51 protein-coding genes, 2 tRNA genes and 3 pseudogenes (1 of these 56 running past the window's edge) are annotated in these 57671 nt (G+C 38.5%); 29 read left to right on the top strand and 27 right to left on the bottom strand.

Going from position 1 to position 57671, the window contains the following annotated elements:
* From FJR09_RS23030 to FJR09_RS23010, 5 genes are all read right to left on the bottom strand, one after another.
* A protein-coding gene (locus FJR09_RS23030) for an Mrp/NBP35 family ATP-binding protein (protein WP_015081182.1) crosses the window boundary here: on the bottom strand, positions 1-932 show its 5' portion. The gene continues 139 nt to the left of window position 1, outside the view; only the first 932 of its 1071 coding nucleotides appear in the window; it begins with the start codon at positions 930-932; its stop codon lies off the left edge, out of view.
* Positions 933-1575: 643 nt separating this feature from the next.
* Complete coding sequence (locus FJR09_RS23025; RefSeq protein ID WP_015081183.1) at positions 1576-2157, bottom strand: CPBP family intramembrane glutamic endopeptidase; 582 nt, start codon at positions 2155-2157, stop codon at positions 1576-1578.
* Positions 2158-2206: 49 nt separating this feature from the next.
* A complete protein-coding gene (locus FJR09_RS23020) occupies positions 2207-3247 on the bottom strand; it encodes a DUF3326 domain-containing protein (protein WP_168652527.1) in 1041 nt (346 codons plus the stop codon).
* A 61-nt stretch (positions 3248-3308) separates the two neighbouring features.
* Positions 3309-3479 (bottom strand): hypothetical protein, encoded by a 171-nt coding sequence (locus FJR09_RS23015; protein WP_168652525.1) that lies wholly within the window; start codon positions 3477-3479, stop codon positions 3309-3311.
* Positions 3480-3546: 67 nt separating this feature from the next.
* Positions 3547-3864 (bottom strand): 2Fe-2S iron-sulfur cluster-binding protein, encoded by a 318-nt coding sequence (locus FJR09_RS23010; RefSeq protein WP_041458113.1) that lies wholly within the window; start codon positions 3862-3864, stop codon positions 3547-3549.
* 100 nt (positions 3865-3964) lie between these two features.
* On the opposite strand from FJR09_RS23010, the pseudogene FJR09_RS26305 reads away from it, so the two are divergent.
* A pseudogene (locus FJR09_RS26305) lies at positions 3965-4150 on the top strand (hypothetical protein); the annotation flags it as partial.
* A 220-nt stretch (positions 4151-4370) separates the two neighbouring features.
* Here the strand turns inward: FJR09_RS26305 and FJR09_RS23005 are convergent.
* Entirely contained in the window at positions 4371-5105 is a 735-nt protein-coding gene (locus tag FJR09_RS23005; RefSeq protein ID WP_168652524.1) for a GDYXXLXY domain-containing protein, read from the bottom strand.
* A gap of 868 nt (positions 5106-5973) precedes the next feature.
* Positions 5974-7425, bottom strand: a pseudogene (locus FJR09_RS23000) (DUF2157 domain-containing protein); the annotation flags it as partial.
* A 232-nt stretch (positions 7426-7657) separates the two neighbouring features.
* On the opposite strand from FJR09_RS23000, the gene FJR09_RS22995 reads away from it, so the two are divergent.
* From FJR09_RS22995 to FJR09_RS22985, 3 genes are all read left to right on the top strand, one after another.
* Positions 7658-8611, top strand: coding sequence for an RsmB/NOP family class I SAM-dependent RNA methyltransferase (locus FJR09_RS22995; protein WP_168652523.1), 954 nt, complete (start codon positions 7658-7660; stop codon positions 8609-8611).
* Between the two features lie 417 nt (positions 8612-9028).
* A complete protein-coding gene (locus tag FJR09_RS22990; protein ID WP_168654197.1) occupies positions 9029-11293 on the top strand; it encodes a pre-peptidase C-terminal domain-containing protein in 2265 nt (754 codons plus the stop codon).
* 86 nt (positions 11294-11379) lie between these two features.
* Positions 11380-11877, top strand: coding sequence for a hypothetical protein (locus FJR09_RS22985; RefSeq protein ID WP_168652521.1), 498 nt, complete (start codon positions 11380-11382; stop codon positions 11875-11877).
* A 207-nt stretch (positions 11878-12084) separates the two neighbouring features.
* On the opposite strand, the gene FJR09_RS22980 is transcribed toward FJR09_RS22985, so the two are convergent.
* From FJR09_RS22980 to FJR09_RS22970, 3 genes are all read right to left on the bottom strand, one after another.
* Positions 12085-12285, bottom strand: coding sequence for a hypothetical protein (locus FJR09_RS22980; protein ID WP_371260356.1), 201 nt, complete (start codon positions 12283-12285; stop codon positions 12085-12087).
* Between the two features lie 81 nt (positions 12286-12366).
* On the bottom strand, positions 12367-12624 hold the full coding sequence (locus tag FJR09_RS24855; RefSeq protein ID WP_015081193.1) for a hypothetical protein: 258 nt from the start codon (positions 12622-12624) through the stop codon (positions 12367-12369).
* Between the two features lie 126 nt (positions 12625-12750).
* Entirely contained in the window at positions 12751-15381 is a 2631-nt protein-coding gene (locus FJR09_RS22970; RefSeq protein ID WP_168652520.1) for an EAL domain-containing protein, read from the bottom strand.
* Between the two features lie 142 nt (positions 15382-15523).
* Here FJR09_RS22970 and FJR09_RS22965 point away from each other — a divergent pair, with 142 nt between their 5' ends.
* The 6 genes from FJR09_RS22965 (at position 15524) to purU (ending at position 21543) form a co-directional block, all read left to right on the top strand.
* The gene (locus tag FJR09_RS22965) at positions 15524-16519 is read left to right on the top strand and encodes an ABC transporter ATP-binding protein (protein ID WP_015081195.1); all 996 of its coding nucleotides are present in this window, start codon (positions 15524-15526) and stop codon (positions 16517-16519) included.
* Positions 16520-17332, top strand: coding sequence for an ABC transporter permease (locus tag FJR09_RS22960; protein WP_015081196.1), 813 nt, complete (start codon positions 16520-16522; stop codon positions 17330-17332).
* Between the two features lie 169 nt (positions 17333-17501).
* A complete protein-coding gene (locus FJR09_RS22950) occupies positions 17502-19196 on the top strand; it encodes a Gldg family protein (protein ID WP_168654199.1) in 1695 nt (564 codons plus the stop codon).
* The gene (locus FJR09_RS22945) at positions 19193-19864 is read left to right on the top strand and encodes an aminotransferase class IV (protein ID WP_168652845.1); all 672 of its coding nucleotides are present in this window, start codon (positions 19193-19195) and stop codon (positions 19862-19864) included. Before FJR09_RS22950 ends, FJR09_RS22945 begins: the two co-directional genes overlap by 4 nt.
* A 28-nt stretch (positions 19865-19892) precedes the next feature.
* Positions 19893-20501 carry a DUF4340 domain-containing protein gene (locus tag FJR09_RS22940; protein WP_168652844.1) on the top strand — a complete coding sequence of 203 codons (609 nt, stop codon included), beginning with the start codon at positions 19893-19895 and terminating at the stop codon, positions 20499-20501.
* A 187-nt stretch (positions 20502-20688) separates the two neighbouring features.
* Positions 20689-21543, top strand: a complete 855-nt coding sequence (purU, locus tag FJR09_RS22935; protein WP_015081200.1) for a formyltetrahydrofolate deformylase — start codon at positions 20689-20691, stop codon at positions 21541-21543.
* Between the two features lie 6 nt (positions 21544-21549).
* Here the strand turns inward: purU and FJR09_RS26300 are convergent, their stop codons facing one another.
* The 3 genes from FJR09_RS26300 to moaC form a co-directional block, all read right to left on the bottom strand.
* Positions 21550-22083 carry a GNAT family N-acetyltransferase gene (locus tag FJR09_RS26300; RefSeq protein WP_168651694.1) on the bottom strand — a complete coding sequence of 178 codons (534 nt, stop codon included), beginning with the start codon at positions 22081-22083 and terminating at the stop codon, positions 21550-21552.
* Complete coding sequence (locus tag FJR09_RS22925) at positions 22067-22396, bottom strand: DUF1778 domain-containing protein (protein WP_015081202.1); 330 nt, start codon at positions 22394-22396, stop codon at positions 22067-22069. The genes FJR09_RS26300 and FJR09_RS22925 overlap by 17 nt, the downstream gene beginning before the upstream one ends.
* Before the next feature lie 94 nt (positions 22397-22490).
* Positions 22491-22985 (bottom strand): cyclic pyranopterin monophosphate synthase MoaC, encoded by a 495-nt coding sequence (gene moaC, locus FJR09_RS22920; protein WP_015081203.1) that lies wholly within the window; start codon positions 22983-22985, stop codon positions 22491-22493.
* Between the two features lie 37 nt (positions 22986-23022).
* Between moaC and FJR09_RS22915 the strand changes: the two genes are divergently transcribed.
* Positions 23023-23096 (top strand) — tRNA-Arg (locus FJR09_RS22915).
* Between the two features lie 246 nt (positions 23097-23342).
* Here the strand turns inward: FJR09_RS22915 and FJR09_RS22910 are convergent.
* From FJR09_RS22910 to FJR09_RS22900, 3 genes are read right to left on the bottom strand one after another with little or no spacing between them, the layout of a single operon-like run.
* On the bottom strand, positions 23343-24566 hold the full coding sequence (locus FJR09_RS22910; RefSeq protein WP_015081204.1) for an MFS transporter: 1224 nt from the start codon (positions 24564-24566) through the stop codon (positions 23343-23345).
* 44 nt (positions 24567-24610) lie between these two features.
* Positions 24611-25585 (bottom strand): glycosyltransferase family 2 protein, encoded by a 975-nt coding sequence (locus FJR09_RS22905; RefSeq protein WP_015081205.1) that lies wholly within the window; start codon positions 25583-25585, stop codon positions 24611-24613.
* A gap of 41 nt (positions 25586-25626) precedes the next feature.
* Positions 25627-26313 carry a C40 family peptidase gene (locus FJR09_RS22900; RefSeq protein ID WP_015081206.1) on the bottom strand — a complete coding sequence of 229 codons (687 nt, stop codon included), beginning with the start codon at positions 26311-26313 and terminating at the stop codon, positions 25627-25629.
* A 236-nt stretch (positions 26314-26549) separates the two neighbouring features.
* On the opposite strand from FJR09_RS22900, the gene FJR09_RS22895 reads away from it, so the two are divergent.
* Entirely contained in the window at positions 26550-27488 is a 939-nt protein-coding gene (locus tag FJR09_RS22895) for a serine hydrolase (protein ID WP_015081207.1), read from the top strand.
* A 470-nt stretch (positions 27489-27958) separates the two neighbouring features.
* Complete coding sequence (locus tag FJR09_RS22890; RefSeq protein ID WP_015081208.1) at positions 27959-29305, top strand: N-acetylmuramoyl-L-alanine amidase; 1347 nt, start codon at positions 27959-27961, stop codon at positions 29303-29305.
* Between the two features lie 150 nt (positions 29306-29455).
* On the opposite strand, the gene FJR09_RS22885 is transcribed toward FJR09_RS22890, so the two are convergent.
* A complete protein-coding gene (locus FJR09_RS22885; protein ID WP_158310548.1) occupies positions 29456-29608 on the bottom strand; it encodes a hypothetical protein in 153 nt (50 codons plus the stop codon).
* Positions 29609-29613: 5 nt separating this feature from the next.
* Between FJR09_RS22885 and FJR09_RS22880 the strand changes: the two genes are divergently transcribed.
* A complete protein-coding gene (locus FJR09_RS22880) occupies positions 29614-30273 on the top strand; it encodes a rhomboid family intramembrane serine protease (RefSeq protein ID WP_168651780.1) in 660 nt (219 codons plus the stop codon).
* A 181-nt stretch (positions 30274-30454) separates the two neighbouring features.
* On the opposite strand, the gene FJR09_RS22875 is transcribed toward FJR09_RS22880, so the two are convergent.
* The 3 genes from FJR09_RS22875 to FJR09_RS22865 all read right to left on the bottom strand — a co-directional run bounded on the left by FJR09_RS22875 (position 30455) and on the right by FJR09_RS22865 (position 33953).
* Entirely contained in the window at positions 30455-30931 is a 477-nt protein-coding gene (locus FJR09_RS22875; RefSeq protein ID WP_015081210.1) for a DUF1499 domain-containing protein, read from the bottom strand.
* 1330 nt (positions 30932-32261) lie between these two features.
* Positions 32262-33527, bottom strand: a complete 1266-nt coding sequence (locus FJR09_RS22870) for a glycosyltransferase family 4 protein (protein ID WP_168653420.1) — start codon at positions 33525-33527, stop codon at positions 32262-32264.
* A 126-nt stretch (positions 33528-33653) separates the two neighbouring features.
* Positions 33654-33953 (bottom strand): hypothetical protein, encoded by a 300-nt coding sequence (locus FJR09_RS22865; protein ID WP_168653421.1) that lies wholly within the window; start codon positions 33951-33953, stop codon positions 33654-33656.
* A gap of 176 nt (positions 33954-34129) precedes the next feature.
* On the opposite strand from FJR09_RS22865, the gene FJR09_RS22860 reads away from it, so the two are divergent.
* On the top strand, positions 34130-34384 hold the full coding sequence (locus FJR09_RS22860) for a type II toxin-antitoxin system Phd/YefM family antitoxin (RefSeq protein WP_015081214.1): 255 nt from the start codon (positions 34130-34132) through the stop codon (positions 34382-34384).
* Positions 34377-34637 (top strand): Txe/YoeB family addiction module toxin, encoded by a 261-nt coding sequence (locus FJR09_RS22855; RefSeq protein WP_027401524.1) that lies wholly within the window; start codon positions 34377-34379, stop codon positions 34635-34637. Before FJR09_RS22860 ends, FJR09_RS22855 begins: the two co-directional genes overlap by 8 nt.
* 526 nt (positions 34638-35163) lie before the next feature.
* Here FJR09_RS22855 and FJR09_RS22850 read toward each other — a convergent pair.
* Complete coding sequence (locus FJR09_RS22850) at positions 35164-36783, bottom strand: calcium-binding protein (RefSeq protein WP_015081216.1); 1620 nt, start codon at positions 36781-36783, stop codon at positions 35164-35166.
* Positions 36784-37104: 321 nt separating this feature from the next.
* Between FJR09_RS22850 and FJR09_RS22845 the strand changes: the two genes are divergently transcribed.
* Both FJR09_RS22845 and FJR09_RS22840 read left to right on the top strand, forming a co-directional pair.
* Positions 37105-37413 carry a helix-turn-helix transcriptional regulator gene (locus FJR09_RS22845; protein WP_148279069.1) on the top strand — a complete coding sequence of 103 codons (309 nt, stop codon included), beginning with the start codon at positions 37105-37107 and terminating at the stop codon, positions 37411-37413.
* Complete coding sequence (locus FJR09_RS22840) at positions 37358-38059, top strand: NB-ARC domain-containing protein (protein ID WP_083881481.1); 702 nt, start codon at positions 37358-37360, stop codon at positions 38057-38059. The genes FJR09_RS22845 and FJR09_RS22840 overlap by 56 nt, the downstream gene beginning before the upstream one ends.
* Positions 38060-38315: 256 nt before the next feature.
* On the opposite strand, the gene FJR09_RS22835 is transcribed toward FJR09_RS22840, so the two are convergent.
* The 3 genes from FJR09_RS22835 to FJR09_RS22825 all read right to left on the bottom strand — a co-directional run bounded on the left by FJR09_RS22835 (position 38316) and on the right by FJR09_RS22825 (position 42451).
* Positions 38316-40130 (bottom strand): serine/threonine-protein kinase, encoded by a 1815-nt coding sequence (locus FJR09_RS22835; protein WP_174783380.1) that lies wholly within the window; start codon positions 40128-40130, stop codon positions 38316-38318.
* A gap of 193 nt (positions 40131-40323) precedes the next feature.
* Entirely contained in the window at positions 40324-42231 is a 1908-nt protein-coding gene (gene dxs / locus FJR09_RS22830) for a 1-deoxy-D-xylulose-5-phosphate synthase (RefSeq protein WP_015081218.1), read from the bottom strand.
* 146 nt (positions 42232-42377) lie between these two features.
* Positions 42378-42451 (bottom strand) — tRNA-Arg (locus FJR09_RS22825).
* A 254-nt stretch (positions 42452-42705) separates the two neighbouring features.
* On the opposite strand from FJR09_RS22825, the gene FJR09_RS22820 reads away from it, so the two are divergent.
* From FJR09_RS22820 to FJR09_RS22800, 5 genes and pseudogenes are all read left to right on the top strand, one after another.
* Positions 42706-42885, top strand: a complete 180-nt coding sequence (locus FJR09_RS22820) for a hypothetical protein (RefSeq protein ID WP_148279071.1) — start codon at positions 42706-42708, stop codon at positions 42883-42885.
* A 112-nt stretch (positions 42886-42997) separates the two neighbouring features.
* Positions 42998-43866: pseudogene (locus FJR09_RS22815) on the top strand (hypothetical protein).
* Between the two features lie 18 nt (positions 43867-43884).
* Positions 43885-44913: a transposase gene (locus FJR09_RS22810; RefSeq protein ID WP_041458114.1), complete on the top strand. Its 1029-nt coding sequence runs from the start codon at positions 43885-43887 to the stop codon at positions 44911-44913.
* Positions 44914-45111: 198 nt separating this feature from the next.
* Entirely contained in the window at positions 45112-47025 is a 1914-nt protein-coding gene (gene sir, locus FJR09_RS22805; protein WP_015081220.1) for a sulfite reductase, ferredoxin dependent, read from the top strand.
* Between the two features lie 407 nt (positions 47026-47432).
* Positions 47433-48308, top strand: a complete 876-nt coding sequence (locus FJR09_RS22800; protein WP_168651143.1) for an NAD(P)-dependent oxidoreductase — start codon at positions 47433-47435, stop codon at positions 48306-48308.
* Between the two features lie 104 nt (positions 48309-48412).
* Here the strand turns inward: FJR09_RS22800 and miaB are convergent, their stop codons facing one another.
* The gene (gene miaB / locus FJR09_RS22795) at positions 48413-49774 is read right to left on the bottom strand and encodes a tRNA (N6-isopentenyl adenosine(37)-C2)-methylthiotransferase MiaB (RefSeq protein ID WP_168651142.1); all 1362 of its coding nucleotides are present in this window, start codon (positions 49772-49774) and stop codon (positions 48413-48415) included.
* A 945-nt stretch (positions 49775-50719) separates the two neighbouring features.
* On the opposite strand from miaB, the gene nifB reads away from it, so the two are divergent.
* The 6 genes from nifB (at position 50720) to FJR09_RS22765 (ending at position 55846) form a co-directional block, all read left to right on the top strand.
* Positions 50720-52159 (top strand): nitrogenase cofactor biosynthesis protein NifB, encoded by a 1440-nt coding sequence (gene nifB, locus FJR09_RS22790; protein ID WP_015081223.1) that lies wholly within the window; start codon positions 50720-50722, stop codon positions 52157-52159.
* Positions 52160-52267: 108 nt separating this feature from the next.
* Positions 52268-52612: a DUF362 domain-containing protein gene (locus FJR09_RS22785; protein ID WP_015081224.1), complete on the top strand. Its 345-nt coding sequence runs from the start codon at positions 52268-52270 to the stop codon at positions 52610-52612.
* Positions 52613-52897: 285 nt separating this feature from the next.
* Entirely contained in the window at positions 52898-54163 is a 1266-nt protein-coding gene (gene nifS, locus FJR09_RS22780; RefSeq protein WP_168651148.1) for a cysteine desulfurase NifS, read from the top strand.
* A gap of 94 nt (positions 54164-54257) precedes the next feature.
* On the top strand, positions 54258-55157 hold the full coding sequence (gene nifU / locus FJR09_RS22775) for a Fe-S cluster assembly protein NifU (protein ID WP_168653570.1): 900 nt from the start codon (positions 54258-54260) through the stop codon (positions 55155-55157).
* Between the two features lie 211 nt (positions 55158-55368).
* Positions 55369-55551 carry an AAA family ATPase gene (locus FJR09_RS22770; RefSeq protein ID WP_041458116.1) on the top strand — a complete coding sequence of 61 codons (183 nt, stop codon included), beginning with the start codon at positions 55369-55371 and terminating at the stop codon, positions 55549-55551.
* A 70-nt stretch (positions 55552-55621) separates the two neighbouring features.
* The gene (locus FJR09_RS22765; RefSeq protein WP_053540238.1) at positions 55622-55846 is read left to right on the top strand and encodes a hypothetical protein; all 225 of its coding nucleotides are present in this window, start codon (positions 55622-55624) and stop codon (positions 55844-55846) included.
* A 95-nt stretch (positions 55847-55941) separates the two neighbouring features.
* Here FJR09_RS22765 and FJR09_RS22760 read toward each other — a convergent pair whose 3' ends face one another.
* Complete coding sequence (locus FJR09_RS22760) at positions 55942-56442, bottom strand: DUF5131 family protein (RefSeq protein ID WP_254433198.1); 501 nt, start codon at positions 56440-56442, stop codon at positions 55942-55944.
* Complete coding sequence (locus FJR09_RS22755; RefSeq protein ID WP_168654196.1) at positions 56384-57106, bottom strand: hypothetical protein; 723 nt, start codon at positions 57104-57106, stop codon at positions 56384-56386. The genes FJR09_RS22760 and FJR09_RS22755 overlap by 59 nt, the downstream gene beginning before the upstream one ends.
* Positions 57107-57671: the final 565 nt, after the last annotated feature.

The following is a 57671-nucleotide window of genomic DNA, read 5'->3' as shown; positions in this document are numbered from 1 at the left end:
GGTACACATCCTAACAGAGGAACTCCCAATTCTGCGGCTGTTTTGGAACCACCACCAGAACCAAAAATGTCATATTGCTTATCTGGTTGATCTGGGGGAATAAAATAGCTCATATTTTCCACAATTCCCAAAACTGGGACATTTAACTGCTGGAACATCCGCAACCCCTTTCGGGAGTCCAACAAAGCTACAGTTTGTGGTGTGGTGACAATGACTACTCCTGCCATGGGGACAGCTTGGGTTAAAGTTAATTGAGCATCTCCAGTCCCAGGGGGCATATCCACAATTAAATAGTCCAGTTCTCCCCATTCGACTTGATAGAGGAACTGACGAATCACACCATTCAGCATGGGACCGCGCCAAATTACTGGCTGATCTCGATCAATCAAAAAGCCCATTGAAACCAGCTTGACACCATGATTAAAAGCCGGTTCGAGGATGTCTCCTGCTTCTGTAGAACGGACATTAATTTCGGAATCACTCAAACCCAACATTGTGGGATCATTTGGTCCATAAATATCTGCATCTAATAAACCGACCTTTGCCCCAGTTTGCGCTAAAGCCACGGCAATATTTACAGCCACTGTACTCTTACCAACGCCACCTTTACCGCTAGAAACAGCAATAATATTTTTCACCCCAGGTACGCCATTCCGGTCTGGTAAGCTTTTTTGCTGGGGTGTTTCTGCTGTTACTTCTATAATTACATCTGTGACATCAGGGAGTTTTTTAACAGCTTTTTTACAGTCTTCAACAATAAATTCCCGTAAAGGACAAGCGGGAGTGGTTAACACCAAAGTGAAACTAACCTTGCCACCGTCAATCTTGACGTTGCGAATCATATTCAGTTCTACCAGACTTTTGCGAAGTTCTGGATCTTCTACTGGTCGCAATACTTCCAGGACTGCGTGGGAATCTAGGACATCATACATAATGTGTTTACCGTTGCCGCTTACTATATAGCTTAAAAAATTTTCATTGACAGATACTAGAATCTTAACTTTATTGGGGCAGTTGTTGACACTCTGCGGTCTAAAGACACGCAGATTCTTTAAAACCTGCTTAAAAAGGATAGTCAATTATCCTCCTAGACGCTCAAGGCAACTACCAGTACAACAGGTATTGCAATTGCGCTTACTTTTGATTTTTTTGCTGCTTTTGTGAGTCCATCAGTTTTTAATGTTAAACGCTCCATGATTTACCATTGCTTGTTTACCCAGGCTACGGCTATGCCGAGACGAGATAAATCAGGGGTTTCTCCTTAATAAAACACTTCTTGGCGTTGATGGTTATTCCTACTTGCTAATTAATTCTATCATGTCACGGCGAATAAATAGAGCCTCCGGCACGCTCCGCGAACGCCGTTGGCACTTCCTCCACGCATCTATTGCCAAGTGGCTTCCGTGCCTTTCGTTCTATTTGGTGATTAGTCATTGGTCATTGGTTTCCTAATTTTGCCTATTGCTAAAAGCTCGACAATCCTTAAAAATCAAAGCAGCTATCATGTAGAGATTTTTTATGGGATTGACTCGTTTGACAAAAATCTGGGGAGGAATTGGCTGCTACCAGCCATATCTAAAGTTTTTGGATTTTCCATAAATAGCTAGATAGCCAATTTGTCACAATATGAGCAACTATTGGTAATAACAAGTTGCCACTTAATAAGGCACTATAACTAAGGATTATACCAATAATAGTTGCCCAAATTACATAAGGCCATTGTTGGTGACCGCTAAGGTGCAAAACTCCAAAACAAAGACTTGATACGATCACAGCGGTATGATCTCCACCTAAAGCGGGTAGCATGACACCCCGAAATAATAATTCTTCACTTAAACCGGGAAGTAATCCTAACCAGATTAAATCTGGTAAAGCTAGAGGTTTAAGAACCATTTCTAGATAATAATCGGCGCTTTTGCGATAGGGAGGGGAAAGGCGATAAGCTAAACCACTTAATATGGTAATAATTACACCTAAACTAATTCCTAATAATAAATCTTGTTCGCGCCAGTACCATTTAAAAAGGATGATATCGCCCCAACGTAACCATAATTTAGCAACTATCCAGAGAATAATTGCGGTTACACCCATTGCTACTAAGACTTGGGTGCGTGTTAAGTAGGGGATTTCTGGTTCTTGATTTTTTTGTTCAATCACAGGATTTTAGAAAAATAATTGGTAATTGGTCATTGGTGGTTAGTAATTGTTAATTGTTAATTGTTAATGAGGAAGGATTGATACCTGCTTTATGAGCGACTAATACGCCTACTGCTTCCAAATATGAGTTTACCTGTAAGGTTTGAATTTTTAACATAGAAGCAGGAACTTGGATCAAAGTTTTATTTTCTGCGACTGTAATTATTTGACATTGTTTATGACTTACACTCAATAAAGCACTATTTCCACAAGCGGTGGCGGGAATAATTAAAGCATCAACTTGATTTGCCCAGATATCAGTGGACAAAGAATTGTAATTTTTTGTATTAATGATAAATTGCGGGGCGTTACTCAAACCAACTAAAACACAAGGTAAGAAAGTATAGCCTAGTTCTTCAGCCGCTGCACGAGGGGATAAATTGGGGGACGCAGGGGCGGGAGAAAGGGCGGGAGCATGGGCGCAAGGAATTTTAAAGGTACGAACTAATAAATGACTAATGACGGCTTCTGCACCGGCTAGAGGGTCTACTCCTTGACCTTGACGATAGTTTTGGACTGCGGTTTCGTCTATATCTTCCGGGAACCGGGCAACAACTGCGATCGCTTCGGCTTTTTCTGCTATAATTAATTTCTCGGCAGCCCGTAATAAACTATCAGGATTCCCAATTGTTCCCCAACTTGCACCTGATGAAGAAGTTCGTAATTCTACGTTTAGCGGTGCGTCAGTAATCACATGATTTGTAATATTTAATCCTAAGGTTGCTCTGGCTGCGTCGGCTACCTGCAAGTGTCGCAGCATTAATTCCGGTTCAATACCCTGGTCTAAAAGTAACCCGACTCTGTTACTACGGACAGGACGTAAACCCCATTCTCCAGCCGCAAATTTATCTAAACCATATCCTTCGACATAGAAAGCGTTGGGAATATTCCAGTATAAACTTGCACCGTTCATGACATTGGGGTGAGTAATCAAGCGATCGCAGACCTGTGATATAACTCTAGCTACTGGTAAGCCATCACCAGCATAACCGCCAATCGCTGCCCCAATGCCGGTGGGTATAATTAAAATTACGGTGTATGGTTTTTGAATGGGTATCACAGGTTTTTGTTTCGCGCAAAGACGCTAAGGAGCAAAGACGCAAAGAAGAAATTTAAGCGGTAACTACTGCTTCTACTGTTGCGGTTTGTTGTTCTTCGTCAATAGCAGTAATAGCCCAACGCAGGGGTTCACCTTGTTTTTGTAATTCCGCTGTAATGGCTTTTTCTAATTCTGTGGGGGTTTCTTGCAATTCGATTTCGGCGGTAATAAAGTGAGTTGTCATGATTCTAAATCCTTTGTATTTGTGATTTTGAGAATACAGGAACTGGTTGGTATTTGATAATTATGATCTACCCTTTCCCAAATTGTGCTTGATAAACGATGTCTTCTTTTTCTGTTTCAATTTTTAAATCAGAAAGAGGTTTAGCAACACAAAGTAGTGCATAGCCTTGTTTTTGCAAGTCTGGACTTACACCCATACCATCTGCTTGCTCTACAGTTCCTTCTGTAACCAAAGCCGCACAAGTTGTACAAACACCAGCGCCGCAAGAAGTTGGTAGGTCTAAACCAGTAGCTGAGGCGGCGTTGAGAATAGTTTCATCTTCAGGAACTTGCAGAGTATATGTTGTACCTTGGTGGTTAATTTCTACGGTGTAAGTTTTGGACATATATAGCAGCAATTTTTGACAACAGACAAATATCTTATTCTACTTGATCATATATAGCAATCTTGTCTGATCTGAGAAAGTTTATCTTTTTTAATGACAGATAACTGATAAACGCGAACTTTCAGAACAGGATATTTGTACAAAATATATTTTACCTGCTTTGGTGCGTTCAGGGTGGGATATCACCAAGCAAGTCCGAGAACAGGTATATTTTACTGATGGTTGGATTTATGTTCAAGGGAATCAAACACGCCGGGGAAAGGCGAAAAAAGCCGATTATATTCTTTTGGACTAGATAACGCCAGGATTCTGGTTTAAGTGGCCTCGTTGAACCAGGAATCCCAGTGTCTTTAGACCGGGGAGTGTCAATTCACTCTCTCAATAAAAAGAGTGAAAATGTCAGAATCAGGATTTTTGATTGTTGTTGGGTTGATAAAATTTGGGAATTTTTTCTATCATCCTGTAAATCCTTAAATCTTGTAAATCATGATTTTGACAAATTAATCCTATTGAAAACGATAATTGCGATAGCCACGTTCACCAGAAGCATCTCTTATGGATAAACCCGTAGGAATAGCATTACCTTGAGGATCTACTTTTACCCTCACTAAAATTGGTTGTTGTCTACCATTTCTGTTTTCCTGAACTTGTGAAATATCTTCATTAATCTGTTGTCTTTGTTCTTCAGGAATGAAATAGTTTTCCAACCCATAATTAACTAAACCGTCTTGATAATTACCTTTTAAAGCTACCTGATTATTAGATAAATCAACAGGACGATTACTACTTACTCGGATAGGTTTCCAAGATTGGAGTTCATTCCTATCAAAAGATTGTCGTTCTTGCAAAATTAGATATAAGGTACTTCCTTGGGAAATTTGTCTACCTCTGCGGGAATTTCTTCGCAGCCAATTATTCCAACCTGGTAATCTTCTCAAAGTTTCGGGACGAGAAATATTATAATCCAAGTTCAATGAAGAACCTCGGACAACATCATTAGGATTTATAGCTACAGTTTGCAAAATTACCGTCTTACCAGTCATGTCTGTATACATGGCTTGAGAAGGTACAGCCAAAATTAAACCTACTTGAACCAATAAAGGGGCAATTAATCGCCAAATCGGTAAAGGTTTATTAGCCTTCTGTTCTGTAGCAATAAGATAATCTCGAAAAGTTAACTTTTCAGAAAATTGCGTCTCTGGGGTTGAGGTTTTTTTTGATTCAGGGAAGTCATTTTTCATGGGATTAATTTAGTAATTGGTAATAGATAATCGGAAAAAATACTTTTCCCATTACTGCTAATTTTTAGATAGAAATTTATTCGCAGAGATTTATATAGCAAGAATTCAGGAGTCACCGAGTCAGAAGAAAGAAAGTAAGAGTCAAAATCTAATTTTGTGCGAGTAATGTAGCAATATCCGGCAGAATATCCCCTATTAATTTGTTTTAACTGCTGAATTATTCTTGATGAATATATCTTCATTCTGATTGAAAATTATCCCATTAATCACCCCTGTTATCACGTCTGTTGTCACCTCTATTATCGCTATTGTCTCCTCTACTACTTCTATAATCACTCCAATCACTCCCACTATTGCTTCTTTTGTCACCTCTATTATCGCTATTGTCTCCTCTACTACTTCTATAATCACTCCCACTATTGCTTCTTTTGTCACCTCTATTATCGCTATTGTCTCCTCTACTACTTCTGTAATCACTCCCACTATTGCTTCTTTTGTCACCTCTGTTATCGCTATTGTCTCCACTACTACTTCTGTAATCACTCCCACTATTGCTTCTTTTATCACCTCTGTTATCGCTATTGTCTCCATTACTACTTTTATTCCCGCTATTTCCACTATTTCCGCTACCACCGCTATTCCCGCTACCACCACTATTTCCGCTACCACCGCTATTCCCGCTACCACCACTATTTCCGCTACCACCGCTATTTCCACTATTCCCGCTACCACCACTATTTCCACTATTCCCGCTACCACCACTATTTCCGCTACCACCACTATTTCCACTATTCCCGCTATTTCCGCTATTTCCACTATTTCCGCTATTTCCGCTATTCCCGCTATTCCCACTACCACCGCTATTTCCACTATTACTAGTTTTAGAAGTAGTAAAACGACTTTCAAACCAAAGTCCGGCTGCAATGAGAGAATAACCGCAAATACCAAATACTAAAGCCCGGAAAAGAACCTCAGTATTATATTCTAAAACCCGGCTGATAATTTGCAAGGTAAATAATAATATACCACACCAAAAGGCGGTTCTTTTCCGTAATTTTAACCCTTCTTGAACTAATCCCCAGGCTAATATTGCCAACAAAATGTTGAAGATAAAAATGCCTAGTTCAGTAATTCTGGTGATAGCTTGATGCCAAAACGGAGTAATCAGAATGAAACCCAAAAAAGTAGTAATAATGCCAATTCTGAAAAATACTTCCCGACGAAGTGGACTGTTGCTTTGACGAATTAGAAATAACCATTGCAACACTGCCAAACCGCTGAGAATTCCTAAATCAATAATGGGCAAAGATGGCAATACATTCGATAAATTACTAGTTTGATCGAAGGGATTTAAAAATAATAAACTGCTACTAGAGTCTACAGATTCCCATTGAGAACGAAAAGATAAAAGATAAAAAACCACCCCAAAACAAATCAAGCCTAAATTACGTGCCAGGGGTTGAAACAATCTATAATTAACTGTGGGAAAAAGTAAATCGTCATAACTCCAAAGTAAGGCAGGTGGTAAAGCCAACGCAAAGGAAGCTATCCAAGAAACTAGATCAGAAAATGTTAAGAGTGGTAAAGGTCTGAGGTTATATTGCAAAGATATAATAAATGCCAGAACTCCCATGCCAAAAATCCACCGGGATCTGCAAATATAAGCTAAGGGAACAAACAGTAACCATGATAGTAAGGGCATATGGCGCACAGCTAACCGCGCCCAAGTCAGTTCCCCAGATTCAGATCCTAAATTACCAATTCCTATCCAATAACCGATTTGAATGAGGACAATGGCCATAATTCCCAAGGAATTGAGGGAAAGACTATAAGCCATGACTAACACTCCAAACCCCCAAGCTAAAAATAACTCAGAAGCTGAACCGCTAATATTGAATATTTGCCCCATTAACATGAGGGTTGTCCCTAAAATAAAAGCACTGAGAATTAACAATGCTTCTCCGAGTACCCGTTTACCCTCTTGAGATTTTTTACCCTGATTTGTGGTAAGTGTAGGTTCTCGCCAAGTCAAAAACCCAGTAATGGCTGTGGAGAGAAATAAACTCATTAACAAGATAAACTTAACATCCCGTGACCAACCCTGCCAATTTGCGCCCACAAGGGTCATTAAACCTAAGCCTAATAGTAAACCGCCAATGACAATGGCAATGACACCAAAACTATCACGGGTAGATTCTTCTATCTTATTAAATTGATGCCGCTTGGCTATTTGGTCATACTGGGAAGAATTAATAATTCCTTCGTCTCGCCAACGTTGTGATTCTTGGCGGAGTTTTTGCTGAAAATTGTTAAATATCATGACCTCTCCGGTACATAAGTGGAATACCAAATCTAAGATCTTAATTTGGTATGAGTTTGACAAGCATTAAAACAAGGTTAGCTTCTAGCCAAAAGCCAGAAGCCATACCGGACGAACTTTGCAAACGCCATTTGAATATCGGTCAATGTCTTTTTAGTATGCAGCCAAATATATTGATTGCATTGTTCTCATGTAACAGTTTCTCTTCTGATTTAATTTGGTAGAAATTAATATGCAAAAACCTTCTAATTTATTGCTTAAAGTTACGCGACAGTTATTTGCAAATGTAGATGAACAAACAAAGTTTATTGATGCTTTAGTTCATCCTCAACCTTTTGCACCTTGTATTCTGTGGTGTCAAGATAAACCCGATATTTCGCCTTTTAATGTGCAAACACCAACACATTGGCAACCGCATTTTGTAGACCGGTTATCTTTAGGAGAAAAACCAGGTAAGCATTCTCTTCATGAACAAGGACATTTTTATTGTTTAGATTTTTCTTCGGTATTTTCTGCTTCGGTTTTGTTGGCAATTCCCGAATCAATATCTGTAGTTTTTGATATGTGTGCTGCCCCTGGTGGTAAAAGTGTGTTTGCTTGGAGGGCTTTAAAACCTGATTTATTAATTACTAATGAGGTGATTGGTAAGCGGTTAGGAATGCTAATTTCTAATTTAAAACGTTGTCAAATTAAACCCAGTGGGGTAGTAAATAGGGATTCGAGTATTTTTGCAGAACTGTTGCCAGCTTCGAGTAATTTGGTGATAGTTGATGCCCCTTGTACTGGGCAATCTTTACTAGCTAAAAATGAGAAAGCACCGGGATGTTTTCACGCGACTTCAATTAATAAAAGTGCCAATCGCCAAAAACGCATTATTGCTAATTCTGCCCAAGTTGTCGCCCCTCAAGGTTATTTGGCTTATATGACTTGTACTTATTCTGCTGAAGAAAATGAGCAGGTTTGTGAATGGTTTTTAGAACGCTTTCCGCATTTTCAAGCGGTGGAAGTTGAGCATTTATCTACTTTTCAATCTCGGTTAACTAGTATTCCTTGTTATCGGATGTTTCCTCAATATCGGTTGGGTGCTGGTGCTTTTACGGCGTTGTTTAAAAATACGGCGGCAGGTGATATGAACGGGATTGATTTAGACACTATGTCTGCTATGTGGAGATATCAAAATATGTAATATTCTTGGATGCTATCCGAATAAAGCCCACCTGCGTGTGATTGACATTTTATTTCTCACGCAGAAGCACGAATAAGTATTAAGATTTACAAATTAAAATCAGTCGTCATCAGGTAAATCAAGGCTTTTACGTCATTTTTGCGTAATTATCGCACAATTTAGTATAATTTTTTTAGTAAAATAGTATTTTGTACCGTAGTCAAGTTAACATAAATCATTTTATATTTATGTAATGAAAGTGACAGTTTAGTCAAAATATCCTCCACAAAAGCAGTAGTTTATCCTAGATTCTCAGTGATACTAATATTTCACTCTTTAAGTACATCCAAGATGAGCATTGCTGACCACAAGCTGGATACAGTCTGCATTGCCCACCCTACGTAATCAAGATTTTCATAAATTATTTAGGAGCGCATTATGTTTGATAGTTCTGAAAAGTCTTTTGATTCCTCTTTATCAGGATTGGGCAATTCCTCAACTTACCTGGATAAAGATCCTTTAAGTTCTAGTCTAACAGAGTATAGTTCACAGCAACTTCCATCGTTAAATGCACCTCTTGATTATGCTGGAAATACCCTAGCTGCAGCCCGTAATGTTGGTACATTAACAGGAAGTCAACTTTTTACTGATTGGGTAGGAAGTGCTGATACTAACGATTACTATAAATTCAATGTAGGCACACAAAGTAACTTTAGTCTGAACTTAACAGGCTTGAGTGCCGATGCGGATGTTAAGTTACTCAATAGTTCAGGTGGTGTAATTTCCACTTCTGAGAATGGTGGTACTACTTCTGAATCCATTAACAGTCAGTTGAGTGCAGGTACTTATTATGTACGGGTATACCGATACAGTGGTGACACTAACTACAGTTTGTCGTTAACTGCTACTGCTCTTCCTGTTGATAATGCGGGAAATACCCTAGCTACAGCCCGTGCTGTTGGGACATTAACAGCAACTCAAAGTTTTAGTGACTGGGTAGGAAGTGCTGATACTAACGATTACTATAGTTTCAATGTGGGAACACAAAGTAACTTTAGTCTGAACTTAACAGGCTTGAGTGCCGATGCGGATGTTCAATTACTCAATAGTTCTGGTGGGTATATTTCCAGTTCTGAGAATGGTGGTGCTACTTCTGAATCCATTACTAGTCAGTTGAGTGCAGGTACTTATTATGTGCAGGTATATCAATATAGTGGTGACACTAACTACAGTTTGTCGTTAACTGCTACTGCTCTTCCTGTTGATAATGCGGGAAATACCCTAGCTACAGCCCGTGATGTTGGTGCATTAACAGCAACTCAAAGTTTTAGTGATTGGGTAGGAAGTGTTGATATTGACGATTACTATAGTTTCAATGTCACAACACCCTCTAATGTGAATTTGAATTTAACAGGCTTGAGTGCTGATGTAGATCTTTACTTACTCGATGGTTCTGGTACTGTAATTTCCAGTTCTATATATGGTACTACTTCTGAATCCATTACTAGTCAGTTGAGTGCAGGTACTTATTATGCGCGGGTAAATCGCTATAGTGGTGATACTACTTACAGCTTGTCGTTAAATGCCACTGAGGTTACACCAACTCCAACTCCCACTCCAACTCCCACTCCAACTCCCACTCCAACTCCCACTCCGACAGATTGGTATACTCAAAATCTAGTAGATGCTCAAATTACCACTTTAACCCGTTCCTTAGCTGCTGATGGTAATTTGAGTCGCAATGACATGATTGCTATTTTCCGTGATGCTAAAGATGGTAGTGTAATTGATGCCAGTGAGTTAACTGACTTACGGACTCTTGTTAGTAACTCTACCCTCTTCACTATGGCTGATTCCGTGAAAGTCCTGTCTAATAAGATTGCCAATAGTGATGCAGCTAACACTCGTTCCGGTTTTGGTAACTTGTTTGCCGATAGTAGTGATACCCAAATGGAAAATCTGATTGGTAAGTGGTTCTTAGGTACTGATCGCCCCGATACAGGTTATATCTATAGTTATGCTAGTGGTTCTCTGTTCCAAAATGGTGCTAGTGCTGATGATATTTACCAAGGAGCGGTGGGAGATTGCTATTATGTAGCAACTTTGGCTTCTATTGCCCAGGAAAAACCTGAGTACATTCAGAATATGTTTACGGACAATGGTGATAATACATTCACTGTGCGTTTTTATAACAACGGTGTAGCTGATTATGTCACAGTAGATCGCTACTTACCAACCTATGGAAACTATGCCGCTTATGCTGGTTGGGGTGGAGGCTCTGTTACTTCCACTAGCAATGAACTTTGGGTAGCCTTAGCAGAAAAAGCCTATGCCCAATTAGCTGAATCTGGTTGGAGTCGTACTTACAGTGGTACTCAAAATAACTCCTATGCAGCTATAGAAGGTGGTTGGATGGATACAGTAATTCGCCAGGTAACGGGATTAAGTGCTACTTCCCAATCTGTCGGCAATATGACTCAAACTCAACTGATTAATTTGGTTAATTCTAATCAGGTGTTAACAGCGGGTTTTGTCTATGGCGCTGGTTATGGTGTTGTTGATGGTCATGCTTACACCATTACATCTTATAATGCCACTAATGGAACTTTTTACTTACGGAATCCTTGGGGTTCTACCCATGCTGATGTCACATGGAGTCAATTAGTCTCTTTGAGAGGTATTATTGAGTGGTCTAATACCTAGACATTATTGGCAGCAGTACGAATATTAATTATTTGTACTGCTGTTTATTGATGTAATCATGATTTCAATAATATCAGGTGATAGGGATGAAACCATTATTATTGTTGTTTAGTTTATTAAGTTTTGATAGTATGGTGGATTGTTGTCATTATTTACCTAGAGATTTTCACGGTCAACCATCGTCACACTTACAGTCAAAGGCTGTTAATAAGAAAGTTATGATTAAGGTTTCTTTACTGTCTCAAGAGAATAAATTACCACCTTTAGGTATTCCTCCCCAAAGGAATCGAGATATTGGTTTTGCGACTGTATTTGTCAGTTTAGAAAATCATGATCTGAAAAATAAAACGGTGATCATTAAAAATATTGAAGTTCGTAATATTTCTGATCATAAATTACAATCTTTTAGTTTTCAGCCAAAACAAATTGAATTAAAACCTTTAGAAAATTCGGTAATTGATATTCATCTAACTAATAAAATCGGCTATGCTGGAAAAGATCAAGTAAAGGCAATAATTACCTATCAAATCGGAGAAGAGGTTAATAAAATTGAATCTGAAGCTGTTGATGTAGATAGACATTAGCTACTTAGGGCTTGCTTAATAAAGCTAAAACTTAGATATATCAAGAGTTTCAAGGTGAAAAAGGTGAATCAGGTGCAAGGAATAAGGGTTGAAATTAGCAAAAACCTATCACTTGACCAGATTCAAAACTATTCTTCTCTTCTTCTAATTGTTCCTCCTGACTCCTGACTCCTGACTCCTGACTCCTAGCCGTCACAGATAACTTTTTCAGCAAACCCTACTTAATAAGCTAATTGTAATTATCCCAAAGTCAAAATACCAACTTGAAAATTCACCACCAAAGGCAAAAATTCCAACCACCTTTTTACGAAGAAATTGCCAATATAGTCCTTCTAAATCTTGTTTATTAATTGCTAGAAAACCTGTAAAGCCAGTATCTAACATCGTCCTTTTATTATTAGCGGGCAAGACTTGTACTGAGCTTGTCGATAGCGCAGCGTGGCGTTAGCCATAGTATGCCCGCACTACAAGAAATTTTGGGATATTTTTTTAATTGAAAGTCTTTAAAGAAATTAGGGTTGAATTTGCTGCTGATTCCAACTTAGGTATTTCCTGGGGTATTTCCACCGGGTTGATTGTAGAAATATTGCTGAGGTTATAACCAAAAATCTGATCATAGTTAGAGGCAACAGCTAAAAATGCCCCCCCTAAAATATATATTGGTAATGGGACAGAAAAACCTTGTAACCACTTAAAAAACTCTGCGAATGCAAACAGAACAAAAAAGCATACAAACCAAACTCTCATGATTTCATCTGTTCCTGACTAAGTTATCTTTTCACTTATTTTAGTAGGCACGGGGTAGGCACGGGGGCGCTACCCCTACATTAAATCCAAATCTTTTATATAATTAATTTTGCCTGCCGCCTATAACTATTTATTTTCATTTTTCAAAGCTTCTGTAGCTTGTTCAACTGACAGTGGACGATATAATAGGTATCCTTGGACTTCATCACAGTGAATCGAGCGTAAAAATTCTAATTCTGCGGGATGTTCTACACCTTCAGCGATTAATCTCAATCCTAAAGATTGTCCTAGGGTAACTATCGCTTGGATAATATGAGCAACTTTTGGATCTGTAGTTAGTTCTCTGATAAAAGATTGATCAATTTTTAAGTTATGGAATGGTAAGACTTTTAAGCGATTTAGGGAAGAATAGCCTGTACCAAAGTCATCAATGGCCAAAAGTAACCCCATTTCTGCTAAATTTTGGAGTGCAGTTGTCGTGAAATTGATATCGGCTATCGCTGTAGTTTCCGTAATTTCTAATTCTAAAAATTCTGGTTTTAGTTGAGTTTCTGTTAAAATATCAGTTAATATTTCTACTAACTTAGGTTGGCGAAATTGCCCAGGAGAAAGATTAACGGCAATTGTAATTGGTTGATATCCTGCATCTTGCCAAGCTTTATTTTGTATACAAGCCTGACGTAATGCCCATTCACCAATAGAGATAATTAAACCGCTTTTTTCCGCTAGAGGAATAAAAACAGCGGGAGAAATTACACCCATTTCTGAGTGATTCCAACGCAATAAAGCCTCCATGCCTGTAATTTTACCCGTGGTAATATTAACACGAGGCTGATAGTAAACCATCAATTCTTCGCGTTTTATGGCATGGCGTAAATTTTTTTCTAACTTCAATAATTCGGGATTTTTTTGACTGAGAGATTCTTTATAAAATTGGTAATTATTTCTGCCTTGATTCTTAGCATAATATAACGCCGCGTCTGCGTGTTGAATGAGAGTTTCGGCATCAGGACTATCTTTACCCAATAGGGCTATGCCAATACTAGAACTAATATAAAGTTCATGTCCGTTAATATAAAAAGCATCTTCTAAAGTCTGGAGAATATTTTTAGCTATTTGGATAATGGGTGGAATTTCAGTTACTCGTGGTAAGAAAATAGTGAATTCATCACCACCCCAACGAGCCACAACATCTTCAATTCTAATTGTGTCTCTGATTCTTTGGGCGACAATTTTTAATAAATCATCTCCGACTGTATGCCCCAAAGTATCATTGATAATTTTAAAGCGATCCAGATCCAGGAACATCACGGCAATACTTTCCTCTGGCTGAATTATTTTTTGGATGCCTTGGTTGAGGATATCGTTGAATCGTAACCGATTGGGCAGTCCAGTCAGTAAGTCGTGCATGGCCTGATAGCGGATCTTTTCCTCTACTTGCTGACGTTGACGAGCGCCACTAATACTTGCGGCCATTGTGATCAGACTAGATTCTTCATGTTTTGACCAATAACGCTCTGATTTGCATTCAACTAAACCCAAACAGCCCCAGAACTGTGTTTCTAATCTTAGCGGTACAAATAGAAGGGATTTAATATTATCTCCCATGAGCAGTTTTTGTTCCTCCGAGGAAAATATTTGGGTAAAGTCGCTAATAGTCTCACCTTGAAAAAGTTTGCTATACCACCGTTCTAATCCAGGGGTTTGATAAGACTGATTTTGCCAATGGGAGTGGGGAGTTTCTGCACCAGATTTAATCCATTCACACTGCATACTAATGGACATTTCTCCGCTCACTGGATGGGGATGATTTTGGAATAGATAAACTCGTTCTACATTGGTAGCTTCTCCTAATGCTGCCAGTGCTTTTTCGATAGCTAGATCATAGTTCATTTCTGCTAATAAATAATTTGCCGCTTCCGCTACTGCTTGTAATAGGCGATCGCGTTGTTTTAGTTCTAGTTCAGCTTGTTTTTGCTCAGTAATTTCTCTAATAATAAAAGTTCTAATTAAATTACTTTCAGGTAAGTAATGAACAGATTGTTCAAAAATTTGGTTACCAACTGTTACTTCCCGGACAAAGGAATTTTGCGCTTGATTCTTAACTGCTGTTAATAATTGGGTCAAAATTGGGTGTTCCTGAGCTATCTGCCTCAAGTTCGGAAATTGGGCCACTGCTGCCGGATTTAGATATGTTACTCTTCCTGCTAAATCCATTTCAATAATAGCATTAGGAATAAGTTCAGGAAAAGAAGCTAGGCGGGCTAAAGCTGTCTCACTAGCAGCTTCAAAATTAATATTTTCCATAATAGCTTTACTAACGTGAGAAAGAGAATTTACCTTGCCAGAAAGGAAATTAGACAAGTCACCAGTTCCACAAGACTCAGAAAATATTTGCTTTGAAAGATTAGTAATTACATAGTATTTAGCTTGAGTGTGACTATCAAATGCAATAACATCTCCATTTTGAAGATTATGATGAAGACATTTATGGCCATTTACAGATAAACCGTTAGTGCTTTTTTTCCCTTGGAAGTTACCATCAATAATCCTAAACCCATATTGATCAGTATTGGGGATTGTTACCCTTAATAAAATCGCGTGTTGTCTGGATACAGACGGAGAATAAAGAACAATAGCATTTCTTAAATCCCTTCCTAGAGAGTATGTTGCTTCTAGCAAGGGAAGAGTGCGCTGCCCTTTTGGATCTTGGACAACTAATAAATGGCGAATTTTTTCTGTCTCATTCCCTTCCATACCTTTTCCTTAAAGTCTTATGTATTTGAATAATCTACGTAAAAATTTTTCTATATTCTGAATTATTGCAAAAAAAGGGAACAGGGAACAGGGAGCAGAAGCTAAGATTATGTGGGTATTCTCATGATTGGTGATTGGGCAAATGATTGAAGTTGAGCATCTGAGTAAAATTTACGGTTCGACAACGGCAATTACGGATGTTACCTTTAGCGTAGAACCGGGGGAAATTTTGGGGTTTTTGGGTCCTAATGGGGCTGGTAAAACCACAACTATGCGAATTTTAGCCGGTTATTTACCTGCCACCAGTGGGACAGTGAAGATTGCGGGTTATGATGTCCATGATCATTCTCTGTTGGTGCGGCAGCGAATTGGTTATTTACCGGAAACGCCGCCATTATATCCAGAGATGACGGTGGAAGGGTTTTTACACTTTGTTGCTCGGATTAAGGGAGTTTCTTCAGGCGATCGCCCAACAAAAGTAACAGCAGCCATTAAGCGCTGTAACTTAGAAGACAAGCGCAAAGTCATTATTCGCAAACTCTCTAAAGGCTATCGGCAAAGAGTGGGGATTGCCCAAGCGATCGTTCATGATCCCCCAGCAATTATTCTTGATGAACCTACTGTTGGTCTTGATCCCCGGCAAATTATCGAAGTGCGGAACTTAATTAAAAGTTTAGCAGGAACACACACTATAATTTTGTCTACTCATATTCTCCCAGAAGTGAGTATGACCTGTAACCGAGTTGCCATTATTAATCGGGGGGAAATAGTTGCAACTAATACCCCAGAAAATTTAATGACACAGTTAACAGTTGGGGCAGGATATGAGTTAGAAATCGGTGGAGAAGCAGCTTTAGCTAAACAAATGCTGCAAAATATATCCGGTGTAAGTTTAGTAGAATTAATGCCTAACCATCAGCAATTATCAGAAAATCATACTTGCTTACGGGTCATATTACAGCCAGGAATAGAACCAGGAAAAGAAATTACGGCGGCTTTAATTCGGGCTGGATTTGATTTATATGAAATGCGGCGAATAAATGCCACACTAGAAGATGTTTTCTTAGAATTAACTACAGCAGAAAAGCATTTACCACCAGAGATAACTTCAGAAATTGAAGAAGGAGAAACTGCATAAATGGGTATAGTCATCGCCAATATTATTGCCATTTATCGTCGAGAACTACAGAGTTATTTTGTTTCCCCATTAGCCTATGGAATAGCTAGTGCATTTTGGTTTTTAGCTGGTTTATTTTTCGTGATGATTTTGTTAGGACCAGAAGGAATTTTAGTCACAGTTTCTAGCTATGATTTACAAGGGCAACAAATGGGAGTTCCCGTCCCAACAATAGATGTTCCCTATGAATTTGTGCGGGCATTTTTAGATAGAATGGGATGGTTAATGTTATTTGTATTGCCTATTCTCTCAATGGGACTCTATGCTGAAGAACGCAAACGAGGAACTTTGGAACTATTAGCCACATCACCAATTACCAATTGGGCTGTGGCTGTGGGTAAATTATTAGGGGTATTAACATTTTTCTTGACAATGATTTTACCCTTAATAGGATTGGAAGCGATCGCTTTATCTAGTTCCAATCCACCCATATCACCCATAATTCCCTTACTTGGTCATTTAGGATTACTCTCACTAGCAGCAGCGATTTTGTCTTTAGGAATGTTTATTTCCTCATTAACAGACAGTACAATTTTATCGGCTGTTCTTACCTTTGCCGTCGTGATTTTGCTGTTATTCATTGATTTAATTGCCAAAGCCATTCCTGGACCAATTGGTGAAGCCGTGAGTCATCTATCTCTGCTTAAACATTACAACACTCTGATTCAAGGAATTTTTGATACTAGCGGCTTGATTTTATTTGCCAGTTACATTATTTTAGGTATTTTTCTCACTGCCCAATCAATTGATGCACTTCGTTTTCAACGTCAGTAGTTAGTTGTTAGTTGTTAGTTGTCAGTTGTCATTGGGAAAATTCTTTCTCCCCTCTACTTCCCCTACTCCCCCTACTTCCCCTACTCCCCCTACTTCCCCTACTCCCCCTACTTCCCCTACTCCCCCTACTCCCCCTACTCCCCCTACTCCCCCTATTCCCCGTTCCCTAATGAATAAAAATAAACTTTGGAAACTTGTATTTTGGCTCGGACCATTCTTTTTAGCTGCTGGCTTAACCATTGGTTTAATATCAGAAAAATGGGGAATAATCCCTTTATTATTAACCATACTAGGTCTAGTAATTTGTAGCCTATGGATAATAATACAAAGTCAACAAAGTAAATGGTGGCAAAAACGTTCTACCCAATCTGGTACTAATGCTTTAGTCGCTACTTTATCAGTATTAGTTATCTTGGGATTAATTAACTTTTTAGGTATTCGCTATCATTTGCGGCTAGATTTAACAGATAGTCAATTATTTACTCTATCCCCTCAATCAAGGGAATTAGTGAGTAATTTACCCCAAACAATGAAAGTTTGGTTATTCAGTAAAGAACAAAATCTTCAAGATCGAGAATTATTAGATAACTATCATCGTCAAAGTAATAAATTTAAATTTGAGTATCTTGATCCTCAATTAAAGCCAGGAATAGCAGAAAAATTTGGTGTTAAAGATTATGGTGAAGTTTATCTTGAATTTCAAAACAAACGGCAATTAGTCCAGATAATTAATGAAAATGAACGGTTGTCAGAAATAAAATTAACTACTCGTTTACAACAAATTACCAGTTCTACAACTGCTAAAGTTTACTTTCTTCAAGGTCATGGTGAACATCCACTTACAGCTAGTAAAGGAGCAATTTCCCAAGCAATTCAAGGATTAACCGATAAAAACTTGACAACATCAGCTTTAAATTTAGCAGAACAGCCACAAGTTCCTGATGATGCTACTGTTATAGTTGTCGCTGGACCAAAGAAAGAATTATTGACAGGGGAAGTCATAGCTTTACAAAATTATCTTAATCGTGGTGGTAACTTATTATTGATGATTGATCCTAATACCGATCCGAAAATAGACACTATTTTAAAAGATTGGGGTGTGCGTTTAGATAATCGTTTGGCCATTGACACTTCTGGGGCAAATTTGCAACTAGGACCCGCTGCTATCTTAGTAACAGAATATGGACAACATCCTATTACTAAAGATTTTGGGAAAAATATTTCTGTATATCCCTTAACTCGTCCTTTGGAAATTGATCCTGTTCCTGGTATCGAGTCTATGGCTTTATTGAAAACCAAACCCTACCCTAGCAGTTGGGCAGAAAGTGATCAGAAAAGTGAAAAATTAGAATTTAATGAAGGTCAAGACTTAAAAGGACCTTTAACTTTAGGAGTAGCATTAACTAGAAAGTTATCAAATCCAATTCCCACAACTTTATCAAATCCAATTCCCACAACTTTACCAAATCCAATTCCCACAACTTTATCAAATCCAATTCCCACAAATTCACCAAGTCCAATTCCCACAAATTCACCAAGTCCAATTCCCACAAATTCACCAAGTCCAATTTCCACAAATTCTCAACCTACTGCGAAAGAGTCAAGATTAGTAGTATTTGGAAACTCAAATTTTGCCGCTGATGGTTTATTTGAACAACAATTAAATGGAGATGTATTCTTAAACTCAGTTAGTTGGCTAAGTCAACAAGAACAACAACTTCTTTCAATTCGTCCTAAAGAACCAAAAAATCGCCGGATTGTTATCTCAACTCTTGAGGCTAACTTATTAACAATAGCTGCCGTGTTTGTATTACCTTTAATTGGTTTAGGAACAGGTTTTGTGATTTGGTGGAAACGCCGATGAAAAATCAATTAGTAATTGATGATGGTTTCTCATTAAATCAATCAGATTTTTCACTTTTAGAAACAATATTATGGCAAGCTCATGATGGTTATTTTCTTTTAGATTATCATTTACAACGGTTGGAAAATTCAGCAATTTACTTTGATTTTAGTGTTGATATAAATAGCCTAAAAACTCAACTTAATAAATTAGCAGAATCATTTTTAAATCAAGCTTATAAAGTGCGATTACTGTTAAACTCTGATGGTGAGATTACATATCAAACTATGTCTTTATCTCCTGTAAAAAATAAAGAACTAGTCAAATTAGGTATGTGTTGCACACCTGTTGACTCTACTAATATATTTTTGTATCATAAAACGACTAATCGCCAAGTTTATGAAATAGCAAAAGCAGCTTTTCCTGATTGTGATGATGTTTTATTGTGGAATGAAAGAGGTGAAATTACAGAAACCTCTATTGGTAATATTGTGGTAGAGTTAAATGGAGAATTGCTGACACCCCCGGTAAAATCTGGTTTGTTAGCCGGAACTTTTCGCGCTAATTTACTTGACCAAGGTAAAATTAGAGAAGAAATTATGACAATAGAAATGTTAAAATATAGCAATCGCATCTATATAATTAACTCAGTGAAAAAATGGCGAGAAGCAGTTTTAATTCCTCACTAATTAGGTAATTTATTAATTAATATCCAATATGAAATTGCCAAAAACAACTTTGATTTTAATACTTTTAGCCCTGGGTTTGGGTGGTTTTGTCTACTTTCATGAAATCAAAGGAAAAAATCAGCAAGCAGAAATAAAAATCCAAAACCAGAAAATTTTCGCTTTTACTGCTGATGATGTCCAATCTTTAACAATTAAAATCAAGGAGACAACATTACAACTAGAAAGAAGAAATACATCTGAAAAACCCCAATGGGAAATCAAATCTCCCATATCAGCACTAGCAAATGATGCAATTGTTTCTTACTTAATGGATTTATTAGTTGACGGTAAAAGTGAAAGAACAGTATTAATTTCATCCGCTGAATTATCAGAATTTGGTTTAGATAAACCTGTAGCAACTATTGATATTAAACTAAAAAATCAACAAAGCCATCAATTGATTTTAGGTAAAGGTGATTTTAATAATCAATTTTTATATGCTCAAGCTGATAGTAACAAAAATATGAACTTATTGTTAGTGTCTAAAGATTTTGTAAATGCAGTCAATCGAGACATATCTGAATGGAAACAACCAGCAGAAAAGATTGATATACAACCATTACCTAATCTTCCTTCCCCAACTCCTACAAATAAATAATGTATAATCTCGTTCCCATACTCTGTATAAGGATGGATTCTAGAAGGCTCTGCCTTCATTATAGTCGGGGCAATTCTAGAAGGTTCTGCTCTCAATTATAGTCGAGGCAGAGCCTCTGTGATAGCATTCCCAGTCAGAGACTGGGAACGAGATTTCAAATAGCAAAAATTATTATTTCTTATTTTCAATGACAAAACAAACAGCAACTTTATTAATTTCTTGTCCAGATCAAAAGGGATTGGTAGCGAAATTTGCCAATTTCATCTATGATCATGGTGGCAATATTACTCATGCAGATCAGCATACAGATTTTGAAGCTGGATTATTTTTAACTCGCATAGAATGGCAATTAAAAGGATTTAATTTACCAAAAGATTTAATTGCTCCCGCTTTTAATGCTATTGCTCAATCTTTAAATGCAAAATGGGAATTACACTTTTCTGATACTCTTCCCCGCATTGCTATTTGGGTAAGTCGTCAAGATCATTGTTTATTTGATTTAATTTGGAGATATCACGCTAAAGAATTTCATGCAGAAATTCCGTTAATTATGAGTAATCATCCCCATTTACAACCAGTGGTTGAACAATTTGGTATTGATTACCATTATATACCCATTACTAAAGACAATAAACAAGAACAAGAAGCTAAACAACTAGAATTACTGCATGAATACAAAATTGATTTGGTAGTTTTAGCAAAATATATGCAAATAGTTAGCGCGGATTTTATTGAAAAATTCCCGCAAATTATTAATATTCATCATTCATTTTTACCTGCATTTATTGGGGCTAATCCCTATCATCGCGCCTTTGAAAGAGGAGTAAAAATTATTGGTGCAACAGCCCATTATGCTACCCCTAACTTAGATGCAGGTCCAATTATTGAACAGGATGTAGTGCGGGTAAGTCATCGAGATGAGGTGAATGATTTAATTAGAAAAGGGAAAGATTTAGAAAGAATTGTGTTAGCAAGAGCGGTAAGATTGCATTTACAAAATCGTGTTTTAGTCTATGGAAATAGAACCGTAGTTTTTGAGTAAATTTATTTAATTTGAATTGATCATCTTATCTATCGTTTCCATCATCAAAAAAAGCCGATGAGAATAATCAGCAAAGCGAATGAATTGATAATGCTCATAAAAAGAACGGGCTTGATCATCTTTAGCATCAACAACTACCGCAATTGTCGCAATTTCACTTTGCAAACTACGATCTAGGGCATTCATTAACAACATTTCCCCCAAACCTTTTTGACGATGATTTTGATCAACGGCTAATCTACCTAAAAGGGTAGCAGGAAGTTCAGGATATTTTGGTAGTTTTTTCGTGATTTCTACGGGCAATTCTCCTAGTTTAATACGTGTTGCTGATAATGTATAATAACCTGCGACGAAACCAGAATTTTTTTCTACTAAAACAAATGGGGCTGCTGTCCGTTTACGTAAATCTTGCCCAGCTTGTGCTTTAAAATATTTATCTAGTTCATCAACACCAGAACAAAAAGCCGCCCGGTTATGCTTTTTTCCTAGCGGCTCTATTAAATAATGATTAAAAGCATCAAAATTATCTGTTAACTGCACTTACTACACCCATATTCTTTTTATAGCGTTGAGCCGCAAGCCGTAACTTTTCGCTGGGTTCTGGTGGATTAAGCAGTGCTTCTACAAAAATTTCTTGGTCTTTTCTGCTTAAAACCATGATTTCATTTTCCTGAATAATCTGGTTTGCAACACTGACAAGACTGCTAACCACAAAATTTGATAGTGTTCTTCCCTGAATATCAGCCGCTCGTTGGAACAATTCCTTATTCTGTGCACTGACACGGGCTTCTAATCTTTCTAATTTAGAACACAAGGATTTTTCTTGGCTGGTTTTAGCGACTGTATGAGTCATGATAGCCCCTACACAATAAATGTGATGTATAAATGTAAATGTACGGCAAATGTCCTAACAAATATAGTCTATCCACTAGTACAAAAAATGTCAACTATCCCCAATCTCCAGACTTTCCACCTGTTTTACTAACTAAATGAATCGCTTCAATTTGAATCGTTTTTTCTAACGCTTTAGCCATATCATATAAAGTTAAAGCAGCAATAGACACCGCTGTTAAAGCCTCCATTTCCACACCAGTTTCCGCTTTAGTTTTCACAGTGGCATCAATTTGATAACCGGGTAGTTGGGCATCGGGGATAATCTCCACAGTGATTTTCTGTAAGGGTAAGGGGTGACAAAGGGGAATTAAGTTTGCTGTCTGTTTAGCAGCCATGATTCCCGCTAACCTAGCAGTTGCTAAAACGTCCCCCTTGGGGGTGTTACCGGCTTGAATAGCGGCGAACGTCTCAGGTAACATTCGCACCCTACCAGTGGCTACAGCTTGGCGAATGGTGGCGACTTTGCCGGATACATCAACCATTTGGGCTTCTCCTTGGGCATCCAAATGGGTTAGTGGAAAAGAATTTGAAAAATTAGCTTGCGTCATTGGGAAAGTATGTGCTATTATTAAATTCGTGGGTCAAGGGTGTGTAGCTCAGTGGACTAGAGCACGTGGCTACGAACCACGGTGTCGGGGGTTCGAATCCCTCCTCGCCCATTTTATAATTAAAAATGCACAGGTTCCTTTTTTGGAGTTTGTGCATTTTTAATGGGTTGAATAAACGAACCACAGAGGCACAGAGAACACAGAGAAAGAAGAAATAGAGCAGGTTTTTGCGTCAGTTTTGGGATATTTTTTTATTTGGTAGTTTCTAACAGAGATTTGGTGACAAATATCGTAGAGACGTTCCATGAAACGTCTCTACAAGGGTTGTTGATAATCCATATCTAATTTTTGAAGATATTATTTCACAGCATAGATATCTTCTGTGCGACCAAAGGCAAAACGTAGAGATTGAGGGATATTACGACTAGACTGGGTAAGGAAGATGATCATGGCTATCACAGTTAAACCCGTAGTCAAACCAAACATATTCCGATAACCCAGGGTTTCGGCAAATGTCCCAAAAATTGGACCAGCTATAGCTAAACCGATATCAAATCCCATTAAGGAAGCACCAAATATTCTCCCGCGTTCGTGGGGTAAAGCCCTATCTGTCATTAATACAGAAATCATGGGAATGAGTGTACCAGAAGCAGCACCTTCCATCAATGCTCCTAATAAGAACATGAAAGAGTTATTTGCTTGCCAAACGCAGATGATAGAGAGTGTATAAGCTATTAAACTCATGGTGACAAACAAACCCCGACCATATCTATCAGAAGCTTTACCACTAAATAATCTACAACTAAAACTGGAGACAGCGGCAGCAGAGAAAAAGAAACCTGGATTTAAATCAACGCCGGTTGATTTGATAAATAGGGAGATAAAAGTATGCAAACTACCTAAAGTCAAACCACTCAGCAATAAGACAATGGCCGGAATTCGCACGCGAGGACTAGTTAATATTTGCCAAAAGTTATCATTTTTGCTGTTATGTGGTTTGGTGATAATAGGTGGATTGACAATGGGGATTATACATAATAAACCCATGCCACCTAAAGCCGCAGATGATAAAAATAACGGAGTATAACCAGCACTTGCTTGCAAAAATCCCCCGATAGCGGGGCCAAGTGCTATTCCCAGGGGATTAACTAAACTCATATAACCGACGACTTCACCGCGACGGTGTTCTGGTGCTAAATCGCTCACTAGGGCAATGTAAGCTGTGGCAAAAGCGGCGATACTAATGCCATGAAAGGTACGAATTACCATAAGGGGGATAATTGATTTTACACATAAATATCCCAAAGGAGCGATCGCTGCTACGGACATTCCAATCAATAATACTATCTTACGACCCCGTATATCTGCTAAAGCCCCCATTGACGGGCGACATAGCAACATCCCAATGGCAAAGCTACCCATAACAATGCCAATTTCTTGTTTGCTTGCACCAATATGTTCAATATATAAGGGTAAGGTAGGCAATAACGAGGCCAAACCTGACCAGAAAAACAAACCCGCTGCAAATAACATGAGCAGGTTTTTTCGCAGTTCAGCGTCAAAAGTATCAAAGGCTTTCACGGCAGATGCAATAATGCAAAAAGTATTATTTCTCTATTGTTACGTTACTTAACATTTTTCGCCACAACTTCCCGCACCCGATAGATTGGTCGTCCTTGAGATTCATGATAAGTCCGCATCAGTAATTCTGCCAAAAGGCCGAAGCAAAATAGCTGTACTCCTGTTACTAACAGCAACACTGCCAAAATCAATAAAGGACGGCTACCAATATCTACATGAAAAGCCAATTTGATAACAGTCAAATATATACCTATTCCTCCCCCAGAAACCATAGAAATTAAGCCTAATAGCCCAAAAACGTGCATGGGACGGGTGAGAAACTTCTTCATAAACAGAATAGTTAATAAATCCATTAATACCCGGAACGTCCGCGATATGCCATACTTACTTTGTCCAAACCGCCGCGCATGATGACGGACAGGTACTTCTGTAATTCTCGCCCCTTCAATATATGCCAATGCAGGTAAAAAGCGGTGTAGTTCTCCATAAAGATTCATATCTGCAACCAATTCGGATCGATAAGCTTTCAAAGAACAACCATAATCATGAATATAGACGCTTGTAGCCCGACGAATTAACCAATTGGCGATTTTAGAAGGAAGCAACCGATTTAATGCCCCATCTTGACGATTTTGCCGCCAACCACTAACTAAATCATAACCTTCATCCAGCTTTGCTAATAACATGGGAATATCAGCGGGGTCATTTTGCAAATCAGCGTCTAAAGTCACAATTACTTTAGCTGTAGCATAATTAAAACCCGCAGACATAGCCGCAGTTTGTCCATAGTTACGTCGCAGAATGATCGCTTTTAAATCAGTGCGCGTTTGGGCTTGTTCCTTGAGAAATTCTGCTGTACCATCACTAGAACCATCATCTACACAAATAATTTCATAATTTAATTCACTAGCGGTGAGAGTCGTAGAAATGGCTTCTAGTAATAAGGGTAAACTTTCGACCTCATCTTTAATAGGAACAACTACGGATACATCTAAAATTGGTAATTGGTAATTGGTCATTGCTAATAACTGATTTGAAAGGGAAATAGATCCCCGACTTCTTAAAGAAGTCGGGGATCTGGGGAGTAACTTTTCATAACTCTACCAGCACCGCGTAATTGTTGATAATAAGCCTGACTAACTTTATTCCCTTGTTCTGAAAGTTGGTCAATACCAATACCGTTGCGTCCTTGATCTTTTCCTGAACTGTGAATATAGCAATTATTACCCAAATATAAGCCTACGTGGGTGGCTTTTTGAGGAGTGCCAAAAAAGATTAAATCCCCTGGTTGTAATTCTTTAATATCAATTGTTTGGGTAAAAGCTTCTTGTTGATAAGCGTCTCTTGGTAGCCAAACTCCTACAGATTTAAATGCTGCTTGCATTAAACCAGAACAGTCATAATTAGGTGCAACTGTGCCACCCCAAAGATAATAATTGTCTTGTGCTTTTGCTGCTTGGGTAAAAGCGATAACTGTGGGTATGTGTTGTTGAATTTCTGCGGTTGAGATGAATTGGGGTTGATATACTGTTTCTGCGGGTTGGAGAAACTGCAAATCTTCAAGTGATAACCATCCGGGATAATCATCTTCACATAAACAAACTTCAACTGCTGTATCTTGATGATTTGATGTTATTCGTAAATGTCGTCCTGTTGCGGCTTGGGTGGATAAACTTATACATTCAGGAGAATCATAGAGATTCAAGTTAGTTAAACATTGATATTGTGCTAATTTTAGATTACTCATTTTTTGGGGAAATAATTTAAAAGATGTTTTGAAAGTCTATGCAATGTGTAATTCGTCATTTTGTTGATCAAGAGTTTTATGAGGATTGCAAGTTTGATTAAGTTTTGTTAAATCAAATATCATATTAAATTACCTAAAATGAGTTTAATTAGATTTCATACCTCAGCAATTATACAGGTAATGATAGAATGAAGCTAGAAACTAGACTCTGAATACCATAAGGACATTATTCACAAATGGTTTTTTTTAATCAAGATCAACAACTAGAAAATATCGGTAATCAAATTGTAGAGGCAACTTGGGCAGAGTTTCCCACTTTAGCAGCAAATCAAATTGCTTTGACTTGGGTTGTCTATGATCCTCCCGCACCAGTTAATACAGGTGGTGCGCTGACTCCTAACGCTTTTTGGGAACATCCGGTGCGGGGTTTTAGCTATCGGGGAGGAGAACGGATTTATCCGGCCAGTGTGGTGAAGTTATTTTATCTGGTGGTGGTACAAGAATGGCTAGAAAAAGGTATGAGTCAACCTTCGGGAGAATTAAACCGGGCTTTGACGGATATGATCGTTGATTCTAGTAATGATGCTACCAGTTTAATTGTGGATATCATCAGTGGGACTACTTCTGGTCCGCTGTTAAGTCCTGGTCCTTTTGAAACTTGGAAATATCAACGCAATATTATTAATCGGTATTACCAGTCCTTGGGGTGGGAGGAAATGCAAGCAATTAATGTCTGTCAAAAAACTTGGGGTGATGGTCCCTATGGCCGGGAAAGGGCTTTTTATGGGGAGATGTTTGAAAATCGGAATATGGTGACGACGGATGCCACTGCGAGATTATTACATAGTATCGTGGGTGGGGTGACGGTTTCTAGTGAGCGATCGCAATCTATGATGAATTTAATCAAACGTAATATTAACCCTGATGACTTACCCCAAGATGTGGAAGAAGACCAGGTTACAGGCTTCTTAGGCGGTGGATTACCTCAAAATAGTCAAATCTGGTCAAAAGCAGGTTGGACAAGCACAGTCCGCCATGATGCGGCTTATATTGAATTACCAGATCAACGTCCTTATCTGTTGGTGGTGTTTACGGAAGGGAAAGCGCAAGCTAAGAGTCGGGAAATTTTACCTTTTGTGTCTGGAAGAATTGCAGAAGCGATCGCTAATTTATAAGAGCATCCGGTAAGCGTAAAACGAGCGCGGCTTGGCTCCCTGAGATATAAGCGACACGAGGGATTTTAATCCCTGTGGTATGTTAGAATTAAATTGTGAGTAAGAACAAAAAACATCTATGTGTTGAAGCATCCTAGTACGGAGCAATCCCGGCTCATAAGAAACAACGGTTAGGTTCAAGTCCTAACGGCAGTATGACTTAAAAGAGCGAGTAATGGCAGGGTGTGGAGCTTACCGAGTCTTGGCTTAGTGATGGATTCTGAAAACATTGAAAACAATAAAAGTAAGCGCAATTTCAACACCTTGATTGGCAGTTGTTTTGAGCGTCTAGGCGGCGTTTGGCGGTCGCAGCGAGATGGGATTGGGCTAAACCCTTAATCTAATTCTGTCAGTAGAATCTCAGTGGCTTGGCTCCCTGAGAGTGTCAAAGAATTGCAATTGCTGAGACTTAGCAACGGAAATAGGTAAAAATGGGGCGGATTTTTATTTCTGCGGCACATGGTGGCACAGAAGCGGGTAAAAATGACCCCGGTGCGATCGCTGGTGGCACAACGGAAGCAAAGGAAATGATTCTTTTGCGAGATTTAGTGGTGACAGAACTCCGCACCCGTAACGTAGAAGTTTTAGCTGTTCCTGATGATTTGAGTGCGGCTCAAACCATCGCTTGGATTAATGCTCGTGCTAATACCAAGGATGTAGCGCTAGAAATTCAAGCCAATGCTGCTAATAGTCCATCGGTGCGGGGAGCAAGTGCATTTTATATTGCCAAAAATGACCAACGCAAACAAAATGCCGAAATGGTATTAATGGCACTTTTGCGTCGTGTCCCCCAATTACCAAATCGCGGAGTGAAACCAGATACAGATAGTGGCTTGGGTAATTTACAATTTTGTCGTCAAACTGTGATTGGAGCTTTATTACTACAAGTCGGGTTTTTAAGCAGTCCTGAAGATCGGGCTTTATTACAAAGTCGTCGTCGTGATTTTGCCATCGGAATTGCCGAAGGACTGACTACTTGGAATCAAGCAAATGATCCTCAGCAACCAACGACCGAAAATTATTCTAGCATTAATATCAATATTAATGGACAAAATTACGCTGAACAAGGAGTATTAATTAATGGGAATGCTTACATCCCAATTGATTTAGTAGATCGGTTACGGATTGATATTTCCAAATTAGCTAATTTACGCCGAATTACCTATCGCCAAATAGTGTATATTAAAGCTGTAGAACTTCGAGACTCTCATATTTCTATTGATTGGGATAGTGCCACGCGCACAGTAAAATTACGCTCAATTTCAACAGTTTGTCCTGGACAAATTGAGCAACTTATCTCCAATGGTAATACATCAGAAGTACAGCTACAACTATTTCTAAAAACCAATAATGAAACCGCCATTACACAGTTTCCTGATCTTCCTAAACTATATCGAGAAGAAGCAACAATTGAAGGCATAAATCATGATATTGCTTTTTGTCAAATGTGTTTAGAAACTGGATTTTTACGGTTTGGTACTGACATTAAATCCCAGCAAAATAACTTTGCCGGTTTGGGTGCAGTTGGTGGTGGTGCGGAAGGAGCATCATTTCCCAGCGCCAGAATTGGTGTCAGAGCGCATATTCAACATTTAAAAGCCTATGCCAGTTTAGAACCTTTAGTCCAACAAGAAGTAGATCCTAGATTTCGCTTTGTGACTAGAGGAGTTGCGTCGTCAGTTCATCAATTGTCAGGGCGCTGGTCTGCTGATTTAGACTACGGAATTAAAATTACAGCTATTCTCAGAAGACTCTATGAATCAGCAAATCTTTTGTAATTAGGGAACGGGGAAACAGGAAACATAGGAATAATATTTGATTTTTGAAATATACCTAGGGTGGGCATTGCCTACCTACTTAAAATTTTTTAAATATCATTTATGATTCCCATAGGAGGAAAATTTTCTTCATTCTTCATTCTTCATTCTTCATTCTTCATTCTTGAACTCCTGATAGCGAAGCGTGGCGTTAGCCATACTCCTGATAGCGAAGCGTGGCGTTAGCCATACTTCTGAACTCCTGACTCCTGACTCCTGACTCCTGACTCCTGTTATAGTTCTATTAATGATGATTTGGAACAATATTTGTGTTTCCCCTCTACGATGACAACCCCACCCGAATTACTCCATATTTTACCTATGGGTTAATTGGAATGAATGTCCTAGTTTTTCTCCATGAAATAAACTTGTCAAGTCTACAACTAGAACAATTTTTTCAATTGTATGCGGTAATACCGCAAGAATTAACCATTAACTGGAGTCGAGAGTGGACAACCTTATTTACATCACAATTTTTGCATGGAGGTTGGTGGCACTTAATATCCAATATGGTCTATTTGTGGGTATTTGGTAACAATATTGAAGACCGCTTAGGACATTTTAAATATCTATTGTTTTATTTAACCTGTGGGGCTATAGCTGCTCTATGTCAATGGTTTATTGGTATGTACTCTGCTGTTCCTTCCTTGGGAGCAAGTGGGGCAATTTCTGGAGTTTTAGGTGCATATTTAATCTGGTTTCCTCAAGCAAGAATTACCACTTTAATCTTTTTAGGTTTTTTTATCACCACAATTAATGTTCCGGCATTAGTAATTATTGGTATTTTCTTTGTGCAAAATCTCATTTCTGGTTTTGCTAGTCTCCAAGCAGCAGCTAATATGAGTGTAGAAATGGGAGGAGTCGCTTATTGGGCGCATCTTGGAGGTTTTGTCGTCGGGAGTATTTTTGCACTGGTGAATAGGGAATAGGGAATTGGTGATTGGTGATTGGTGATTGGTGATTGGTGATTGGTGATTGGTGATTGGTGATTGGTGATTGGTGATTGGTGATTAAATCCTTATTTTCATCCTGTTAATCCTTAAATCCTGGACATCCTGATAGCGAAGCGTGGCGTTAGCCATTTCTGACAATATTCTGACAATTTTCATATTAAATATTCAAATCTCGTAAAGCTAAACGAATTTGCTCTAAGCGAGTGCGGTTGACACCAAAATCAGAATCTCCCACACGAGAAGAAGAACGAATATGAATAACTGAATCATTGCTAGGAAAATAAAATTCTACATCATCAACGAATTTGAAAATGCGACTTTTAGAAATCGCATGAATATAATTATCTGTTTGTTCTATAACTGTGGTGCGGGGAACAACCGTGAGAACTTTGAGTAAGGTTTTTCTAGCTTTATCTCGTGTTACATCATAAGTGATTGGTGCAATAGCGTGTTTAGCATCAGCATTTTGACTGACAACACAGTTAGGGGAAGTTGGACAAGGACGAAGAGAACCTGATTCAATTCCCAAGTCAGAAGCCGAAGCAGTTGCAGGAACTATGCAACTAATGATCAGAGTTAGAAATATCGAGAAAATAATATTCCGTAGTCGGGAGATAGTTGTTAAATTGGACATAATCAGTTGATTGCTATATTCTGTGATTTAAGATATATTATCAGCTTTTGATATATTATTGTCTGAATCGGGCGCATATAGTCGCTGGGGAAAGTACCAATGTACTTATACTGCATTCGGGTAAATGGGTAGCCTTTCGCTTACCATCATGAAATAATATGCTTGTAGTTTAATTCCAGATTCTATTTATTCTCAATTCTTATGGCTGTATGATAAGCTTGAGTTATAGAAAATCAATAATACTTTTGATATTTATAACTTTTAGCAATTTGTCTTTAGATTTCCTTAATAATTAATTGAGAATCTTTTCTATTTATCAACGAGGTTGCAATACTTTCCGCGATTTGCTATAATTTCAGAGAATTTCATAATTGGCCTACTATTGTCAATTTTGGATTTTTCAGAAGATGTTAGTCTCAAACCCTTTATTGACAGTAGTTTCAGAAATTAATTTCCCCGGCTAATACAAAACTTTACAAAAATTTTAGCCATAAATTTGCTCAGAAATGATCTAATTTGAGCGATAGTAAAAATTTACTATTGACAAATTGACAAATAAGTGATTAGTAACCTTTCAACGTTATTAATTTTAGTGATATGAAGTCAATATGAATCACTTTAACTTCGATATATGGTAGGGGTTTAGCACTACTCATTGGTGTCAACTTAGGTTACAGATGGCTTATTTGTTTCCCACATTCCGCAGGTGTTTTTTGAATTTTCGGAATTATCCATAACCCAATGATAACAAGGCTTTCAGACAATGACACGCAATTCTATATTAGAGCGATGCCTTCGGCGCGGCGTAGCCATCGCCGATATATTTAAAGCTCGAATCAAGTTTATTGAGAATAATGTCAATAAATTAGTTGGTTTGAGATTAAATTCATTGAATACCGACCTAGATAGCAAAAAGCATGAACTGGTTATTATGATTGGGTTTTAGCTGTTTTATGAAATTCTTTTTTTGACAAAATAACCTGCTGGGAAAAATATTTTGAGTATATTTACTCATGCTGAATGTGGGTTGTTTGGCTTCCACACCCGCCAGGGAATAAATTCCCTGTCTCATAGCTCAAGTCCGTTAAAACGGACTAATGAATTTTCCTAGTATTTAGTCATCTTTTAGATGACTTTCGCTATTAGCAAGGAACTTGAGTTCCTTGCGGGATGAAGATTTTGCGTTAAGTTGACACCAATGAGCACTACTAAACCCTTACATATCACATCAACTCAACAGTTTTCCTAATATTACTTAACCAACGCAGCATACATTTTTTAATATCTGCGGGGTTAGTTTGTCAAAGTATGAGGGTATTTATTTTATTTTTTATATTTTTGCAAACCCATGAGATTTAACGGAAGTTTTCTTCCCTAACAACCAATCTAAATGCTGTGGCAATAATTTTGCTAAATCATAATTATTTACTATAGTCTTTCTTGCGGCTGCACGAATAGCTTTCATATCTTGGAAGTTATCTAACACTTTGTTGACTTTATCTGCAATTTGTTCAGGAGAAAAGAAATCTACTAAAAGTCCATTTTTACCATCTTTAATTACTTCTAAAACTGGTGGAGTATTAGCAGCTATTAACAAACATCCTGTTGACATTGCTTCCATCATTGACCAGGATAAAACAAAGGGACGGGTTAAATAAATATGGGCTGAAGATGCTTGTAAGACTTGGAGATATTCATGATAAGGTAATCTACCAGTAAAGTGTAATCTGGATAAATCTAAATCCAGTTTTGCTAACATTAATTGTTTATAGGTTTTACCATCAGGAAGCTGTTTACCATAGGCTACTCTATCTTCTCCCACAACTACAATATGGCAATTTGGTCGTTGTTGTTGAATTAATGCCACTGCTTCCATAAACTGAGGAAAACCCCGATAAGGTTCCATTCCTCTGCCTACATAGGTGACTAATTCTGAGACATGGGAAAGGTCAAGATTAATGCGGGGTAAAACTAATTTAGCATCTGACTGAGGTTGAAAAAAATTAGTATCTATCCCATCGTGACAAACATTAATTTTACTATGATATTCTGGGGGAAATTGTTGATGTTGCCAATTAGTGGGAGTAAGACCTCTATGGCAATTATATAAATCAATTAAAATCGGGGCGTTTTTTACACGAATTCGACATAAATCATCTGCATTTAATGGTTCATTGGGATCAAAATCAGCATCAGAACCGCGAGGATGATAAAACCATTCAAAGAAACACAATAATTCTGCTTTGGGAAAAACTTCTTTCATAAATAATGTTGGACCCCAACCAGAATGACCATAAATTATATCTGGGATAAAACCCTGTGCTTTGAGGTCTTCTGCGATTCGATATACAGCTTGTCCGGTGAGAACGGCATTTTCTAAATTGCGGACATAATGATGAGTTTGGGGTGCAGCTTGACGGGAAGGTTCATAAATGACTTTATGTACACCTGGTATTGTTCCTTCTTGACGATTGGTAGTAAATACTATTTGATAATTATCATCTTTTGCTAAAGCTGTGGCTAGGTGACGAAATTGGGCAGGAAAATTGGGATGTAAGAATAAAATGCGTTTGGGTTTTTTGGAGATATTAGACATAACATAGGCATAAAATTTTATAGTACACAATATTATCAAAATGGGGTGATCAAATCAAGTATGAGAAGTAATTATTAATGTTGAGAATTTAATTTTTGTTAGTGCTATCAGCATTTCTAACATTTTTCATAAAGCTCGTTCTAATTTATGGATTTTTTGTAAAATATCTTTGCGTAGTTCGCATAAGCCAAACCACTCAAAAAAGTCCATTTCATCTCCTAAATTTCCTGAGTTAAACTGTTCTAAAAATTGTTCAGAAGTGAGTTGATATTTTTTCTCAAATTTATCTATATCTAAGTTATAGATAGCTATTTTTTGACGATAACGGGTTAAAATTAAATTTAAAAGTTGTCCAATAATTCTATCTAATTCTGTGTTGTCGCTACAGTTTTCACCCAACAGTTCTAATTTTTCTAATGTATTCATAATTATATATATGTTTTTAGTGAATTTTTTCTTGATTATACACTATTCGAGGCAATAAATACCATATATGGGTGCGGCTCTTTTAGGAAGACGAAATACTACATCCGCGTCTGGGGATTGTACAATTTGCCCAAACCTGCTATACTTGTACAATAAACAGTACAGGTTCTCCGCCAATGAAAATTATCTCTTTTAGCGAGGCCAGAAATAGTCTGAAAACGGTTTTAGACCAGGTGACGGCAGATGCCGACTATACAATTATCACTAGACGGGATGCTGATGATACGGTGGTGATGTCCCTGGAGTTTTTTAATAGTCTCATGGAGACTGTGCATTTATTGAAGTCTCCGGCAAATGCAGCCCATTTAGAACGTTCCATTGCTCAATTTAAGCAGGGGAAAGTGGTGCAGCGAGATTTGTTAAATGAGTAGAATGTTGGCTTGGACTGATGAGGCTTGGGGTAATTATCTTTACTGGCAAGGGCAAGACAAAAAGACTCTCAAAAGAATCAATAAGTTGATTGAGGAGACGATGCGGATGCCTTTTGAGGGTATTGGTAAACCAGAGCCTCTCAAGGAAAATTTAGCCGGATTTTGGTCACGGCGAATTGATGATACAAATCGTTTGGTTTATGCTGTTGATGATGTCTATGTAACTATTATTTCTTGCCGATATCATTATTAATTTTGCACTAACAATACTGTAGCTATTAGCAATTAGTGAATTTTTTCTTGACTATACACTATTCGAGGCAATAAATACCATATAGCGGTTATCGGTCGGATGCAATAGAATCTATTTGATTATTCTAACATAAAAGTAGGATAGTAGGGGTAAAGCAAGAGATTCATAAGTGTCAACTTAACGTAAAACCTATTACCCGACGGGGAATTAATTCCCCGTCTCATAGCAAAAGTCATCTGAAGATGACTAGAAATAACCATCAATTTATAGTTTACTTTAGTAAACTTTGGCTATTAGCCATGAAATGAATTTCATGGCGGGTTTGTTAGCCAAATCAATAAGCCATTCTCCTTTGGTAGTGGTAGGTTGGGCTTAACGTGGGAAAACCCAACAAATGCGCCAAAATGTTGTAAATGGGGCAAAATGTTGGGTTTCGTTCCTCAACCCAACCTACTGGCTTTCATTGGGTTGACGGTGCTGCTTGACGGGAAAGTTGATAAATAGCCTTAAATACACCGCATTATGATCACGCCACAGTGTAAAACCAAGAACTATCAGTTTGACTAAGTAGTTGCAAACTGTAATTATGTTGTGAGTTGTACCCGGCAATATCCAGGAAAACTAAAGAATCCTCCCCACCAGCTTGATTCTGTTGTTTGATGTTTATTCCTTGATAATATACGTTATCTATGTTCGTTCCTAGATTACGATTCTCAGTCCAATTAAAACCTTTCGGTATAACCAATATATCTTTCTGTGGCTGGAAATCATCAATGATCACAACATCATTCCAACCTCCAATAGCTGGTTTAAGGTCTTGTAATATTGAAGATCCTAGACCGAATGCACCGCCCAAAGCACCTATCACAGCCCCAGTCAGAGGGTTGATAACACCAACTACAGTACCCACTATTGAGGTAATTTGTCCTGTATAAGACAAGACCTTACTAGCAGTATCTAAATCGTTGCTATCCCCTGAAACTCCCACAAAAAATGTATCTACACCTTCACCACCATTAAAAATATCTCTCTGACCATCAAATTGTACCGCAGCAAAAACGTCGTTTCCATCTCCACCGTATATTGTATTTGCTCCCTTACCACCATTTAGATAGTCATTGCCAGATTCACCAATTATGGTGTCATTTCCAGACCCACCATAAATGGAGTCGTTGTCTTCACCACCCCAAATATAGTCATTGCCAGATTCACCATAGATAGTATCTCTCGCAGAGCCATAGACTGTATACGAAGCATCACCATCTATAACATCATTACTGGCACCACCATATATAACATCATTGCCACTTTCGCCGTAAATAGTGTCATTGCCATTTCCTTTATCAATCCAATCGTTGCGATCGCCGTAAATAGTGTCATTACCACTTCCGCCATAAACTAAATCGTGGTCTTGACCAGCATCAATATTGTCATTACCGTCACCACCATAAAGAGTATCATTTCCTTGCCATGCCCAGATGGTATCATCACCACTTTCACCGTCTACAGTGTCATTTCCAGATCCGCTATCTATGAAGTCGTTGTCTTCACCACCCCAAATTTTGTCATTGCCAGATCCACCATAAATAGTATCTCTGGCAGACCCAGAAACCCAATACCATGAATCACCATCTATGACATCATCGCCGTCTCCACCATCAAGATAATCATTACCTTCCATACCATAAAGAGTATCATTACCCCAAAAACCAATCAGAGTATCATTGTCAGTTCCACCATTAAGATAGTCATTACCCTCCCCACCATCAAGGTAGTCATTTCCAGACTCTCCATAAAGAGTATCGTTACCATTTCCTCGATCAATCCAACTGTTGCGATCGCCGTAAATAGTGTCATTACCACTTCCGCCATAGACTAAATCGTGGTCTTGACCAGCATCAATATTGTCATTACCGTTACCACCATAAAGAGTATCATTTCCTTGCCATGCCCAGATGGTGTCATTGCCATCCCCACCATCTATCAAGTCGGCATTATATGCGCCTTTGAGAAAGTCGTTTCCTGCCAATCCGTATAGCTGGTTATCATAAGCCCAATTCCAAACTCCCCAAGGTGCCCACCATGGGTTAGTCCAGTATCCCTCAACAGATAAATCATCATTTCCATTGCTTCCATATCTAGCCATTTGAGATTCTCCTTGTTTAGTTCCAGAAAAAGATATTGTTTTCGTGATATTTCCATGGGGTGCTAATTAGTTGAATTAGCATATATTCAATCTACCCAACGCTGTACTGACTTCCGTACTGAGAAACACTGACTTCATCTGACTTCATCTGACTTGAGAGCTAATTTTGACATCAAAAAACAAAACAACCATGTCATCTATCTAAAGATAGATTTACATGACGCACTGATTATGAGAATATATCAATCAAAACATCTGAATTTAGTCAAATCTGCCTGAACAAGTGAATTATTACCGTCTTGACGTAAATTATTTAACATTATGTCAAAGTCACTTAAGGTAAGCAATGACCGTATTCAACAGGTTAATATGGCACTTGGAGTTAATGGCTACCCCAGCCAAAGGGCTTTAGCTTATGATACCGGATTGTCCTTAGCTACAATTAGTAATTTCCTGACTGGTAAACCTGTTAGTTATACAAGCTTTGAAGAACTATGTCGGCGATTAAATCTAGATTGGCGAGAAATTACTACCAGTGCTGAAGTAATATTTCCCCCCCCCCGCATACGCACAAATACGCAAAAAAAAACCAAATTTAAATCAATTCCCAGACTGGGGAACTGCAATTGATATTTCAGCATTTTACGGATATAGCCAAGAACTGACACAATTGCAGTCATGGATTTTACAAGATGGTTGTCGCTTACTAGGATTATTCGGTATAGGTGGAGTTGGGAAAACAACCTTAGCTACTCAACTAGCAAAACAAATTCAGAATCAATTTGATTACGTTTTTTGGCGTTCAGTACCGACAGTTCCATGTTTTGATAGTATGATGACTGACTTGCTATCTTTGTTCTCCCATCACAAAGAAAACAAACTGAATATTAATCAAATTATCTATTATTTGCGTACCCATCGTTGTCTGATTATTTTGGATCATGTAGATATTGATCATCTAAAATATATGCAATTCATCAAAATAATTGCTGAAACAAATCATCAAAGTTGTGTGATTTTCACCTGTCGAGAACAATATCCAGAATTCACTTTTTTAGAATATTGGCTATCATCAGTAAGGTGTTTAAAGTTGTCTAATTCCTCAGAAATAGCCTTGTCTCTGATAGAATCACAACCACTATGGGGAACTGATCAAGAAAAGGATGATTTCTGTAATTTCTGTAATAATAATCCTTTGAAAGTTAAACAAATGATTGTTTCTATAATTCATTTATATAATGGGGATATTGGTAAGTTTTTAGAACGGAATACATAATAGAGAGAACTTATATACTGGACAAATTTACGATTATATGTATTAGAGGTTGTTTGAAAACTTTTTCGTGTGGGATCTGACACCCGCAGATCCCCCTAAATCCCCCTTGAAAAGGGGGACTTTGAGGAATTTAGCCCCCCTTTGTAAGGGGGGTTGGGGGGATCTCGATTAATTCTGATACTTTTCAAACATCCTCTTAATGAAATTGCCTCTTTTCAGACTTTTGGTGATAAAGTTCATTCTCACTCCTATTCCTCTAACACTGTTTTGCATCTGCTGGATTCACAAAATCATGTAAATCAGCATCCCAAATACTAATATAGATAAAATCACAACTTTGTCGAACTATTTGACCTTTTACCCCACCCTTACTAAAAGTAAAATTATCTGTTTGTCGTTGTTGAACTTGTTGCAGTCCTTGTTTAATTTCTGCTGTAGCTTCTCCATTCAATAAACCATTGAGAGTTGTCTGCATAACTTCAGGTTCTACTGATGATGCAAAAGCTGCTTCTGTTTGTTTTAGCGTTCCAGTTTTCTTATCAAATAAGTAGCCTAAATCAATTTTCTTAGGAACAACTTTATAAGTAACAGCGCGGGTATTTCCCCATAATCCTCTTAAATCTTTCTTTGGTTTACCTAGCGTTTCTTCTACACTACTTCTTGATGTACCTGTAGGAAATGCTGGGACAGTTTCCCTAATATTAGTAGCTACTTGATCACGTTTTTCCTGTCTTTTTTTCTTTAATGTTTCTTTGATAGTTAAAGTCGGTTCTGTAGTAGGAACTACAGACGTTTGTTCCTGTTCATTTTTTATTTCTGGTTGTGGAGTTGATTCTATGGAAGGAGTAGGAGTATTTTCAGGAATTGTCTCTGTGGGTTCAGGTAATATTGAAGGAGTAGGAGATACAGTTGCTTCAGAAATGGGAGTATTTACAGTTGTTGGTATTGGTGTTGGTGTTAGGATTGATGTTGGTGTTGGGGTTGGGGTTGGTGTTTCTGTGATGTTGGAATTAGTGACAATGGAATTTGTGGTTTGTGGTCGGTTTATGCTAGAAATAGCCATTGCACCCATTAAACTTCCCATCATAACGCTACCAATAATCACCGCTGGTTTTTGCCAAATTTGAGGATTATTCCCAGTTTTAACCACGGGATTTTGAGAGAGTGAAGATATAGGTTGATTTAGTGCGGCAGGAGTGAGATGAATTGTTGCTGCTGTTTGATTAATATGATAAACTTGTGAGGGAATAGAAGTGTCAGATTTTAAAGCATATAACATTTTATTCGCAGTAGTAAAGCGATCGCTCGTGCGGGGTTCAATCGCTTGAGTTAGTAGCATTACTAATTGGGGAGAAATCCCCCCAGCGAATTGTTGCCAAATAACCTGTCCCGTGTGAGGATGAGTTTCTAATTCTTGAGGATATTTACCCGTAAGTAAATAAATAGCCGTTAAACCCAAACTATAAATATCAGTAGCATAAACCGGACGACCAATAGCTTGTTCACTAGGCATAAAACCAGGAGTCCCAATCACTAGAGACTGAGTAGGATGTCCAGCAGCATTAATAGTAGTCCGAATAGTTTCTTTAACCGCACCGAAATCAATTAAAACTGGTTTATTATCTATCTCCCGCAAAATAATATTATCTGGTTTAATATCTCGATGAATAATCCCTTTACTGTGAACATAATCCAACACAGACAGCAAACTTAACAGAATTTCTCTAACAGTATTTTCCTGTAATTGTCCTTGAGATTTAATCACATTAGTCAAAGTGTGACCATGCACCCATTCTTGCACCAGATAGAAGAGACCATTTTCCGAGAAATAAGCATAAAGTTGGGGAATTTGGTCATTAGCTTCCCCCAAATACTCCAACGTCGCAGCTTCCCTCTCAAACCGTTGTTGAATTACTTGATAAGTTTTGGGGTCATTGCTAATAGGTTTAAGTTGCTTAATCACACAACGACGACGGGAAGGCATATAGGTATCTTCAGCGAGAAAAGTTTCACCAAACCCTCCTGCACCTAAAACCTGAATAACCTGATAACGATTGTTTAGCAACTTCATAATTATGAAAAATTACCAATATATTTAATACCAAATTTTATGTGAAACTGCACAAAAAAATAATCATCCATATTTATCTGCGTTTATCTGCGTTCATCTGCGGTCAATAATTCTGGAAATATTAAGAACCAGGATAAACAGGATACAGAAAAATCCTGAAATCCCGTAAATCCTGATTCAGACAAAAAATCAACTAGACCAAAGCAGCAGCCTGTTTCTTAAAAAAAGCTTGTAAAACAGTTTCCGCAATTTGAGGACTACTCAAACCTAACTCCGCAAAAGATTGATCCGGTGTGGCATGATCTACCAAAATATCAGGAACACCAATCCGCTTCACAGGGACAACAATATCAGCATCAAGTAAAGCCTCAGCCACCGCAGAACCAAAACCACCCATTAAACAACCTTCTTCCAAAGTCACAACCCGACCAATGTGTTTAGCCAAAGGTAAAATCAACTCAGTATCCAAAGGCTTAACAAAACGGGCATTAATCACAGTTGCTTCAATCCCATGTTCGCTGAGAATTTCCGCTGCTTGCATTGCCGGGTAAACCATTGTACCATAGCCCACAATTAACACATCATCCCCTTGACGGAGAATTTCCCCCTTCCCGATTTCCAGAGATTCCCAACCTTCCTCCATTAAGGGGACACCGTGACCATTACCACGGGGGAAACGCATCGAAATCGGTCCATCAGTGTAATTAATCCCAGTCACAACCATCCGTTGTAATTCCGCCTCATCCTTGGGAGCCATTACCACCATATTCGGAATGAAACGCAGATAAGCGATATCATACATACCTTGGTGAGTCGGACCATCAGCACCAACAATCCCCGCCCGATCTAAACAGAAGAATACAGGTAGATTTTGAATGCAAACATCATGAATAATTTGGTCAAAGGCACGTTGTAAGAAAGTAGAGTAAATAGCAGCAACAGGACGCATACCTTCACAGGCTAAACCGGCAGCCAAGGTAATAGCGTGTTGTTCAGCAATACCCACATCAATATACTGGTTAGGCAATTTAGCTTGTAGTTTATCTAAACCTGTACCAGTCGCCATTGCGGCTGTGATGCCGACGATTTTAGGATTTTGTGCCGCCAGTGTCACTAAAGTATGAGAAAAGACCTTAGCGTAAGCGGGGGGTTTAGGTTTGTTGGAAGGAATCGCTTTCCCAGTGGTTAAATTAAAGGGAGTTTGGGCATGGTAGCCTACTTGATCTTTTTCCGCCAGTTCATAGCCCTTACCCTTAGTTGTCACTACGTGAACCAAAACAGGGCCAGTAATTTGATGTGCCTGTTGGAATGTGGCAATTAATTCTTCTAAATTATGGCCATCAACTGGCCCCATGTAGGTAAAGCCCAATTCTTCAAAAACAGCGCCGACTTTGGGAACTGCTAACCGCTTCATACCTTCTTTGATGCGTTCCAGTTCTGGGGAAAGCGATTCACCCACAAAAGGCAGATGTTTTAACTGTTCCTCAATTCCATCTGAGAGAAACTGCACCGGCGCACTCAGACGCATTTTATTCAGATAACGAGGAATCGCCCCCACATTGGGAGAAATGGACATCTCGTTATCATTGAGAACCACGAGGAGATTAGTTTTGGGTAAGTGTCCCGCGTGGTTAATCGCTTCTAGCGCCATGCCTCCAGTTAAAGCCCCATCACCAATCACAGCAACGGTTTTAAATTTTTCCCCTTTTAAGTCGCGGGCTAAAGCCATTCCCAGGGCGGCCGAAATACTTGTAGAAGCGTGTCCTGCCCCAAAATGATCAAATTTGTTCTCGCCGCGTTTAAGATAACCTGCAACGCCGTCTTTTTGGCGAAGAGTGTCGAAATTACTGTAGCGTCCGGTAATTAATTTGTGGGGATAAGCTTGATGTCCTACGTCCCATGTGACCTTATCCCGATCTAAATCTAAGGTTTGATAAAGCCCCAGTGTTAATTCGACAACGCCCAAACCCGGACCCAAATGCCCTCCAAAGGCTGCTACGGTTTGTAGGTGCTTCTCACGAATTTGCCGGGCAATTTGTTCTAACTGCCGAATTGACAAACCATGCAACTGGTTAGGATGGGTAATTTCACTCAAGTGCATATTATCGGCTTTTCCTCTGTTAAGTCTTCTCTTGGCATAATTTTATTTTCCCACTTTCGGTGGCTTCTAAAATATAACTGTCATTAATTATTGTTGTACAACTATAACCTTTGCGCGTTATTAATAGCTATGTATACCAATTTTAATGGGTACGACAGGACTCGAACCTGTGACCGTCCGCTTAGAAGGCGGATGCTCTATCCAACTGAGCTACGTACCCATGAAGCCTTCACAATCATAGCTAAAATTGTCTAAATAAGCAAGAGAAAATTAAAAATTTCCTAATTTCATTCAGAGGGAACAGGGAACGGGCAACACTTCGACAAGCTCAGTGCATCGCAGGGAACAGAAAAAACTCATGTTTTTAACCGTTTATTTGCCACAGAGATAACCGGGGTATTACAGAAAAATCAATTTCCCGATATATCTGCCGCAAATGCAGTAAAATCTTTCCTAACCGCGAATTTGTCACAGATGAGTAAAATGCCAGCTTGGCAAGAAACTCATGTAATTCTTTTTTTAGAAGAACTGCACAGATTAGGAAAAACATACTTTGGTGACACCAAGAACTATTTATCAGTTGGTTACAAAAATCTCCACTTCATCAGCTTTGGCGTTAAGGTGGATATTGATTTGTTAAAAAACAACTCTTAACTGGCACTTGCCTTTAACTGGCTATTGTCTATCACACAAGTACGTAAATGCCAATTATTTCATCAATTTTGTAAACAATATTACATTCAGAGCATTTACATAGTTAATCTCTATGAGTAAATCTTACGACAACTCATCTGATCTCAAGCCCACCTACTTAACTACTCAAAACCTTGTTCTTTGCTGTTTTAGCTGGGCTGTTTTAGCATTGTTATACTTTTTGTTGTTCAGTGCCAAAATCTCTGACCCAGAGCAAGCAGGAATAGAAGTTCGCGCCCAGTGGTATGTAATTGGTACAAATATTTTTGAAGCTGTGGCTTATTTGGGTGCAAGTCTCTTATGCTGGAGGAACTGGCGGAGTACCCAAATGGTTAGTAGTGGAAAAGTCTGGCTCTCAATCGGGTTAGGAATGTTTGCTTATTTTATAGGTGGACTCGTTTTCGGCTATATAGAAATCGTCCTAAAACAAGAGCCAGATGTATCTATTGCTGATATATTTTTTGTCCTCACATATTTATGTTTAGGGACTGGTATGGCTTTAGCCTTGCTTTCTCGCCGCATTCATCTAGACCCATGGCAATGGCTAATTGTAGCAGCAGTTGGCGGATTAGGCAGTTTTCTCCCTTGGTTGATTGCTCAAAAAGAGCAAACATCAACTGAACAGATAGCCTTTTTTCTCAACTTGTTTTACATAGTTAGCGATGTGGCATTATTAATTATTGCCACAACTATGCTGCTGGCTTTTTGGGGACGTAAAGTCTCCTTGTCTTGGCGAATGATTGCCGCAGCCGCATTTTCGCTCTACATTGCAGATATGCAGATATGTGGTTTAAATTCGCCCAATGACCTAATTATCAAAGTGGAGACATACTAGAAGTATTCTGGGTGTTTAGTGGAGTGTTATTCGGTCTGGGTGCTGTTCTAGAATATGACGCATCATTGAGTCTTAAAGGCCGAGACCGTGGACGCAAACGAACTTAACAAATTTTGGTGTCTACCGTGAGAAAATTAACAGATTCTGACAAACAAGAAATTCTCAAGCTATATCGAGAAACTGCGGAAACAACCTCGACTTTAGCAGAACGCTATGGTGTGAGTAACTCTACAATTAGCCGTCTGCTTAAAAGTACCTTACCAGAAGAAGAGTACGAATTTCTCGTCTCTTTAAAACGTGCTGCTAGAACCCCTGAAGGCAGAGCGCAGGTAAGTTATGAGCAGTTACCGCTGTTGACCCAACCACCATTGCTAGTAGAGGCTTCTAGCAGCGTCAGCAGTGGTGGGGAGTTATTGAACCCAAAAGTAGAAAAGCCCACAATAGAAGCAGAAGCATTACCAAAACCAGAACCAGAGAATGATTTTGATTTTGATCAACCGATTCCGGCTAATAGACGGGTGAAAACACGCTCCTCAGCAGTGGAAAAACCCAAGCTTCCTGTTATCAAGGAAACTCCTATTGTCAAAGAACTGGAAATTGTTAGACACAAGCCAACGGAAACGCCCATTGTCCCCAAACCAAAGATAGAGGTAGAAACTCGATATTCACAGCCGAGTCTGTTTGCGGAAATTCTCGATGAAGATTTGTTGGATGAACCTGATGATTTAGAAGATGACGATTTAGATGATGATTTGTATGAGGATGAGGAGGACTTTGAGGACGAAGACTATGAAGCTCCAAAACCCCTAGTTACTAGACGGGGAAATGGGGAAGTATCTGTACAAGTTTTACCATTGTCAGTCGCTAATTTACCGAAAACTTGCTATTTGGTAATTGATCGTTCTGCGGAGTTAATTACCCGGCCACTCAAGGATTTTGGTGATTTGGGTCTCATTCCTAGTTTGGAAAATCAACAGAAAACACTGCCAATTTTTGATAACCATCGTGTAGCTAAACGCTTTTCTACTAAGCGCGATCGCGTGATTAAAGTTCCCGATAGTCAAATGCTCCATAAAGCTAGTAGCCATTTACAAGCTAAAGGGATTACGCGACTGTTGATTGATGGTCAAGTCTACTCATTGTCTTTGGTCTAAGGCAATGCGAATATTTGCTGGTTGGAGTAGTTAGCTACTCTAACCGCCGCTTGATCAAGGTGGCCTCTGACCATGTTAAAATCAAAATAATATTCATAATTCCGACTGATTTTAAGTAGTTTATTTAGCCAAATAGGTGCTATTAATTGCTTAATTTTAATTTTGTCTACCGCTTTATTCAGAAACGTATCTACCGTAATGGTTAACACTGCTGCTTCTCCTACGACCAATCGTCAGCCTTCCAAAGTCGAAGGTATCAAAGAAAATAGTAATTTTTTACGTGAACCTGTAGCCACGGAAATCCTTGAGGACACTACCCACTTTAGTGAAGACGCAATTCAGATTCTCAAGTTTCACGGTTCTTATCAACAGGATAACCGTGATAACCGCATCAAGGGTCAGGAAAAAGATTACCAAATGATGCTGCGGACAAAAAATCCCGGTGGTTTAGTACCCCCTGAGCTTTATTTGGCTTTGGACAAACTGGCTGATGAATATGGTAATCATACCCTCAGAGCTACTACTCGCCAAGGCTTTCAGCTACATGGTATCTTAAAAAAGAACCTGAAAGCGGCGATCGCTACAATTGTCGAAAATCTCGGTTCAACTTTGGGCGCTTGTGGTGACATTAACCGCAACGTTATGGCTCCTCCAGCCCCCTTTAAAAATCGCTCAGAATATCAGTATGCTTGGGAATATGCCCAAAATATCGCTGATTTACTTTCTCCCCAAACCGGTGCTTATTATGAAATTTGGTTAGATGGGGAAAAAGCCATTAGCGCTCAAGAACATCCAGATGTCAAAGCAGCCCGACAAACCAACGGTAATGGTACTATTCTTCATGATTCCGTAGAACCCATCTATGGAACTCACTATATGCCCCGCAAATTTAAAATTTGCGTCACAGTTCCGGGAGATAATTCCGTTGATTTATATTCCCAAGATTTGACGTTGGTAGTGATTACCAATAAAAAAGGTGCATTAGCAGGATTTAATATTTTTGCTGGTGGTGGTTTGGGGAGAACTCATAATAAAGAAGAAACCTTTGCCAGAGCCGCTGACCCCATTGGCTATGTAGCCAAAGCTGATGTATATAATCTTGTAAAGGCTATAGTTGCGACACAACGAGATTATGGCGATCGCACGGACAGACGACACGCGAGGTTAAAATACTTAATTAATGATTGGGGTGTAGATAAATTCCGCACTCAGGTAGAAGAATACCTTGGCAAAAAACTCGAACCTTTTAAACCTCTGATCCAGTTTAAATATAAGGACTTCTTGGGCTGGAATGAACAAGGCGATGGTAAACTATTTTTGGGTATTTCCATTGATAACGGGCGTGTGAAAGATGACGGAACATTCCAACTAAAAACCGCTTTGCGGACAATTGTTGAGCAATTTAATCTGCCTATTCGGCTCACAGGTAATCAAAACCTGCTATTTTACGATATTGCACCAGAAGATAAAGCAGCAATTCAAGAGATTCTGGATAAATGTGGCGTTGTTGCTGATCCTAGCCAAATAGCAGCATTAACCCGCTATGCTATGGCTTGTCCGGCTTTACCTACTTGCGGTTTAGCAATCACAGAATCGGAAAGAGCCATTCCTGGAATTTTAGAACGAATTCGGGCTTTATTAGATAAATTAGGTTTACAAAATCAGCATTTTGTGGTGAGGATGACCGGTTGCCCTAACGGTTGCGCTCGTCCTTATATGGCAGAATTGGGTTTGGTGGGTAGCGCTGTGGAGTCTTATCAAGTATGGTTGGGTGGTTCACCAAATCAAACTCGGTTAGCGCAACCTTTTGTGGAAAGACTGCACCACAATGATCTTGAAAGTTTTCTAGAACCGATTTTTGTCTTCTTTAAAAAGTCGCGGACACCGAAAGAAAGTTTTGGGGATTTTTGCGACAGATTGGGTTTTGATGCAATTAGGGAATTTGTGGCTGATTACACACCAGGAGATCCTACTAGCAGCGGTAAGTCCCGTCACCGCATCAGTCTGCGGGATGATTTTTACGCGCAACTCAAGGAAACGGCGGAAAAACAAGAACGACCGATGACTGATTTGGTACATGAGGCTTTGGAGGCTTATTTCCAAACTCTGTAGTCAGATATTCTCACGCATTGGTGTCAACTTAGGTTACAGATACTTCGACAAGCTCAGTACAAGTGGCTTATTTGTTTAGCTTCCACACCCGCCAGGGAATAAATTCCCTGTCTCATAGCTCAAGTCCGTTAAAACGGACTAATAAATTTTCCTAGTATTTAGTCATCTTTTAGATGACTTTCGCTATTAGCAAGGAACTTGAGTTTCTTGCGGGATGAAGATTTTGCGTTAAGTTGACACCAATGATTCTCACGCAAAGGCGCAAAGTTGTTTTTGGGGTTTTTTGCGTGAGATTGAATTACAGCTATTTTTGGGTGAATTAATTACATTTTTCTTTCTCACGCAGAGGCGCAGAGGCACGGAGAGAAATCAAGTTATTGTAGTTGAGAATCAAATATATATGATATATGAAAAAACTTTTAATTACAGGTGTTAGTGGATTTCTAGGTTGGCATCTTTGTCAATTAGCGCAGCTAGGATGGGAAGTTTATGGTACATATCATACCCATTTTCTAGAAATACCTGATATGAAAATGGTGAAAGTTAATTTAACAGACTTTCAGGAATTAAAAGGGATATTTAATGATATCAAACCGGATGCAGTAATTCACACTGCTGCCCAATCTCAACCAAATTATTGTCAACTTCATTCCCAGGAATCTTATAAAATCAATGTTACAGCCTCTTGTGATATTGCGGGACTTTGTGCTGATAATTCTTTACCTTTAGCTTTTACCTCTACCGATTTAGTTTTTGATGGTTTAAATGCACCTTATCAAGAAATAGATCAAGTATCACCTGTTAATATTTACGGTGAACAAAAAGTCGAAGCTGAAGCAGGTATATTAAAAGTATATCCCCAAGCGGCTATTTGTCGAATGCCGTTAATGTTTGGCAGGGAAACACCCACAGCTAAAAGCTTTATTCAGCAATTTATCCAAATATTGAAAGACGGAAAAGAACTAAGTTTATTTATAGATGAATTTCGCACTCCGGTTAGTGCAAATACAGCCGCGAAAGGGTTATTATTAGCTTTAGAAAAGGTTAATGGGATCATTCATTTAGGTGGAAAAGAGAGAATTTCCCGTTATGAATTTGGGAAAATATTAGTTGAAATCTTACAACTTCCAAATGATAAATTAAAATCCTGTTTGCAGGCAGATGTGAAAATGGCAGCACCAAGGCCAAAAGATGTTTCTTTAGATAGTTCCCAGGCTTTTGCTTTGGGTTATCAATCATTATCTGTGAGAGAGGAGTTAGAAATATTAAAATCTACCTGTTAGGGTATGTTAGCGAAGCATAACGCCCCATGCAAAGTCGTTTTTCAGGTTTTTTGCCTGAGATTACGGACGGGGAGTATAGCTGACACCATACTCCTGTATTTTTTTTAAACTGTCACTGGTTGACGAACTTCTACTGCTTCTCCAGTTAAACTAAAAGCCCGAACTTCGGTAATTTTGACTTTGACTATTTGTCCTTTAAGTTCATTAATATTACCAGTAAAGAACGTAAGCCGATTTCCGCCGGTTCTTCCCATGACTTGATTTGTGTCTTTGGTGTTTTGCGCTTCTACTAATACTTCTTCAATGCGGCCAAAGTAACGTTGCGATCGCTCGGCTGCCTTAATATTAACTAAATGATTCAATCTTTGCAAGCGATCGCTTTTTACCTCTTCACTGAGTTGATTATCCCACAAAGCCGCAGGTGTGCCAGGACGGGGTGAATAAGCCGCAGTATTCACTAAATCAAAACCGATATCTTCCACCAATTTCAAAGTATTTTCAAACTGTGTTTCTGTCTCACCGGGAAAACCCACAATCGCATCAGCACTAATTGACGCATCTGGCATATATCCTCTAATAGTATCAATAATCCGGCGATATTTTTCGTGTGTATAACCCCGTGACATAGCTTTTAAAAGCTCATTGTCACCAGACTGAAAGGGAATATGGAAATGTTCGCATACCTTGGGCAAATCTGCACAAGCTTTAATTAATCTTTCTGTAAAATAACGCGGATGACTCGTGGCAAATCTAATGCGTTCAATGCCCGGTACATCATGTACATAATAAAGTAAATCTGTCAATGTGTGCAGGTGACGACCTTCGGGAGTAGAACCGGGTAAATCTCGTCCATAAGCGTCAATATTTTGACCCAAGAGCGTAATCTCTTTGTACCCTTGTCTCGCTAACTGTTCAATTTCGGATCTAACCGCTTCTGGTGTGCGAGACTGTTCCACACCACGGACGTTAGGAACTACACAATAAGTACAACGTTCGTTACAGCCATAAATGATATTTACCCAAGCTGTGACTTGACTATCCCGACGCGGTTGGGTGATATCTTCAAAAATGTGAACTTCTTCAGTAGCGACAACTTGATTACCTGCAAAAACCGACTCTAGCAAATCTTTCAGACGGTTAGCGTGTTGGGGTCCCATGACTAAATCTAATTCTGGCACCCGTCGCAGTAAAGCTGCCCCTTCTTGTTGGGCAACACAACCAGCAACAATCAAAGTTAAATCAGGTTCTTCTTGCTTGCGTTTGGCCTGTCTACCTAAATAAGAATATACCTTTTGTTCCGCATTATCCCGAATGGTGCAGGTGTTGTAAAGGATTAAATCTGCCTGATTTGGGTCTTCTGACCACTCAAAGCCCATGTCCTCTAAGATGCCAGCCATGCGCTCAGAGTCGGCCTTATTCATTTGGCAACCGAAGGTAATAATGTGGTAATGGCGTTTAGTGGTCATTGGGAATTACGCTTAGTTAGTAATGTATATCAAATCTGTTTATTATTCAGTTTACAACTTTTCTGGCAGAAACAGGCTCATTGAACAGAAGTTTCACACCTTTTATATCTATATGGATAATAACAGCTTTCATCACATTTTCCCTAATTTGGTTTGTTCACTATATATATATAGTAGTAATAATCGAAAGTTTATGGCTAACAAAATTATAACTAATCACCAATAAATAATGATCAAAAAATTAAATCTTTTGCAAATTATCTGCATTAATATAGATGATATAGCAAAGGTATATTCCTTATACAGCAAGATGTACAGCTACAATTTATATCATTAATAATCGAAAAATTAAAAAAATATAAATTGCATTTTTACCCGAAAAAAAATGATAGGTTGTATACAGAATTGAATTTCGCTCGGATCTGGAGTAGTCGGATTAGTCTTACTCCAGTTTTTTATCCTCAAATCCCTGATAAACAAGAGTTTTCAGGATAATTTGCCGAAAAGTTGAGTACAGTCGAATATCAAGAAAACCCAATAAAAAGATAGCTGAAATCCTTACAGGTATTGACTTGGAGATGAGTACAAAGAAATCCTGAACCCCTCATGATAAATACTCGTACCCCTCACTATAAATACTCGTACCCCTACCCGAAAAAATCTTTTTTAATTTTTGTATCGTTGCAATGCAAGGATTTAAGGATTTGAGTACAAACATAATAAATCCAATAAGTTCTATCCCCTGTCAACGAAGGGGGGCAAAAAAAAGGGCTGCTATAAATCATTTATCGCCAATCACTTAACGCTCCTTAACAAAACCAAGTTAGCAGTCAAAAGTGAGTGGAGGGATGAGATTAGCACCATGTCTAAAATAATTTAGATATTGGCAGTAGTAAAAGCATCTCCCACAGTGGCTCTCAAGTCCACCTCCAACAGCGAAATTCAATGACACTACCTGCTACAGATATTCTCACCTCCGACTTTGAGAATGCCATTATCGCCCCTGCTACATCTGCTGCTTGCGGTTGCGACAGCACCACAACTCCAGAAATGGATGAAAAACTCATAGAACGCATTTCTAAACACCCCTGCTATAGTGAAGAGGCTCATCATCACTATGCACGGATGCACGTTGCCGTTGCTCCAGCTTGTAATATTCAATGTAACTATTGTAACCGCAAGTATGATTGCGCTAACGAAAGTCGTCCTGGAGTAGTGAGTGAATTACTCACACCGGAAGAAGCTGCCCATAAAGTGTTAGTAATTGCCGGAAAAATTCCTCAAATGACTGTGTTGGGAGTTGCTGGTCCTGGTGATCCTTTGGCTAATCCAGAAAAAACTTTTCGGACTTTTGAATTAATTGCCGATAAAGCACCAGATATTAAATTGTGCTTATCTACTAACGGTTTGATGCTGACAGAACATATTGATCGCATCAAGCAATTAAATATAGATCACGTTACTATCACCCTTAATACCATTGACCCCGAAATAGGTGCAGAAATCTATTCTTGGGTTCACTATAAACGCAAACGTTACAGAGGGATTGAAGGGGCAAAAATTCTTCTAGAAAAACAATTGGAAGGATTGCAAGCTCTCAAAGAAGCTGATATCTTATGCAAAGTTAATTCCGTAATGATTCCCGGAATTAATGACAAACATTTGGTAGAAGTTAATAAGGCTATTCGTGAAAGAGGAGCATTCTTACACAACATTATGCCGCTCATTTCTGCACCAGAACATGGTACACATTTCGGTTTAACTGGTCAACGTGGACCAACAGGAAAAGAACTGAAAGAAGTTCAAGATAGCTGTTCTGGTAACATGAAAATGATGCGCCACTGTCGCCAGTGTCGAGCCGATGCGGTAGGATTATTAGGAGAAGATCGTAGCCAAGAATTTACTAAAGATAAGTTCATGGAAATGGCTCCAGAATATAACTTTGAAACTCGTCAAGAAGTTCACGAAGGGATTGAGAAATTTAGAGAAGAAATTAAGGCTGCAAAAGATAAAGCATCAACTGGCAAAAAATCTGCTAATAGTCCTAAAATCTTGATTGCAGTAGCAACAAAAGGTGGTGGATTAGTTAACCAACATTTCGGACACGCCAAAGAATTTCAAGTTTATGAAGTTGATGGTAATGAAGTTCGTTTTGTTAGTCACCGCAAGATTGATCAATATTGTCAAGGTGGTTACAGCGAAGCAGCTACCGCAGACAATATAATGAAATCAATTGCAGATTGTAAAGCAGTCTTGGTATCGAAAATAGGCAATTGTCCCAAGGAAAAACTAGAAGCAGCAGGAATCCAAACTGTTGAAGCCTATGACGTAATTGAAAAGGTTGCTTTAGAATTTTACGAGCAATATGTTAAGGCTAATGGGTAATGGGTAATAGGTAATGGGTAATAGGAATGGGTAATATGTTCCAATCACCAATCACCAATTACCAATCACCTATTACCTCTTCACCAATTCCCACAAAGGTAAATAATCATGGCTTACGAAATTACTAGCCAGTGTATTTCCTGCAAGTTGTGTTTATCTGTTTGTCCTACCGGTGCAATTCAAGAAGTTGACGGTAATTACTGGATTGACTCGGAACTTTGCACAAATTGCGCTGGTAGTATTCACACCGTACCTCAATGTAAAGCCAGTTGTCCTACTGTTGATGGTTGCGTTAAACAACCTAGTGATTATTGGGAAAGTTGGTTTGCTACTTACAACCGTGTGAGAGCAAAGTTAACCAATAAGCAAGACTATTGGGAGAATTGGTATAAATCTTATTCCCAAAAGATTGCCCAACAATTGCAAAAGCATCAAGGACCAATAGTTATATAGGTGACAGGTAACAGTTAAGAGGAAATAGGAAATAGAGAATATTTATATTTATCTTCCTTCTGAATTTCTGACTCCTGTAAGGGCGAAGCATTGGGAAAATAGTCTTCGACAAAACCGATAATTTATCGCCCCTGTAAGGGCGAAGCATTCAGAAAATAGTCTTGGACAAAACCGATAATTTATCGCCCCTGTAAGGGCGAAGCATTGGGAAAATAGTCTTTGACAAAACCGATAATTTATCGCCCGAATGCTTCGCCCCTACTTTATACTTTTATATGGAAAATCATGCAAAATAATTGTATCTATCTTGATAATAATGCCACCACTAAAATAGATCCTCAAGTTGTTGAGGCAATGATGCCTTATTTGACGGACTATTATGCTAATCCTTCTAGTATGCACACTTTTGGTGGACAACTTGGGAAGGCTGTAAAAATAGCTAGAGAACAAGTTGCTGCTTTACTGGGAGCAGACGAATCAGAAATTGTTTTTACCAGTTGCGGAACTGAGGGCGATAATGCTGCTATTCATGCTGCTTTATTAGCTCAACCTGAAAAACGTCATATCATCACTTCCCAAGTAGAACATCCGGCAGTTTTAAATGTCTGCAAACAATTAGAATCTAAAGGTTATCAAGTTACCTATTTGTCGGTAGATTCTCATGGACAAATGGATTTGAGTGAGTTAGAAGCTGCTCTAACTGGTAATACTGCTTTGGTAACAATGATGTATGCCAACAATGAAACCGGCACGATATTTCCAATTGAAGAAATTGGTGCTATGGTTAAGGAATACGGCGCTCTCTTCCACGTTGATGCAGTGCAAGCGGTAGGCAAAATACCCTTGAATATGAAGACCAGCACCATAGATATGTTAACTATATCTGGTCACAAAATTCATGCTCCTAAAGGTATTGGTGCTTTGTATGTGAGACGTGGGGTTCGTTTCCGTCCTCTCTTAGTTGGTGGACATCAAGAACGAGGACGCAGAGGCGGTACAGAGAACGTTCCGGGAATTATTGCTCTTGGCAAAGCTGCGGAATTAGAACTGTTACATTTAGAAGAAGTATCTCAGAGATTAACAAAGTTGCGCGATTATTTAGAGAAATCTCTTCTATCCAAAATTCCTGACTGTGAAGTAAATGGTGATATCAAACATAGATTACCAAATACTACAAATATCGGGTTCAAATATATTGAAGGTGAGGCAATTTTGCTCTCTTTAAATAAGTACGGTATTTGTGCTTCTTCTGGTTCTGCTTGTACTTCTGGTTCTCTTGAACCTTCTCATGTTTTACGAGCAATGGGTTTACCCTACACTACTTTACATGGTTCGATTCGCTTCAGTCTTTCTCGCTACACAACCGAAGCTGAAATTGATCAAGTAATAGCAGTAATGCCGGAAATTGTTGACCGTCTCCGAGCTTTATCTCCCTTCAAAAATGATAACGCCGATTGGTTACAACAACAATCCGTAGGGGCGAAGCATTCGGGCGATCAATTATCGGTTTCTCCCAAAGGCTTTTCTCCGAATGCTTCGCCCGTACATTAGTCATTAGTCAGTGGTCAGTAGCAAGTAAAAACTGACTGCTGACTAATCAAAAATTACGAATCACCGATCTAAAATCCAAAATCTAAAATTAACTATGTGGGACTACACTGATAAAGTATTAGAGTTATTTTACGATCCCAAAAACCAGGGTGCTATTGAAGAAACTGGCGAAGCTGGTGTGAAACTGGCAACTGGTGAAGTGGGAAGTATTGCTTGTGGTGATGCTTTAAGATTACATTTGAAAGTTGAAGAAGCAACAGATAAAATTCTCGATGCTCGGTTTCAAACTTTTGGTTGTACCAGTGCGATCGCATCTTCAAGCGCTTTAACTGAAATGGTCAAAGGTCTGACTTTAGATGAAGCTTTAGGAGTAACAAATAAGGAAATTGCTGATTATTTAGGTGGTTTACCTCAAGAGAAAATGCACTGTTCTGTTATGGGTCAAGAAGCTCTAGAAGCTGCGATTTATAATTATCGTGGCATTCCTCTAGAGGCACATGACGATGAAGAAGGTGTCCTCATCTGTAGCTGTTTCGGAATAACTGATGCTAAGATAAAGAAAGCAGTTGCACAAAACAATCTCTTCAGTGCAGAGCAAGTAACAAATTATGTAAAAGCTGGTGGCGGATGCGGTTCCTGTTTAACGAAGATTGATGATATAATAAGAGAAGTAAAGCAGGAAGCCGCCAACAAAAATCTCCACAGCTACATGGCGAAAGCTAAAACAGAAATTTCCAGTTCAGAGCCACAAAGACCATTAACTACAGTTCAAAAAATTGCTCTGATTCAAAAAGTATTAGATGAAGAAGTCCGACCTGTTTTAATCGCCGACGGGGGAGATGTAGAACTTTATGATGTTGAAGGCGATAAGATTAAAGTCATTCTTAAAGGTGCTTGCGGTTCATGTTCTAGCAGCACAGCCACTTTAAAGATTGCGATTGAAGCGAGATTACGCGATCGCATCAGTAAAGAAATTATTGTCGAAGCAGTTTAGAAATTAGTCATTAGTCAGTGGTCATTAACAAAAAATAACTGACAACAAACAAAAATCCTACAACCCAATAAACACCATGAACACCACCAAATTTTCTGTAGAGCGATCGCCTCCATAGATAGCGACGTTCTACAAACGCTCACCGCCGTAGAACTTTGGCCGTGAGAACCAGACAAAACCACCAATTAACTAATTCTAGGAAACACGAACAATGACTGAAGAAAAAATTAGACAGATAGCTTTCTACGGCAAGGGCGGTATCGGTAAATCTACCACTTCTCAAAATACTTTAGCCGCTATGGCTGAAATGGGTCAACGCATCATGATCGTAGGTTGCGATCCTAAAGCTGACTCTACTCGTTTTAACAATATGGACACCTCTCACAGCCACTGAGATTTACGTTTACCGCGAACTCCTGTAATCCTGTAATATAGATATCGTCGGTACTAGAGAAACGACAGCTATGAACCCTATTTTGCAACAAATTCAACACCATGCCGCCGCTCTAGAACAAAAAGCACGAGAGAAAACGCCTATCACTTCAAACCAAGTAAGGCGCGAAGGTTTGGCGCAAGCATTGGCGCAGGCGGTGGCGTTAAATCCTTTTGCAGAAATTGCTGATCCAGTTGTTTGGCAGCGTGAACAACGCCAAGATCGCAATTTATTCGGGAGAGACGATGCTGATTGATAGCAATTTGATTATTTATGCTACTCAGCCGCCATATTTTATTTGTATTCTTTGAGTTGCAACTTTTGCAGTTATTTAACCTTTGATTATCTTGATTAGACATTTGGAAACTCCCTAATTTGTAAATCTTCTGGAAATTCAGATAAAATGCCACCTTTTTTATCGCTGATTTTATAGGGTTGGTTATTCAATATTGGTTTAGCACCAAGTTGTTTGATAAATGGAGGAATGTTGGCTTTTTGGCATTGATTTAGGAGCGAACGCAAATGTTCAAGATGAGTAGTTCTAGCATTTGCCCCTGACTCTCCCCCTAATATGACCCAATGTAGTCTGGAAGCGCATTGATCACAAATTGCTACACCACATACAGGATAAGCATCAACACCGTATAGTTGACTTTTTTCCTTTCCGCAACCATCACAGATACCCGCACCAATAAACTCATCCAACCATTCTGATAAATCAATGTCTTCCAGAATCGGTTCACAACTGAGAAACCGAATCTTCGCAGGGGTTTTCAGTAGATAATAAACGTCTTCAGCGTCTTTCTGTGTGCAAACTGAATACCCCAACCATTTTGGCAAAAGTTTTAGCAAAAAAGCTTTTTTGTTTTGGAATACTTACTATGGTGTAAAATTTGTCTGGGTAAGGAACACTGTGTATTTCATAATCAGTCGTTTTATTCATTTCATTGACATACCAATCATGGAACTTTACATACTCTATTATTTTATAATCATTTTCGTTTGTCATTTCAATCCATTTTAAAATAATCATTCTTTCTATTAGTGTTTGATAACCACGCTTGAAAGAATCATTTTCCGAAGAATATAAGGCAAGTTGTTTTCTGTCAATAAGGCGATATCCTTCAATCTTTGTTTCATCCAGACTATCAAGGAGCAAATAGATAAAGTCTTGTTTTGTCCCTTCAATTTGTAATGTATTTATATTTCTTGTCAGAGAAAATGGATAGAAAATTTTGCTAATTCCAATAAAAATAACAGAAATTAATTTCTGAATAGCACCTGATAATGAGCTAATTATATTGGTTATAATGTGTGAGAAAAAAGAAATCTGCCTTGGTAAAAAACTATGCGCCTCATTCCTAATATTTCTAGAAATCATAACAAGAAGATCTTTAAACTTATTGCCATTATTTTCATCAGAATCCATTCCAAACAAGATTGCTATACCATCGACAAGAAAAGCAATTAAAAAGGCCGTAATTGCAAATTGGTCGCCACTTAATAACTTTTCCAAGGGAAATAAGATATAACCTTCTGAGCTTTGCTGTTGTCGTTTTACACCTTCACTAATTACATCGTGAAAATCAGAAATTATTGACTTATTGTCTTTACGAATTGCTGATGCTTGCAGACTTTTAAAATTACGTTTTTTCTTCTCACTATAGTTTTTATTTTCATCATAGGTTTTGATATTTTCTTGATAGTCTTTAATTTTTTTAGTATATTCTTCAAAGCGTTTTACTCTTAATAATGGCTTTAAATTTTCATTTGCTGCATTTAATCTTTCTTTAACATTCTGGCATTCTAGAGATTTTAATGCTTGTGTACAAGTGCTATTCCATGTCGCATCTTCTTTATCAACTTCCTGTTTTCTAGATGGGTAGTCTTTTGATTCTTCAGTGTATTTAGATGAATTAAAAATTTCTGTTGTGATCCGATCACTCTGTTCTATGGCCAGGGGAAACGCATCTAATTTTTTTTGACAAAATGTAACTTCTATGAATAGATAAAAAGGGCAGTATTACCATGTTAATATCAAGCCAATAAATGAGTATGAAGAAAATTTGATGGTAAATTCG

The sequence above is a fragment of the Dolichospermum sp. UHCC 0406 genome (assembly GCF_009712025.1).
Classification (GTDB): Bacteria; Cyanobacteriota; Cyanobacteriia; order Cyanobacteriales; family Nostocaceae; genus Dolichospermum; species Dolichospermum lemmermannii.
This window is presented reverse-complemented; position numbering and strand designations above follow the sequence as displayed.

What these genes read in the sequence shown, in the direction of transcription:
- FJR09_RS23015 (WP_168652525.1), bottom strand. Translation starts at nt 3,479, where the DNA reads ATGACAACTCACTTTATTACCGCCGAAATCGAATTGCAAGAAACCCCC.
- FJR09_RS23010 (WP_041458113.1), bottom strand. Translation starts at nt 3,864, where the DNA reads ATGTCCAAAACTTACACCGTAGAAATTAACCACCAAGGTACAACATAT.
- FJR09_RS23005 (WP_168652524.1), bottom strand. Translation starts at nt 5,105, where the DNA reads ATGAAAAATGACTTCCCTGAATCAAAAAAAACCTCAACCCCAGAGACG.
- FJR09_RS22995 (WP_168652523.1), top strand. Translation starts at nt 7,658, where the DNA reads ATGCAAAAACCTTCTAATTTATTGCTTAAAGTTACGCGACAGTTATTT.
- FJR09_RS22990 (WP_168654197.1), top strand. Translation starts at nt 9,029, where the DNA reads ATGTTTGATAGTTCTGAAAAGTCTTTTGATTCCTCTTTATCAGGATTG.
- FJR09_RS22985 (WP_168652521.1), top strand. Translation starts at nt 11,380, where the DNA reads ATGAAACCATTATTATTGTTGTTTAGTTTATTAAGTTTTGATAGTATG.
- FJR09_RS24855 (WP_015081193.1), bottom strand. Translation starts at nt 12,624, where the DNA reads ATGAGAGTTTGGTTTGTATGCTTTTTTGTTCTGTTTGCATTCGCAGAG.
- FJR09_RS22970 (WP_168652520.1), bottom strand. Translation starts at nt 15,381, where the DNA reads ATGGAAGGGAATGAGACAGAAAAAATTCGCCATTTATTAGTTGTCCAA.
- FJR09_RS22965 (WP_015081195.1), top strand. Translation starts at nt 15,524, where the DNA reads ATGATTGAAGTTGAGCATCTGAGTAAAATTTACGGTTCGACAACGGCA.
- FJR09_RS22960 (WP_015081196.1), top strand. Translation starts at nt 16,520, where the DNA reads ATGGGTATAGTCATCGCCAATATTATTGCCATTTATCGTCGAGAACTA.
- FJR09_RS22950 (WP_168654199.1), top strand. Translation starts at nt 17,502, where the DNA reads ATGAATAAAAATAAACTTTGGAAACTTGTATTTTGGCTCGGACCATTC.
- FJR09_RS22945 (WP_168652845.1), top strand. Translation starts at nt 19,193, where the DNA reads ATGAAAAATCAATTAGTAATTGATGATGGTTTCTCATTAAATCAATCA.
- FJR09_RS22940 (WP_168652844.1), top strand. Translation starts at nt 19,893, where the DNA reads ATGAAATTGCCAAAAACAACTTTGATTTTAATACTTTTAGCCCTGGGT.
- purU (WP_015081200.1), top strand. Translation starts at nt 20,689, where the DNA reads ATGACAAAACAAACAGCAACTTTATTAATTTCTTGTCCAGATCAAAAG.
- FJR09_RS22925 (WP_015081202.1), bottom strand. Translation starts at nt 22,396, where the DNA reads ATGACTCATACAGTCGCTAAAACCAGCCAAGAAAAATCCTTGTGTTCT.
- moaC (WP_015081203.1), bottom strand. Translation starts at nt 22,985, where the DNA reads ATGACGCAAGCTAATTTTTCAAATTCTTTTCCACTAACCCATTTGGAT.
- FJR09_RS22905 (WP_015081205.1), bottom strand. Translation starts at nt 25,585, where the DNA reads ATGACCAATTACCAATTACCAATTTTAGATGTATCCGTAGTTGTTCCT.
- FJR09_RS22900 (WP_015081206.1), bottom strand. Translation starts at nt 26,313, where the DNA reads ATGAGTAATCTAAAATTAGCACAATATCAATGTTTAACTAACTTGAAT.
- FJR09_RS22895 (WP_015081207.1), top strand. Translation starts at nt 26,550, where the DNA reads ATGGTTTTTTTTAATCAAGATCAACAACTAGAAAATATCGGTAATCAA.
- FJR09_RS22890 (WP_015081208.1), top strand. Translation starts at nt 27,959, where the DNA reads ATGGGGCGGATTTTTATTTCTGCGGCACATGGTGGCACAGAAGCGGGT.
- FJR09_RS22875 (WP_015081210.1), bottom strand. Translation starts at nt 30,931, where the DNA reads ATGTCCAATTTAACAACTATCTCCCGACTACGGAATATTATTTTCTCG.
- FJR09_RS22870 (WP_168653420.1), bottom strand. Translation starts at nt 33,527, where the DNA reads ATGTCTAATATCTCCAAAAAACCCAAACGCATTTTATTCTTACATCCC.
- FJR09_RS22865 (WP_168653421.1), bottom strand. Translation starts at nt 33,953, where the DNA reads ATGAATACATTAGAAAAATTAGAACTGTTGGGTGAAAACTGTAGCGAC.
- FJR09_RS22860 (WP_015081214.1), top strand. Translation starts at nt 34,130, where the DNA reads ATGAAAATTATCTCTTTTAGCGAGGCCAGAAATAGTCTGAAAACGGTT.
- FJR09_RS22855 (WP_027401524.1), top strand. Translation starts at nt 34,377, where the DNA reads ATGAGTAGAATGTTGGCTTGGACTGATGAGGCTTGGGGTAATTATCTT.
- FJR09_RS22850 (WP_015081216.1), bottom strand. Translation starts at nt 36,783, where the DNA reads ATGGCTAGATATGGAAGCAATGGAAATGATGATTTATCTGTTGAGGGA.
- FJR09_RS22845 (WP_148279069.1), top strand. Translation starts at nt 37,105, where the DNA reads ATGTCAAAGTCACTTAAGGTAAGCAATGACCGTATTCAACAGGTTAAT.
- FJR09_RS22835 (WP_174783380.1), bottom strand. Translation starts at nt 40,130, where the DNA reads ATGAAGTTGCTAAACAATCGTTATCAGGTTATTCAGGTTTTAGGTGCA.
- dxs (WP_015081218.1), bottom strand. Translation starts at nt 42,231, where the DNA reads ATGCACTTGAGTGAAATTACCCATCCTAACCAGTTGCATGGTTTGTCA.
- FJR09_RS22820 (WP_148279071.1), top strand. Translation starts at nt 42,706, where the DNA reads ATGAGTAAAATGCCAGCTTGGCAAGAAACTCATGTAATTCTTTTTTTA.
- sir (WP_015081220.1), top strand. Translation starts at nt 45,112, where the DNA reads ATGGTTAACACTGCTGCTTCTCCTACGACCAATCGTCAGCCTTCCAAA.
- FJR09_RS22800 (WP_168651143.1), top strand. Translation starts at nt 47,433, where the DNA reads ATGAAAAAACTTTTAATTACAGGTGTTAGTGGATTTCTAGGTTGGCAT.
- miaB (WP_168651142.1), bottom strand. Translation starts at nt 49,774, where the DNA reads ATGACCACTAAACGCCATTACCACATTATTACCTTCGGTTGCCAAATG.
- nifB (WP_015081223.1), top strand. Translation starts at nt 50,720, where the DNA reads ATGACACTACCTGCTACAGATATTCTCACCTCCGACTTTGAGAATGCC.
- FJR09_RS22785 (WP_015081224.1), top strand. Translation starts at nt 52,268, where the DNA reads ATGGCTTACGAAATTACTAGCCAGTGTATTTCCTGCAAGTTGTGTTTA.
- nifS (WP_168651148.1), top strand. Translation starts at nt 52,898, where the DNA reads ATGCAAAATAATTGTATCTATCTTGATAATAATGCCACCACTAAAATA.
- nifU (WP_168653570.1), top strand. Translation starts at nt 54,258, where the DNA reads ATGTGGGACTACACTGATAAAGTATTAGAGTTATTTTACGATCCCAAA.
- FJR09_RS22770 (WP_041458116.1), top strand. Translation starts at nt 55,369, where the DNA reads ATGACTGAAGAAAAAATTAGACAGATAGCTTTCTACGGCAAGGGCGGT.
- FJR09_RS22765 (WP_053540238.1), top strand. Translation starts at nt 55,622, where the DNA reads ATGAACCCTATTTTGCAACAAATTCAACACCATGCCGCCGCTCTAGAA.